56 protein-coding genes (2 of these 56 running past the window's edge) are annotated in these 57,671 nt (G+C 52.7%); 27 read left to right on the top strand and 29 right to left on the bottom strand.

Annotation, left to right across the window (positions count from 1 at the left end):
- Positions 1 to 107, top strand: partial view of a quinoprotein relay system zinc metallohydrolase 2 gene (locus FH755_RS07100; protein WP_292440001.1) — the 3' portion only. The gene continues 832 nt to the left of window position 1, outside the view; the window shows 107 of its 939 coding nt (coding positions 833-939); its start codon lies beyond the left edge, outside the window; the stop codon is at positions 105 to 107.
- Positions 108 to 277: 170 nt separating this feature from the next.
- Complete coding sequence (locus FH755_RS07095; RefSeq protein WP_292439999.1) at positions 278 to 1,078, top strand: quinoprotein dehydrogenase-associated SoxYZ-like carrier; 801 nt, start codon at positions 278 to 280, stop codon at positions 1,076 to 1,078.
- A gap of 67 nt (positions 1,079 to 1,145) precedes the next feature.
- Here the strand turns inward: FH755_RS07095 and FH755_RS07090 are convergent, their stop codons facing one another.
- Positions 1,146 to 1,499 (bottom strand): hypothetical protein, encoded by a 354-nt coding sequence (locus FH755_RS07090; protein ID WP_292439997.1) that lies wholly within the window; start codon positions 1,497 to 1,499, stop codon positions 1,146 to 1,148.
- A 232-nt stretch (positions 1,500 to 1,731) separates the two neighbouring features.
- Between FH755_RS07090 and FH755_RS07085 the strand changes: the two genes are divergently transcribed.
- From FH755_RS07085 to htpX, 5 genes are read left to right on the top strand one after another with little or no spacing between them, the layout of a single operon-like run.
- On the top strand, positions 1,732 to 2,595 hold the full coding sequence (locus FH755_RS07085) for an NAD(P)-dependent methylenetetrahydromethanopterin dehydrogenase (RefSeq protein ID WP_292439995.1): 864 nt from the start codon (positions 1,732 to 1,734) through the stop codon (positions 2,593 to 2,595).
- Between the two features lie 32 nt (positions 2,596 to 2,627).
- On the top strand, positions 2,628 to 3,617 hold the full coding sequence (locus tag FH755_RS07080) for a beta-ribofuranosylaminobenzene 5'-phosphate synthase family protein (protein WP_292439993.1): 990 nt from the start codon (positions 2,628 to 2,630) through the stop codon (positions 3,615 to 3,617).
- Between the two features lie 58 nt (positions 3,618 to 3,675).
- The gene (locus FH755_RS07075; protein WP_292439991.1) at positions 3,676 to 4,581 is read left to right on the top strand and encodes an NAD(P)-dependent methylenetetrahydromethanopterin dehydrogenase; all 906 of its coding nucleotides are present in this window, start codon (positions 3,676 to 3,678) and stop codon (positions 4,579 to 4,581) included.
- A 12-nt stretch (positions 4,582 to 4,593) separates the two neighbouring features.
- Positions 4,594 to 5,688 (top strand): ATP-grasp domain-containing protein, encoded by a 1,095-nt coding sequence (locus FH755_RS07070; RefSeq protein ID WP_292439989.1) that lies wholly within the window; start codon positions 4,594 to 4,596, stop codon positions 5,686 to 5,688.
- Between the two features lie 55 nt (positions 5,689 to 5,743).
- Positions 5,744 to 6,622: a protease HtpX gene (gene htpX / locus FH755_RS07065; protein WP_292439987.1), complete on the top strand. Its 879-nt coding sequence runs from the start codon at positions 5,744 to 5,746 to the stop codon at positions 6,620 to 6,622.
- Positions 6,623 to 6,672: 50 nt separating this feature from the next.
- Here the strand turns inward: htpX and FH755_RS07060 are convergent, their stop codons facing one another.
- The 5 genes from FH755_RS07060 to glyQ are packed head-to-tail and all read right to left on the bottom strand — an operon-like array spanning position 6,673 to position 13,061.
- A complete protein-coding gene (locus FH755_RS07060) occupies positions 6,673 to 8,763 on the bottom strand; it encodes an EAL domain-containing protein (RefSeq protein ID WP_292439985.1) in 2,091 nt (696 codons plus the stop codon).
- A gap of 9 nt (positions 8,764 to 8,772) precedes the next feature.
- Positions 8,773 to 9,510 carry a lysophospholipid acyltransferase family protein gene (locus FH755_RS07055; protein WP_292439983.1) on the bottom strand — a complete coding sequence of 246 codons (738 nt, stop codon included), beginning with the start codon at positions 9,508 to 9,510 and terminating at the stop codon, positions 8,773 to 8,775.
- Positions 9,507 to 10,049: a D-glycero-beta-D-manno-heptose 1,7-bisphosphate 7-phosphatase gene (gene gmhB / locus FH755_RS07050; RefSeq protein ID WP_292439981.1), complete on the bottom strand. Its 543-nt coding sequence runs from the start codon at positions 10,047 to 10,049 to the stop codon at positions 9,507 to 9,509. Before gmhB ends, FH755_RS07055 begins: the two co-directional genes overlap by 4 nt.
- Positions 10,050 to 10,053: 4 nt before the next feature.
- Complete coding sequence (gene glyS / locus FH755_RS07045; protein WP_292439979.1) at positions 10,054 to 12,132, bottom strand: glycine--tRNA ligase subunit beta; 2,079 nt, start codon at positions 12,130 to 12,132, stop codon at positions 10,054 to 10,056.
- Positions 12,129 to 13,061, bottom strand: a complete 933-nt coding sequence (glyQ, locus tag FH755_RS07040) for a glycine--tRNA ligase subunit alpha (protein ID WP_292439977.1) — start codon at positions 13,059 to 13,061, stop codon at positions 12,129 to 12,131. The genes glyS and glyQ overlap by 4 nt, the downstream gene beginning before the upstream one ends.
- Before the next feature lie 181 nt (positions 13,062 to 13,242).
- Here glyQ and gshB point away from each other — a divergent pair, with 181 nt between their 5' ends.
- The 3 genes from gshB to FH755_RS07025 are packed head-to-tail and all read left to right on the top strand — an operon-like array spanning position 13,243 to position 16,253.
- On the top strand, positions 13,243 to 14,190 hold the full coding sequence (gshB, locus tag FH755_RS07035) for a glutathione synthase (RefSeq protein WP_292439975.1): 948 nt from the start codon (positions 13,243 to 13,245) through the stop codon (positions 14,188 to 14,190).
- Positions 14,187 to 15,227 carry an FAD:protein FMN transferase gene (locus FH755_RS07030; protein WP_292439973.1) on the top strand — a complete coding sequence of 347 codons (1,041 nt, stop codon included), beginning with the start codon at positions 14,187 to 14,189 and terminating at the stop codon, positions 15,225 to 15,227. The genes gshB and FH755_RS07030 overlap by 4 nt, the downstream gene beginning before the upstream one ends.
- Before the next feature lie 6 nt (positions 15,228 to 15,233).
- The gene (locus tag FH755_RS07025; RefSeq protein ID WP_292439971.1) at positions 15,234 to 16,253 is read left to right on the top strand and encodes an energy transducer TonB; all 1,020 of its coding nucleotides are present in this window, start codon (positions 15,234 to 15,236) and stop codon (positions 16,251 to 16,253) included.
- Between the two features lie 39 nt (positions 16,254 to 16,292).
- Here FH755_RS07025 and FH755_RS07020 read toward each other — a convergent pair whose 3' ends face one another.
- The 3 genes from FH755_RS07020 to uvrA form a co-directional block, all read right to left on the bottom strand.
- Positions 16,293 to 16,727 carry a host attachment protein gene (locus FH755_RS07020; protein ID WP_292439968.1) on the bottom strand — a complete coding sequence of 145 codons (435 nt, stop codon included), beginning with the start codon at positions 16,725 to 16,727 and terminating at the stop codon, positions 16,293 to 16,295.
- A 153-nt stretch (positions 16,728 to 16,880) separates the two neighbouring features.
- Positions 16,881 to 17,504, bottom strand: a complete 624-nt coding sequence (locus FH755_RS07015; protein WP_292439966.1) for a CYTH domain-containing protein — start codon at positions 17,502 to 17,504, stop codon at positions 16,881 to 16,883.
- Positions 17,501 to 20,323 carry an excinuclease ABC subunit UvrA gene (uvrA, locus tag FH755_RS07010; RefSeq protein ID WP_292440269.1) on the bottom strand — a complete coding sequence of 941 codons (2,823 nt, stop codon included), beginning with the start codon at positions 20,321 to 20,323 and terminating at the stop codon, positions 17,501 to 17,503. The genes FH755_RS07015 and uvrA overlap by 4 nt, the downstream gene beginning before the upstream one ends.
- A 74-nt stretch (positions 20,324 to 20,397) precedes the next feature.
- On the opposite strand from uvrA, the gene FH755_RS07005 reads away from it, so the two are divergent.
- Positions 20,398 to 21,783 (top strand): MFS transporter, encoded by a 1,386-nt coding sequence (locus tag FH755_RS07005; protein WP_292439964.1) that lies wholly within the window; start codon positions 20,398 to 20,400, stop codon positions 21,781 to 21,783.
- Between the two features lie 42 nt (positions 21,784 to 21,825).
- Positions 21,826 to 22,305, top strand: coding sequence for a single-stranded DNA-binding protein (gene ssb / locus FH755_RS07000; protein WP_292439962.1), 480 nt, complete (start codon positions 21,826 to 21,828; stop codon positions 22,303 to 22,305).
- A 57-nt stretch (positions 22,306 to 22,362) separates the two neighbouring features.
- Here ssb and FH755_RS06995 read toward each other — a convergent pair whose 3' ends face one another.
- Positions 22,363 to 23,283, bottom strand: coding sequence for a histone deacetylase family protein (locus FH755_RS06995; RefSeq protein ID WP_292439960.1), 921 nt, complete (start codon positions 23,281 to 23,283; stop codon positions 22,363 to 22,365).
- Positions 23,284 to 23,310: 27 nt separating this feature from the next.
- Between FH755_RS06995 and FH755_RS06990 the strand changes: the two genes are divergently transcribed.
- Both FH755_RS06990 and ppnN read left to right on the top strand, forming a co-directional pair.
- On the top strand, positions 23,311 to 26,022 hold the full coding sequence (locus FH755_RS06990) for a bifunctional acetate--CoA ligase family protein/GNAT family N-acetyltransferase (RefSeq protein ID WP_292439959.1): 2,712 nt from the start codon (positions 23,311 to 23,313) through the stop codon (positions 26,020 to 26,022).
- 96 nt (positions 26,023 to 26,118) lie between these two features.
- The gene (gene ppnN, locus FH755_RS06985) at positions 26,119 to 27,486 is read left to right on the top strand and encodes a nucleotide 5'-monophosphate nucleosidase PpnN (protein WP_292439957.1); all 1,368 of its coding nucleotides are present in this window, start codon (positions 26,119 to 26,121) and stop codon (positions 27,484 to 27,486) included.
- An 87-nt stretch (positions 27,487 to 27,573) separates the two neighbouring features.
- On the opposite strand, the gene FH755_RS06980 is transcribed toward ppnN, so the two are convergent.
- Together FH755_RS06980 and FH755_RS06975 are read right to left on the bottom strand one after the other, a co-directional pair.
- Positions 27,574 to 28,170, bottom strand: a complete 597-nt coding sequence (locus FH755_RS06980; protein ID WP_292439952.1) for a hypothetical protein — start codon at positions 28,168 to 28,170, stop codon at positions 27,574 to 27,576.
- A complete protein-coding gene (locus FH755_RS06975) occupies positions 28,167 to 29,708 on the bottom strand; it encodes an MFS transporter (protein WP_292439950.1) in 1,542 nt (513 codons plus the stop codon). The genes FH755_RS06980 and FH755_RS06975 overlap by 4 nt, the downstream gene beginning before the upstream one ends.
- A gap of 139 nt (positions 29,709 to 29,847) precedes the next feature.
- Between FH755_RS06975 and dinB the strand changes: the two genes are divergently transcribed.
- From dinB to recQ, 3 genes are all read left to right on the top strand, one after another.
- On the top strand, positions 29,848 to 30,936 hold the full coding sequence (dinB, locus tag FH755_RS06970) for a DNA polymerase IV (RefSeq protein ID WP_292439949.1): 1,089 nt from the start codon (positions 29,848 to 29,850) through the stop codon (positions 30,934 to 30,936).
- A 45-nt stretch (positions 30,937 to 30,981) separates the two neighbouring features.
- Complete coding sequence (locus tag FH755_RS06965; RefSeq protein ID WP_292439947.1) at positions 30,982 to 31,323, top strand: superinfection immunity protein; 342 nt, start codon at positions 30,982 to 30,984, stop codon at positions 31,321 to 31,323.
- Positions 31,324 to 31,443: 120 nt separating this feature from the next.
- A complete protein-coding gene (gene recQ / locus FH755_RS06960) occupies positions 31,444 to 33,570 on the top strand; it encodes a DNA helicase RecQ (protein ID WP_292439945.1) in 2,127 nt (708 codons plus the stop codon).
- Positions 33,571 to 33,632: 62 nt separating this feature from the next.
- Here recQ and FH755_RS06955 read toward each other — a convergent pair whose 3' ends face one another.
- On the bottom strand, positions 33,633 to 34,601 hold the full coding sequence (locus FH755_RS06955; protein ID WP_292439943.1) for a hypothetical protein: 969 nt from the start codon (positions 34,599 to 34,601) through the stop codon (positions 33,633 to 33,635).
- A 107-nt stretch (positions 34,602 to 34,708) separates the two neighbouring features.
- Between FH755_RS06955 and FH755_RS06950 the strand changes: the two genes are divergently transcribed.
- Positions 34,709 to 35,755 carry a helix-turn-helix domain-containing protein gene (locus FH755_RS06950; protein WP_292439942.1) on the top strand — a complete coding sequence of 349 codons (1,047 nt, stop codon included), beginning with the start codon at positions 34,709 to 34,711 and terminating at the stop codon, positions 35,753 to 35,755.
- On the opposite strand, the gene FH755_RS06945 is transcribed toward FH755_RS06950, so the two are convergent.
- Complete coding sequence (locus FH755_RS06945) at positions 35,725 to 36,516, bottom strand: exodeoxyribonuclease III (RefSeq protein WP_292439939.1); 792 nt, start codon at positions 36,514 to 36,516, stop codon at positions 35,725 to 35,727. The genes FH755_RS06950 and FH755_RS06945 overlap by 31 nt on opposite strands.
- Before the next feature lie 109 nt (positions 36,517 to 36,625).
- Between FH755_RS06945 and rpsT the strand changes: the two genes are divergently transcribed.
- Positions 36,626 to 36,886 carry a 30S ribosomal protein S20 gene (gene rpsT, locus FH755_RS06940; protein WP_266236012.1) on the top strand — a complete coding sequence of 87 codons (261 nt, stop codon included), beginning with the start codon at positions 36,626 to 36,628 and terminating at the stop codon, positions 36,884 to 36,886.
- A gap of 61 nt (positions 36,887 to 36,947) precedes the next feature.
- On the opposite strand, the gene proB is transcribed toward rpsT, so the two are convergent.
- The 4 genes from proB to rplU all read right to left on the bottom strand — a co-directional run bounded on the left by proB (position 36,948) and on the right by rplU (position 39,830).
- Entirely contained in the window at positions 36,948 to 38,078 is a 1,131-nt protein-coding gene (gene proB / locus FH755_RS06935; RefSeq protein WP_292439935.1) for a glutamate 5-kinase, read from the bottom strand.
- A gap of 6 nt (positions 38,079 to 38,084) precedes the next feature.
- Complete coding sequence (cgtA, locus tag FH755_RS06930) at positions 38,085 to 39,134, bottom strand: Obg family GTPase CgtA (protein ID WP_292439933.1); 1,050 nt, start codon at positions 39,132 to 39,134, stop codon at positions 38,085 to 38,087.
- Positions 39,135 to 39,237: 103 nt separating this feature from the next.
- Positions 39,238 to 39,495 (bottom strand): 50S ribosomal protein L27, encoded by a 258-nt coding sequence (gene rpmA / locus FH755_RS06925; RefSeq protein WP_292439931.1) that lies wholly within the window; start codon positions 39,493 to 39,495, stop codon positions 39,238 to 39,240.
- A 23-nt stretch (positions 39,496 to 39,518) separates the two neighbouring features.
- Positions 39,519 to 39,830: a 50S ribosomal protein L21 gene (gene rplU / locus FH755_RS06920; protein ID WP_292439929.1), complete on the bottom strand. Its 312-nt coding sequence runs from the start codon at positions 39,828 to 39,830 to the stop codon at positions 39,519 to 39,521.
- A gap of 211 nt (positions 39,831 to 40,041) precedes the next feature.
- Here rplU and ispB point away from each other — a divergent pair, with 211 nt between their 5' ends.
- The 8 genes from ispB (at position 40,042) to FH755_RS06880 (ending at position 46,846) form a co-directional block, all read left to right on the top strand.
- Entirely contained in the window at positions 40,042 to 41,010 is a 969-nt protein-coding gene (gene ispB / locus FH755_RS06915; protein WP_292439927.1) for an octaprenyl diphosphate synthase, read from the top strand.
- Positions 41,011 to 41,104: 94 nt separating this feature from the next.
- Positions 41,105 to 42,190 (top strand): HD domain-containing phosphohydrolase, encoded by a 1,086-nt coding sequence (locus FH755_RS06910; protein ID WP_292439925.1) that lies wholly within the window; start codon positions 41,105 to 41,107, stop codon positions 42,188 to 42,190.
- A 42-nt stretch (positions 42,191 to 42,232) separates the two neighbouring features.
- Positions 42,233 to 42,535: a (2Fe-2S) ferredoxin domain-containing protein gene (locus FH755_RS06905; protein ID WP_292439923.1), complete on the top strand. Its 303-nt coding sequence runs from the start codon at positions 42,233 to 42,235 to the stop codon at positions 42,533 to 42,535.
- Complete coding sequence (gene hpnD / locus FH755_RS06900; RefSeq protein WP_292439921.1) at positions 42,532 to 43,380, top strand: presqualene diphosphate synthase HpnD; 849 nt, start codon at positions 42,532 to 42,534, stop codon at positions 43,378 to 43,380. The genes FH755_RS06905 and hpnD overlap by 4 nt, the downstream gene beginning before the upstream one ends.
- Positions 43,377 to 44,663 (top strand): hydroxysqualene dehydroxylase HpnE, encoded by a 1,287-nt coding sequence (gene hpnE, locus FH755_RS06895; RefSeq protein WP_292439920.1) that lies wholly within the window; start codon positions 43,377 to 43,379, stop codon positions 44,661 to 44,663. Before hpnD ends, hpnE begins: the two co-directional genes overlap by 4 nt.
- 55 nt (positions 44,664 to 44,718) lie before the next feature.
- The gene (locus FH755_RS06890) at positions 44,719 to 45,081 is read left to right on the top strand and encodes a hypothetical protein (RefSeq protein ID WP_292439919.1); all 363 of its coding nucleotides are present in this window, start codon (positions 44,719 to 44,721) and stop codon (positions 45,079 to 45,081) included.
- Positions 45,082 to 45,086: 5 nt separating this feature from the next.
- Positions 45,087 to 45,800 carry an SDR family NAD(P)-dependent oxidoreductase gene (locus FH755_RS06885; RefSeq protein WP_292439918.1) on the top strand — a complete coding sequence of 238 codons (714 nt, stop codon included), beginning with the start codon at positions 45,087 to 45,089 and terminating at the stop codon, positions 45,798 to 45,800.
- Between the two features lie 122 nt (positions 45,801 to 45,922).
- Positions 45,923 to 46,846: a GGDEF domain-containing protein gene (locus FH755_RS06880; protein WP_292439917.1), complete on the top strand. Its 924-nt coding sequence runs from the start codon at positions 45,923 to 45,925 to the stop codon at positions 46,844 to 46,846.
- Between the two features lie 16 nt (positions 46,847 to 46,862).
- Here FH755_RS06880 and rluB read toward each other — a convergent pair whose 3' ends face one another.
- The 11 genes from rluB to tkt form a co-directional block, all read right to left on the bottom strand.
- On the bottom strand, positions 46,863 to 47,753 hold the full coding sequence (gene rluB, locus FH755_RS06875; protein WP_292439915.1) for a 23S rRNA pseudouridine(2605) synthase RluB: 891 nt from the start codon (positions 47,751 to 47,753) through the stop codon (positions 46,863 to 46,865).
- 6 nt (positions 47,754 to 47,759) lie between these two features.
- Positions 47,760 to 48,977: a tryptophan--tRNA ligase gene (locus FH755_RS06870; RefSeq protein WP_292439914.1), complete on the bottom strand. Its 1,218-nt coding sequence runs from the start codon at positions 48,975 to 48,977 to the stop codon at positions 47,760 to 47,762.
- 31 nt (positions 48,978 to 49,008) lie between these two features.
- Complete coding sequence (locus tag FH755_RS06865) at positions 49,009 to 49,689, bottom strand: site-2 protease family protein (protein ID WP_292439913.1); 681 nt, start codon at positions 49,687 to 49,689, stop codon at positions 49,009 to 49,011.
- Entirely contained in the window at positions 49,682 to 50,956 is a 1,275-nt protein-coding gene (serS, locus tag FH755_RS06860; RefSeq protein WP_292439912.1) for a serine--tRNA ligase, read from the bottom strand. The genes FH755_RS06865 and serS overlap by 8 nt, the downstream gene beginning before the upstream one ends.
- Before the next feature lie 7 nt (positions 50,957 to 50,963).
- Positions 50,964 to 51,263, bottom strand: coding sequence for a DUF190 domain-containing protein (locus FH755_RS06855; RefSeq protein ID WP_292439911.1), 300 nt, complete (start codon positions 51,261 to 51,263; stop codon positions 50,964 to 50,966).
- Positions 51,260 to 51,634: a fluoride efflux transporter CrcB gene (crcB, locus tag FH755_RS06850; RefSeq protein WP_292439910.1), complete on the bottom strand. Its 375-nt coding sequence runs from the start codon at positions 51,632 to 51,634 to the stop codon at positions 51,260 to 51,262. The genes FH755_RS06855 and crcB overlap by 4 nt, the downstream gene beginning before the upstream one ends.
- Positions 51,635 to 51,752: 118 nt before the next feature.
- The gene (fba, locus tag FH755_RS06845) at positions 51,753 to 52,823 is read right to left on the bottom strand and encodes a class II fructose-bisphosphate aldolase (protein ID WP_292439908.1); all 1,071 of its coding nucleotides are present in this window, start codon (positions 52,821 to 52,823) and stop codon (positions 51,753 to 51,755) included.
- A gap of 319 nt (positions 52,824 to 53,142) precedes the next feature.
- Positions 53,143 to 54,609 carry a pyruvate kinase gene (gene pyk / locus FH755_RS06840; protein ID WP_292439907.1) on the bottom strand — a complete coding sequence of 489 codons (1,467 nt, stop codon included), beginning with the start codon at positions 54,607 to 54,609 and terminating at the stop codon, positions 53,143 to 53,145.
- Between the two features lie 16 nt (positions 54,610 to 54,625).
- The gene (locus FH755_RS06835; protein ID WP_292439906.1) at positions 54,626 to 55,816 is read right to left on the bottom strand and encodes a phosphoglycerate kinase; all 1,191 of its coding nucleotides are present in this window, start codon (positions 55,814 to 55,816) and stop codon (positions 54,626 to 54,628) included.
- A 121-nt stretch (positions 55,817 to 55,937) separates the two neighbouring features.
- Positions 55,938 to 56,936, bottom strand: a complete 999-nt coding sequence (gene gap / locus FH755_RS06830) for a type I glyceraldehyde-3-phosphate dehydrogenase (RefSeq protein ID WP_292439904.1) — start codon at positions 56,934 to 56,936, stop codon at positions 55,938 to 55,940.
- 146 nt (positions 56,937 to 57,082) lie between these two features.
- Positions 57,083 to 57,671, bottom strand: the 3' portion of a protein-coding gene (tkt, locus tag FH755_RS06825) for a transketolase (RefSeq protein ID WP_292439901.1). The gene runs 1,400 nt beyond the window's last position; 589 of the gene's 1,989 nt are visible here — the last part of the coding sequence; its start codon lies off the right edge, out of view; the stop codon is at positions 57,083 to 57,085.

The following is a 57,671-nucleotide window of genomic DNA, read 5'->3' as shown; positions in this document are numbered from 1 at the left end:
AAGCCACCAGCACAGTGGGACTCAAAATGAAAGACGACTGGCTGTTGTTTGAGCAATATCACCGGCGCAATGTGACGGCGGCATTTGTTGAACTGGAATGGGAATAATTGAAAACACGTTTGATGGACTGCGATTAACTTAAAATTCCAATCAAAAACAAACCGGTAAATCAGTAACTTACTATCATATAGATGAGGGGAACTTTAGTGACAGCCCCTTTTCAAAATCATAGACTGGATTAATAACAACAATAATGTTGAAACTGCAGGAGAGAGAGATGTTTAATCGATTTATACCTATTTTCTGGATGAGCCTGTCATTGTTCGCTGTGGCAATACCGGCCAGCCATGCCGCAACCGACAAAGAGCCCACCTGGCCTTCACTGAAAACTGCCTACTTCGGTGACAGGGAAATTCGTGACAATGCCGATGACTTGCTGGTGCTTGAAGCCCCAAAACGTGCTGAGGACGCAGCCATTGTGCCCATCAGCATAAAATCTCTGACGCCCCAATCCGCTGACAAATACATCAAAAATATTCATGTCATCATTGATGAAAACCCGATGCCCTACTCAGCCAATTTTGTACTGTCGCCTGAATTAGGTACCGTTGATATCTCTACCCGTATGCGTGTTGATCAATATACCTATGTCCGGGCCATTGCCGAGATGAATGATGGTAGCTTGCACATGGTGTCACGTTTTGTGAAAGCCTCCGGTGGCTGTAGCGCGCCGGCCGGTAAAGATGCAGCAGCAGCACTGGCGCGGATGGGGAAAATGCAGATTCGCATGCGTCAGCCCACTATCGGTGAGCCGGTTCAGGCTCAGGTCATTGTCAGTCACCCTAATTACAGTGGTCTGCAATACGATCAGAAAAACCGCAAGTATATTGCCGCCCATTATGTCGATGACATTGATATCAGCTACAACAACCAAACACTGATTAAAGTGGAAGCCGGTATCTCTTTAAGTGAAGATCCCAGTGTTCGTTTCACCTTCACGCCCAAAGAACCGGGCAAACTGAAAGCCGTTGTTCATGACAGCAAGGAGCAGGAGTTCAGTATGGAAAAAGACATCTGATAGCTTTACAGCAGACAATAAAAAAGGCCGCTGATGCGGCCTTTTTTGTGCGAACGGGTATCAGCACTCAGCGAATACGGCATTCTTCATAAGCTTTGGCATTGGTTTCTTCAAACAGATCAAGGCCGCTTTTGATGCTTTTATCATCACGGAAGGTAGCGCCGCGATCAGCAGGCAGGTTTTTATACATATAACCCACGCTGATATCTTCAAATTCTTTTTCGGTAAAGACTTCGGCGATTTGATCTATCACACATGAACACTTGTGTGTGCCTTCATAAACATTCATATCCGGATTGGCTGCCATGCAGTCCATCACGTAATGAACACGGGTCACCGTTGAAAAGTCATTGTTTGCCATCGCCATGGCAGGCAGCATGGCCAGCCCGGCGGCGAACAGTGTCATACCAGCTTTCTTCATATATCTCTCCTGAATTTTAGTTATCTGACGACTCATCTGTGACTCGACGTCTTTATAGTAAGTTCCGCTTCTTGTCTTTCGACAAACTCTGAATACTACATCAAATCCTGCGTGTCTTGTGACAGGGATATGATGTAGAAACAAGCGTTTAGTTTCTTAGCCAGCAAACATCAGGTAAAATCCGACGTTTACATTCAGATTGGACCGCCACAAGCGGGCAGGAGAGAACCAGATGAAAAAACTGTTACTGCACCTGGATACGGATCCGGTAGCCAGCACTTTTGACCAGGCCGTGGCTTATGACTCAGGTGTCGATAATATTATCGCTCATGGCGGTGCAACCCGTGACAATGTCACACCGCACGTCCATGGCATGATTTTTACCCGGGGTGGTAAAAACCTCAAACACAGCGCGATTTTCATCGGTGGCTCTAATGTCCCTGCCAGTGATCTCGTCGGTGAAGCAGTCAAGAAAGCTTTCTTCGGACCGGTCAGGGTTTCAGTGATGCTGGATCCCAATGGTTCCAACACAACTGCAGCCGCCATTGTTCGCAAAGTCCTGACCGATTTTGATGTTAAGGGTAAGAACGTCGTGATCCTCGGTTCCGGCCCGGTTGGTCAACGCAGTGCTTTGTACCTGCTGAAAGAGGGGGCTGCCAAAGTCACGATGACATCCCGCAGCCTGGAACGCAGCAAAGCCACTACCGAACAGATGAAGCAGGATTACGGTGTCGATGTTATCCCGGGTGAAACCCGCAGTGATGAAGCTGTTAAAAAACTGCTTGCGGATGCCCATGTCGCGCTGGCGGCCGGCCCGGCCGGTGTCTGCGTCATTCCTGAAAGTGCACTGGCAGGCAACACAACGCTGGAAGTCGTGGCTGATGTGAACGCGGTCCCCCCCCTGGGTGTTGCCGGTATTGAAGTGATGGATAACGGTACCGAAAAAAACGGTATTCGTTATTACGGTGCCATCGCCATTGGCAATTTCAAAATGAAAGTCCACCGTGGTGCGATTGCCTCTTTGTTTGAAACCAATGACCTGTTCCTGGATGAAACCACTATTTACGACATTGCCTGCAAAATCGATAACGCATAGTGAAGCCCAACCAAGCTGAGTGCCCGACAGTGATGCAATCTGTTACTGTACGGGCGCCAGCCAGACTCCACCTAGGATTTCTCGATCTCAATGCCAGCATCGGTCGCCGTTTCGGCAGCATCGGACTGGCTGTTGCCAGTCATCACACCAAACTGAGTATCAGCCCTGCTGATGTCCTCCAGATCGAAGGTGATGGGCTACTGAGCGAGACCCATGGTCGACTCGAAAATATTTATCAGCGTTTTTACCAGACGCTGGGGCAATATATTCCGGAAAATAAAAGACCGGTTTCTATCCGGGTACATGAACTGATCCCGGAACACGCCGGGCTGGGCAGCGGCACTCAACTGGCATTAACGCTGGGTACTGCGCTGTCCCACCTGCACCGGTTGGATATTAACACTACTGAACTGGCAAAGAATCTGGGTCGCGGCAAACGCTCCGGTATCGGTATTGCCACCTTCGATCTGGGTGGTTTTGTGATTGACGGCGGCCTGAAACCGGACCAAACGGTACCGCCGATGTTGATGCATCATGCCTACCCCGAACCGTGGCGGGTGGTGATGGTAATGGACCCGCACCATCAGGGCATTCACGGCCAGCATGAAAAGCAGGCCTTCGGCCGTCTGCCGACGTTCCCTCTGGAAAATTCACGTGCCATTTGCCATTTGACACTGATGCAACTGCTGCCCTCATTGTCAGAACGGGATATTAATAGTTTCGGCAGTGCCCTTACTGAAATTCAGAAACTCATTGGGGATCACTTCGCCAGTGCCCAGGGCGGCCGATATACCAGTCCACTGGTCGCCGCCTGCCTGCAAGAGGCTCAAAAACTGGGGCATACTGGAATTGCCCAGAGTTCATGGGGGCCCACCGGTTGTATCTTTGTCAGCAACCAGTCAGAGGCCGACCTGCTGATTCAACAGCTTAATGAATTTATCGCCGCCGAATCGGCCAGCCTGCCGGTCTTCATCTCCGCGGCTGCAGACAATCAGGGAGCGATCATTGAAACTGTCCTCTAAGACTGGCTATGATCAGCTCCAACTACCGCTTTCAGTTATTAGTCTTTAAGGAACTCACATGTCCAAACGTTCTATCATTCACATGATCAACCCGATGAAGCATAACAGCCCGTTCGATATCAATATGGCGCTGGATGCCGGTTACGATGTTCTGATGCCGTATACCCACGTTGAACTCGATGAAGTCGCTGATCTGACTCAGGATGCGATTTTCTCGCGTGGTCCGTCAGGGGTGAAAAAAACCGGCATGTTCATCGGTGGCCGTGATATCGGTGTGGCGATGGATATGCTCGATGCCGCTAAAAAAGCCATGGTGCCGCCATTCGAAATCTCGGTTATGGCCGATCCCAGTGGTGCCTTCACGACAGCTGCAGCACTGGTTGCCTGTGTGGAACGGGAATTGAAAAACAAGTTTGATCGTACCTACGAAGGGACACAGGCGGTGGTTTTCGGTGGCACCGGACCTGTGGGTATCGCCACCGCTGTTATTGCTGCTTTACAAGGCGCCAAAACCACTATCGTTGATCACTTCTCGCTGGATACAGCACTTGAGTTCGCTGAAGAGGCCAAGCGGCGTTACGGCGTTGAGCTGCGTGGTACTACCGCCGCTTCTGATGCCGACAAGGCCCGCCTTCTGGCCAATGCCGATGTCGTCTTCTGTACTGCCAAAGCCGGTATTCAGGTGCTGAATGGCTCAGTGCTGGAAGACGCCAAAAAACTGAAAGTCGCCGGCGATGTCAACGCGGTTTCACCGCTGGGTATTGAAGGCATCAAGCTGATGGACTTCGGTGCTCCGCTGGAACTGGCGAAAAATGCACCGGATGCAGTCGGTATCGGCGCTCTGGCGATCGGTGATGTGAAATACAAACTGCAACAGGCACTTCTGCGCGAAACACTGGAAAGTGAGAAACCGGTTTATCTCGACTTCCGTAATGCCTTCGAAGGCGCCCGGAAACTGGTCTGATTGGCGCGTCTGATGCAAAGACCCACTCTGCTGGTCTTTGCGCAAAGCGGCCGCTTTATTGCAGAGTCAGCCGCCCGGGCCGGTTACCCGGTTCGGGTCGCTGATTGTTTTAATGACAGCGATACGCTGGCTGTCGCTGATGAAACGATTCAACTTCCTCCGCTTTCCGAACTCTCTGAAACATCATTACTGCAGGCCTTAATCAGTCTGAGCCAGGGTGAACCCTGCTTACTGCTCTGTGGTACTGGTATTGAACGGTTTTACTCCGCACTGTCACAACTCCCCGCCCATATTGAAATTATCTGCAACAGTCCGCAAACCTTGGCGTTGTTGCGGCAGCCTGAACGCTTCTTTACATTGCTTGAGCGTCTGAACCTTCCTTATCCGCTGACGAGTCTGGCCACGCCGGCACCAGACAAAGCGCTTCGCAAGCGTCTTGACAGTGCCGGCGGCACAGCCATTTTTGCTGATGTACAGGCTTTGCAAGACGGTGAGTTTTACCAGCAGGAGATAAGCGGTGAGACACGTTCGGTCTGTTTCATTGCCGATGGCCGGGACATCGCCATCCTGGGCTGGAATCGTCAGCTTAATCAGCCCGGCACATTCATACTGGAAAAACTATGGCAGACAGATAAGCGGCCTGAGGATCATGCCCCGCAAGTGACAGCGATACTGGACAAGCTGGTCAAAGCCAGCGGCATGAAAGGATTCAACAGCCTGGACTATATGCTCACCACGAATGGCGACATCTTTATTCTTGAATTGAATCCGCGGATCAGCGCCTCGGTGGAGTTACTCGGTGAGACTGACTGGCTGCCATGGCACATCGATACCTGCCGTGGCCTGACTCTGTCGGCTACGCTACAACAGACTCAACGCCCGCCAGTCAGATTACTCAGTTATTTTTATGCCGAACAGGACTGGCTGGTTGTCGATGAGCCTCTCTGGCCGAAGCAATGCCATGACCGCCCGGTTGCCGGTACTCAAATCAAAAAAGGTCAACCTATCTGCACCTTTATTCTGGCCGCCGAGTCTGAACAGGACTGCAACGAGCAGCTGGCAAGCTGTCAGCAAAAGCTGCTGAAAAATTGTCTTAAGCAAGCTTGAAATTGTGATCGTCTTTACCCATATATAGCTCTGTCAATTCACACAGGATTCAGTAATGAAACGAATTATGCTTTTTGTTGGTACCAACCTCGCCGTCTTGTTGGTGCTGAGTATGACTATGCGTTTGCTGGGCATTGAAAGCCTGCTGGATGAGCAGGGCGTGGGCCTGGATATGAACGCGCTGCTGATTTATGCGGCGGTTATCGGTTTCAGTGGCTCATTTATTTCATTACTGATTTCCAAATGGACAGCCAAACGGCTGACCGGTGCCCAGGTTATTGAGCAGCCTAAAAATGAGACCGAGCGCTGGCTGGTAAGCACAGTCAGCCGTCTGGCCAAACAGGCTAATATCGGTATGCCTGAGGTCGCTGTATATCAGTCGCCTCAACCGAATGCCTTTGCCACCGGAGCCAATAGGAATAAGGCCCTGGTCGCTGTCAGCACTGGCCTGATGCAGTCGATGACACAAGATGAAGTGGAGGCCGTACTGGCGCATGAAGTCAGTCATATTTCCAATGGCGATATGATCACCATGGCCTTGATCCAGGGGGTCGTCAATACCTTCGTTATTGTGCTGTCCCGCGTGATTGGTCATGTTGTCGACCGAACGATTTTCAAAACCGAAAGCGGTCATGGCCCGGCGTTCTGGATCACCTCGATCATTGCTGAACTGGTATTGGCATTTCTGGCGAGCATCATCGTCATGTGGTTCAGCCGTCAGCGTGAATATCGCGCAGATGCCGGCGCTGCCAGTCTGGTGGGTGCGCCCAAGATGATAGCCGCCCTGCAGCGCCTGGCTGGCACAGCGGATGAACCGCTGCCCGATCAGCTACATGCCTTTGGAATCTCAGGAGGTCGTGGCGGCCTGTCAGCCCTGTTCATGACCCATCCCCCGCTGGAAGAGCGTATCAACGCTTTACGCGGCATACGCTAAAAACAATAAAGCCGGGCTTAGCCCGGCTTTTTCATTGCAGCATCTAATTTTTACAAATCATCATCTTCAAAATCGTAATCGAGTTTTTCTGAAGGCTCGTGAATGTAATAGCCCTGTGCATAATCCACGCCCAGCCGCCACAGCAGCGCAAGACTGTTGGCATCGGAGACAAATTCGGCGATACAGCGTTTTCCGGCCTGCTTGGTCATCTCAATAATGGCTTTCACAGCAGCCTGATTTTCACTGTCATGCGCCATATTTTCAACAAAGGCACCGTTGATTTTGACGTAATCTACATCCAGCGTATTGAGGCTGTTGGAAAAATCCACACCGGAACCAAAGTGTTCCAGCCCGAACTCACAACCGTTCTGTTTGAGTTTACCGATGACTTCGCGGGCTTGATCCAGGTTATCCAGCGCAATGGTCTCACTGACCTCGAAAATCACCGCATTCGCATTGAGCTTATGTGCATCCAGTGTAGCCACAAGCCAGTCAACAAACTCCGCCGCATGGAGACTCTGTTCGGAAAGTTTGATAAAAAAGCGGGTCCGCGGAAACTGATGACGATGCTCGCTGAGGGTTTCTATCGCGGTACGAATTACCCACTTATCAATATCCGCCATCATTTTCAGGCCGTGGGCATGCTGAATAAACTCCTCCGCCGGCGTCATTCTGCCCTCAATCAGTTCCAGTCTGAGCAGGACTTCGTAGAACTCCTGCTCATCACCATGCAGGCTGACAATCGGCTGGAAATGAAGCAGGAATTTATTTTCCTGCAGCGCTTTTGTGAGCCGTTTTTGCCACTGCTCGCTGGTCTGGGCACCGGACTGCTCTGACTCTAATTGAGCCTGATGACGGGCGATTTGATTACCGCCGGCTCTCTGCGCCTTGGTGCAGGCTTTGTCAGCATTTTCCAGCACGGACTCTACCGAAGCCTGGTTTTCGCTGATACGTGAAATACCAATACTACAATGCAGATCAATGGTTTTACCATTGGCATGGGACACATAATCATCAATCGCCTTAAGATAGGCATTGGCGCGTCCATCCACCACATTGTCATCATGGCTCGGGATAATGATCGTAAAGACCTGATCACCGTAACGACCCAGCGTTTCTCCTTCCTTCAGGGTCTTACGCAGCAGATCCGCAACGCTTTTGATAATCACATCGCTGGTGCCCAGCCCGACCTGCTCTTTGATCGCCTGAAAATCATCCAGTACCAGATAGAGCAGCTCGGCATCTCCGTTGCCTTCGGCAGCCTGAAATGCCGTTTTTTCCAGTTCATCGACAAAACGTTTGCGGTTATACAGGCCGGTCAGCAGATCGTGATCACGCAACAGTTTCAACTGTGAATCATCGACGCTGAAGCTGGCATCGTCCCGAATCACGACCTGGGTACAATCTTCGCCCTCTACCCGGGCGTGACTGAATTCGATTTTGGCGTTAAAGCTGGTGCCGTCGGCACGCACACAATTAGCTACAACGGTCACCGGGGCTGACTCGCTTTGTTCGGCAAAGTCGCGAAATACCGCCTTGAATTTATGGTGATCGTCGGCGCTGATAAGATCCAGCATAGGCAGACCATCGACATCTTCCGGCTCTTCATAGCCGAACAGGTTCAGATAAGCCTGGTTGACATAGATATGCATGCCTTCATGCATGTAGGCAACCGCATCTCGAGAGCTTTCCAGCAACGCCCGGGAGCGCTTCTCGCTCTCTCTCAGCGCCCGCTCGTTACGGCGACCGAGACGACGGATATACAGATTTTTCAGTTCACGGTTCGCGGCAAACTGCAGCCGGCGGTTATCACCAAATACGACGATATCCTGCGCACCGCAATCATAAAACTGTTCTTCGCTGTCCTTGTCGTTAACAACGATGATGCAGGGCAGATCCTTCCCCAGACGATGCATCAGGGAGACGACGTCAATCGGAGACAGACTGGGAACACCTTCACGACAAATCATCAGATCCCAGGTTTGTGTGGCCAGTAACTGTTCCAGTTCAGCAGGGCGATCTTCACGGGCGGCTCGAACAGCGTGGCCAGCACTGCGCAGCGTATTAATAACCGCCTCTGCATCCGTCAGGGAATTATCCACGATCAGTAAGCGTAAAATGCCTTCTGCTCTAGCCACCATGTCGACTCTCTATGTTTTCTTGTCTTGCTGAAGCGGCTTTTTGCCTTCCAGCCTGGTCATTTGCAGCTGCATCCATTCAAACAGCTGCTGGTTAAGGGCCCCCGCATCAACCCCGCTGGTCTCAATCTTTTCACCAATCACCATTTTTATGGTACCCGGTTTTTTCATAAAGCCGCGCTTGGGCCAGTAATGGCCAGCATTATGCGCCACCGGAATCACCGGATAGCCGGTATCGACCGCCAGTCGGGCTCCACCGATACCAAACTTGCCCATTCGGCCCGGTGCTACGCGTGTTCCTTCCGGAAACACCACCACCCAGGCGCCGGATGAGAGGCGATCCAGCCCCTGTTCAATAACCTGACCCAATGCCTTACGACCGGCTTTACGATCAATGGCAATCGGATTCAGAGACGCCAGTCCCCAGCCAAAGAACGGAATCCACAACAACTCCCGCTTCAGCACCCACACCTGTGGTGGGAATACAGCCTGCAAAGCCAGTGTCTCCCAGGCAGACTGATGTTTACAGATAATAACAGCGGGTTCTCCGCCAATGTGTTCTTTGCCCTCCACTTCGAGATGCAGGTCACAGATTTTGGCCAGCAGCCAGATATTGGTCTTGGCCCATTGACTGATAACAGCGTAACGCCACTTGAACGGCAGAGGCCAGAGAAGAACACCGAGGCAGGAAAACAGCACGGCGGTGACAGCGTAAATAATGAAAAAAACAAGCGAACGGAACAGGATCATTGCAGCTGCGGCTCCAGCAGGGCGCTCGCTACCGCAGCCAGATCATCATAGACCTCGACACCGTCAGGAATGCCATCCGCCAAAGTGCGCGCACCCTTGCCTGTTTTCACCAGGATCGGTCTGGCATTGGAAGCCATCGCCGCCTGTATATCACGCAGGGAGTCGCCAACGGCCGGCACATTATCCAGGTTAACACGCAGCCGGTGGGCCAGGTCAGTAAAAGAACCATTATGTGGCTTACGGCAGGTACAGCCATCTTCGGGCCCATGCGGACAGTAAAGAATCGCTTCGATCTTGCCACCGACCTGAGCCAGCATCCGCCGCATTTTACTGTGGATACGGTTCAGTGTTTCCACATCCAGCAGACCACGTGCAATGCCCGACTGGTTAGTAATCACCACAATCCGGTAACCGGCATAGTTCAGTCGCGCAATCGCTTCCAGGCTGCCCTCAATAGGCTCCCACTCAGCCGGGGTTTTGATGAAATCATCCGAGTCATGATTAATCACCCCATCCCGGTCCAGAATAATCAGCGACATAACTTCACTCCTGCAGGCAGGATATATCAGCGACGCCCAGGAACAAGGCCCGGGTCTGATTCAGTAATGCCAGACGGTTATGTCTGACCGCTTCATCATCCGCCATAACCATGACATCGTCAAAGAAGCTGTCGACGGTCTCGCGCATACCAGCCAGATAATTCAATACGCCGGCGTAATCGGCTTTGGCTGACAAAGGCGCCAGTTTTTGTCTCGCTTCGCTGACCTTTTCCGCCAGGGCTTTTTCTGCTGTTTCCTGCAGCAGGTTATCTTTGACGACGGGATCGGCCGTTTCCGCCTCATTCTTACGCAGAATATTAGCAATACGCTTGTTCGCCGCGGCCAGGGATTCGGCCTGTTCCAGTTTACGGAAAGCAGCAACGGCTTTGAGACGCTGCATGAAATCGAGTGGCCGGGTCGGTTTCACGGTCAGTACCGCTTCAAACTCATCCGCCTTGAAGCCCTGCTCCAGTGCGTAACCTCGCAGGCGGTCATAGAAATACTGCATCACCTGATCGCTGACTGCTTTTTCTGTCAGCGTGCCATCAAAGTTCGCCACGGCTTTCTGCAGTAATTGAGTCAGATCCAGATCCAGCGATTTTTCAATCATTATCCGCAATACACCCAGGGCAGCACGACGCAGCGCAAAGGGATCTTTCACACCGGAGGGTGGCTGACCAATACCGAACAGCCCTGTCAATGTATCCAGTTTTTCCGCCAGGCTGACTGCCTGACCGGTGCGGGTGGCAGGCAGCGCATCGCCGGCAAAGCGCGGTTGATATTGTTCATCCAGCGCTTCCGCGACTTCATTATCCTCACCATCAAGGCGCGCATAGTAACGGCCCATAATACCCTGCAACTCGGGGAATTCACCCACCATTTCGGTCACCAGATCACACTTGGCGAGCTTGGCTGCGCGTTCCGCAAGTTTTGGCTGACCAGCAATCTGACCAGCGATTTCCGCTGCCAGTGAAGCCACTCGTTGTGACTTGTCATAAACACTCCCCAACTTGTTCTGGAAAACGATGGTTTTCAGCTGTTCCTGATGTTCGGCGAGCGGACGCTTACGGTCTGTATCCCAGAAAAACGCCGCATCACTGAGCCGTGGCAGGATCACCCGTTCATTACCGGCAATCACCTGCGCCGGATCCTGGCTGGCAATATTGCTGACCGTAATAAAATGCGGCAAAAGCTTGCCATCTTTGGCTTCGACCGCGAAGTATTTCTGATGACCTTCCATCGACGAAATCAAGGCTTCCGGCGGCAACTCAAGGAAGCGCAGGTCGAAATTACCCGCCAGTGCGACCGGCCACTCCACCAGACCAGTGACTTCATCCAGCAGATCCGGATTAATAATGGCGCGGCCTTTCAGTTTGTCAGCCAGTTCTTTGACCTGACCTTCAATCGCTTCTTTACGCGCCTCGAAATCGACCATCACATGACCTTCACTTTCCAGTTGCGGCGCATAGGTCATCGGCGAACTGATTCGAATCGGTTGTGGATAATGGAAGCGGTGACCACGGGTAAAACGATCAGCACTTACGCCAAGCAAATCCATCGGCACAACCTCGTCACCGAGCAACACAATCAGCCAATGTACCGGACGCACAAATTCACCCGGCAGATCGCCCCAGCGCATGCGCTTGGGGATCGGTAAATCATTCAGTGCCTGTTGGATAATGTCCGGCAGTAAATCCGCGGCTGCGGCACCGGCCTGCTCCTGTTTGAACACCAGCCAGGCGCCTTTATCCGTCTTCATGGTGTCGAGATCATCGACTTCGACACCACAGGAACCGGCAAAGCCCAGCAAGGCTTTGGTCGGGTTGCCATCTTCATCAAAAGCGGCGGTCACAGCCGGACCGCGACGTTCAACAACGCGGTCGGGCTGCTTGGTCTGCAGTTTGCTGATGACCAGCGCCAGTCGGCGTGGCGTAGCATAAGGGCGGATATCGTCAAATTTCAGTTCGGCTTTTTTCAGTCCCTGCTCAACACCCTGATGAAATGCCTGGCTCAGTTTCGCCAGTGCTTTGGGTGGCAGTTCTTCGGTGCCGAGTTCGATCAGCAGATCGTCAAATTCCTTCATGCCTGCGCCTCCGCTGCCTGTACCATCGGGAAGCCCAGTGCTTCACGACGATCGTAATAAGCCTGTGCCACGGCACGAGCGAGGGTTCTGACCCGCAGAATGAAACGTTGTCGTTCGGTCACTGAAATCGCTTTGCGCGCATCCAGCATATTAAAGGTGTGGGAGGCTTTCAGCACCAGCTCGTAAGCGGGCAGCGGCAGGCCGGCTTCTATCATTCGTTGACTCTCGCGTTCGCAGGTATCAAAGGTATGGAACAGATTTTCCACATCGGCCTGTTCGAAGTTGTAGGCAGACATTTCGACTTCGTTCTGATGGAAAACATCACCATAGGTCACTGTGCCCATCGGCCCGTCAGCCCAGACCAGATCGTAAACACTACTGACCCCCTGCAGATACATCGCGATCCGTTCAAGGCCATAAGTTATCTCGCCGGTAACCGGTCGACATTCCAGTCCGCCCACCTGCTGGAAGTAAGTGAACTGGGTGACTTCCATACCATTGAGCCAAACTTCCCAGCCCAGCCCCCAGGCACCGAGTGTCGGTGATTCCCAGTTATCTTCAACAAAACGGATATCATGCACCGAGGTATCGAGACCCAGCATTTCCAGCGAGCCCAGATAGAGTTCCTGAATATTGATGGGTGACGGTTTCAGCACTACCTGAAACTGGTAGTAATGCTGCAGACGGTTGGGATTTTCGCCATAGCGACCATCAGTAGGACGGCGTGAAGGTTGCACATAAGCCGCGCTCCAGGGTTCAGGGCCGATAGCGCGCAGGAAAGTGGCCGGATGGAAGGTACCGGCACCGACTTCCATATCGTAGGGTTGCAACAACACACAACCCTGTTCAGCCCAGTACTGTTGCAGTCTCAGGATCAGTTCCTGAAAGGTTCTCGGCGTCTCCGCCTTCATCACCGCTTTATTCGTCATTAGCTCGATATCATTATTAAAGTCAAAACCCTTGCGATTATAGCGAATCCCGTGGCCGCTTGTAGAGGCGCATGATGTAATCGTTCGGCGCTAAGGCCCTTTCGGCTATGCAAAATCTGCGTCCAGAACAGGCTTTCAGGTACAATGGGCTGTCTTTTTCACAGCGTACACAGAGTGGGATATGCAGCGCACCGTCGGTATCGTTATGGATCCGGTCTCCCGGATTAATATCAAGAAAGATAGCAGCTTTGCGATGTTACTGGCCGCCCAGGGCCGGGGCTGGCAGATCCTCTACATGGAACAGCAGGACCTGTTTCTGCGCGATGGCAGGGTCTTTGCCGAAATGCGTCCACTGAAAGTGTTTGAAAACCCCGACAAATGGTACGAGTTGGGAGACAGTGAAACCCGCCCTATCACTGATCTGGATGCCATTTTGATGCGAAAGGACCCGCCTTTCGATATGGAATATGTTTACAGCACCTATCTGCTGGAACAGGCACAGGCGGCCGGGGTATTGATTGTCAATGATCCGCAGAGCCTGCGTGACGCCAATGAAAAACTGTTCACAGCCTGGTTCCCGCAATGCTGTCCCCCGACCCTGGTCACCCGTCGCAAGCATCTGATTCGTGAGTTTCAGCAGGAACATGGCGATATGATCCTGAAACCGCTGGATGGGATGGGCGGTGCTTCGATTTTCCGGATTAACCGCGATGATCCCAATTTTTCGGTCATCGTCGAAACCCTCAGTGACCATGGTCGCAAGTCGGTGATGGCGCAGAAATACCTGCCCGAGATTCGTCAGGGTGATAAACGCATCCTGCTGATTGACGGTGAACCGGTGCCCTATGCCCTGGCCCGGATCCCTGCACAGGGGGAAACCCGCGGCAATCTCGCTGCCGGCGGCCGTGCCGAAGGCCGGCCGCTGACCGAGCGTGATCGCTGGATTTGTCAGCAAGTGGGCGATAAATTGCGCGAAAAAGGGCTGATTTTTGTCGGTCTTGACGTGATTGGCGATTATCTCACCGAAATCAATGTGACCAGCCCGACTTGCATCCGTGAACTCGACCGTGAATTCGGGCTCAATATCGGTGCTGATCTAATGAATGCGATTGAACTAAGACTACAATGAAACGATTCCTTATACCGCTTTTACTGGTGCTCAGCCTGCTTGTTTCTGCCTGTGGTGATAGCGAACGCGCCCGCCAGGCCAAATTCTATGCCTTTGGTACCGAGATTGATGTCAGCCTCTATGGCGTCGATGCAGTAACCGCTGATAAAACGGTGGAGGCATTGGAACAGGCATTCAATAACGTCAATGACACCTGGCATGCCTGGCAGCCCAGTACCCTGACTCGCATCAACGAAGCCATCGCTGCAGGCGAAAGCGTTGAAATCAAACCCGAAGTAGCGGCTGTGATTGAGGAAGCCGCGCTTTATGCCCGCGACAGTCAGCACCTGTTTAACCCGGCAGCCGGAAAATTGTTTGAGCTGTGGGGCTATCATCAGGACAACTGGTTCGAGTCCCGGCCTCCACCGGCACAGGATAAAATCGATAGCTGGCTGGCAGCCGCACCCACCATGGACGATATCCAGATCAAGGACGGTGTGCTGAGCAGTGATAACCGTATGGTCAAACTGGGATTCGGTGGTTTTGCCAAGGGCACTGCAGTCGATGCCGCCATTGCTGCACTGAAACAACAGGGTATTGAAAATGCAATTATCAATATCGGCGGTGATCTGCGTGCCATCGGCCGTCATGGTGATCGGCCCTGGCGCATCGGTATCCGTCACCCGCGTCAGGAAGGTGGCATGATTGCCTCGGTCGCCATTCAGGGCGATGAAAGTGTCTTCACCTCGGGTGATTACGAACGCTTCTTTACTTATGAGGGCACCCGCTATCCGCATATTCTTGATCCCCGAACGGGACAACCTGCCCGCGACAATATATCGGTGACAGTCATTCATACCCAGGCCGCCCGGGCAGATGCGGCGGCCACCGCACTGGTTGTGGCGGGTGAAGACTGGCCGCAAATTGCCGCTTCATTGGGGATTGATCATGTTATGCTGATGCGAGCTGACGGACAGATCGAAATGACAGCGGCAATGGCCGAGCAAGTCAGGTTGAGTGATCCGGAGCAGACGCCGTTGATTCGTCAGGTACCCTAGTGACCCATGGCAAGAACCACTGCCTCTGACAGACTGGTCTTTACCCTGCTGATCTCGATCATCATTCACTTGATCATCGTGCTCGGCATCAGTTTTGACGTCTTTTCCGAACCGACCAATGCCCCAGTCAACAATCTGGAAATCACCCTGGTCAAACAGCAGGATCGCATCAAGCCGGAAGAAGCCGATTTCCTCGCCCAGGCCGATAATGAAGGTGGCGGCGAAACTGAAACCCCGACGCCGGAACCGACCCCTGATTTACCCGTTCCGATTGTAGAAGAAGCGCCCAGTTCCGAACCGGTGCCACCGATAGCCACCGCTGAAATCGAACCGGAACCCCTACCGGTCACTGAACCGGACCCGGTTCCCGAACCACCTGCACCGGAGCCGGAACCTGCGCCACCGGAACCCGAGCCCAAACCCGTCCCCCCTGAACCGGTTAAACCGCAAACTGAAAAACCGGTGCAGACACTGACGCAGGAAAAAGCTGAGCGCAAGGTGGAGAAAGTTGAAAAAGCCGAGACTGCGCCGGAACCGGAAGCCGAAGTGGCACCGGAGCCACCACCACGTCCCTCGGCCAGAGATATGATGCTGCAGGCACGCAATGAAATTCATGACTTGCAGAATAAGCTCAATGAAACCACGCGCGCTTTGAGCGATCGCCCCAAGAAACGGCGTATATCAGCTTCCACTAAAGAGTTTGCGGCAGCGGCCTATATGAAAGCCTGGGAAATGAAAGTCGAGAATATCGGCAATATGAATTATCCGCAGGAAGCACGGCGTAAAGGCCTTAACGGCAGCCTGATGTTGTCGGTAGATATTAACCCGGACGGCAGCGTACCGGCCGGCGGTATTGTGATTTCACGTTCTTCCGGTCATGAAGTGCTGGATGAAGCCGCGGTTCGGATTGTCCGGCTCGGTGCCCCGTACGCTGCGATACCGGATAATGTGCTGAAAGATAATGACATGCTGACGATTATCCGTACCTGGAAATTTGAAACCGGGCAGGGTCTGTCGACCCGATGAGTACTGGCCGATAACCGAAGTTACCGGCCATTCGCTGCCTCAATGAAACAGATAATCGCGGATTTCTGATTCACTCTTATGAATCAGGTTTTTATTAATCGTCTGACTGATATGCTTCTGCGTCACACTCCCCAGGCTCTGTTTGAGCTTACCCAGAAAGCCCGGTGAAGAGATGATAACCAGATCGTTATAATCACCGACACGGCGCGCGTTTTCCAGCCTCTCCCCCAAATCATGGGCAAAGTGCATGACTTCGGTCTGCTTGGGCTCAGTGCGTGGTTCCATCGCGTGGCGACCGCCCTGCCCATGACTGTCAAAAGTCCGGCCGGCATCGTCAGTGACCAGCTCTTCGTCTTTGAGACGGCTGGCCGCATTGACCATATCATCAACTTCTTTAAGCGGGCTGGTTCGGCTTTCCACCGAAAAGATTCTGGCGCGGCTACTCTCGGCAACGACGACCCATTTTTTCTTCATAGTCGATACTCCTACTCGCTTGGGTGAGACAAGCAGCACAGCACAACAAGCGGTTAACTGCACTGTGCGTTGTTGAATCGATAGAAGCTTCAGTTCGACTATAGCAAACTATTCAGGGGTTTGTCTGTTCTGAAACCAGGAAAAATAAAAGCTTTATTTTTCATAAACTTGAACCAAACCATATCCCTGCGCCGCTTTACTGATATCACTGTATTGCAGCGGCAATGCGGCCTTGAGCCGGTCAGCCAGTTGCTGGACTTTTTTTATCTCACCCGCTTTCAATTCCAGTTCAATTTCATGAATGATCGCTTGCCTGTCTCCGGCTCGGACTTCACCACGGTCATAAGCCATTTCGACACGTGTACCGTCAGTAAGCCGCAGTGGCAAGACCAGACGTTCGAACTCGGTAGTAAATAGCGGTGAAAGCGCATTCCAGATGGCTGCATCCTCGATCAGCGGTGCCAGTTCAGTCTGATTTAACAGGGCTTTATCAAATTCTGGCCCCGCCAGCTGATGCTCCCACTCCTTGCGCTGATGAAGGCCCCGTTCGGTTTTACCGGTACATTTGACTGTCTGCAGCCACTGTTCACCGATCTGACGCAGCCGCAGCCCGGCACCGAATTTTTGCAGATCACGATTGGGCGTATCGTAATAGGTACTGAGCAGATGAATGCGCTCGCTCGGCGCTTCCAGTAACGCCATCAGCCAGTCGAGACACTCCAGACTGAGCGCCTCATCCTGGCTGACCTGGAGTTTAATTTCCTGTTCCAGACTCATGGTTTCAGCAAGGGTTTGAGATAATGGCCGGTGTAGGAGGTTTCATGATCAGCGACTTCTTCCGGAGTCCCGGTAGCAACCACCATACCGCCGCGGGAACCGCCCTCCGGTCCCATATCGATAATCCAGTCTGCGGTTTTAATCACATCCAGGTTGTGTTCAATCACCACGATGGTGTTGCCCCGATCGCGCAGGCTGTGAAGTACTTTCAGCAGTTGCTCGATATCGTAAAAGTGCAGGCCGGTGGTCGGCTCATCGAGCACATAAAGGGTCTTGCCGGTATCGCGTTTCGATAGTTCTTTAGCGAGCTTGACCCGTTGCGCTTCACCACCGGACAAGGTGGTCGCGTTCTGTCCCAATTTGATATAGGTCAGGCCGACATCGATCAGGGTTTGCAGTTTCTTCGCTACAACCGGAATATTTTCAAAAAAGACATTGGCATCTTCAATAGTCATATCCAGCACATCAGTGATGGTTTTGCCCTTGTAGCGGATATCCAGCGTTTCACGGTTATAACGCGCCCCTTTACAGACATCGCAGGGCACATAAATATCTGGCAGGAAATGCATCTCGACCTTGATCAGGCCATCGCCCTGACAGGCTTCGCAGCGGCCGCCCTTAACGTTGAAACTGAAACGGCCGGGTCCATAGCCGCGGGAACGGGCTTCCGGTGTACCGGCAAACAGTTCGCGGATCGGGGTAAACAAGCCGGTGTAGGTCGCCGGGTTGGAACGCGGCGTTCTGCCAATCGGGCTCTGATTAATCGCAACAACCTTATCCAGCTGATCCAGCCCCAGAATATCCTGATGCGGTGCCGGCTCATCAGAGGAGCCGTTGAGTGTTCTGGCGGTGAGTTTAAGCAAAGTTTCATTAATGAGCGTCGACTTGCCCGAACCAGAGACACCGGTGACACAGGTCATCAGCCCCACCGGAATATCGATATCCACATTCTGCAGATTGTTACCACAGGCACCACGCAATCCGATGACCTTGCCAGCATGGAATTTCTCCCGCTGCGATGGCACCTCAATCTTACGTTTGCCCGACAGGAACTGGCCGGTCAGTGATTGCTCACAATCCATAATATCCTGGGGCGAACCCTGGCAGACTATCTCCCCACCATGAACCCCGGCACCGGGACCAATATCCAGTACAAAATCGGCGGTGCGGATCGCATCTTCATCATGCTCCACCACGATCACGGTATTGCCCAGATCGCGCAGCCGGGTCAGGGTCGCCAGCAACCGGTCATTATCACGCTGATGCAGACCAATCGACGGTTCGTCGAGAATATACATCACGCCAACCAGACCGGCACCAATCTGGCTGGCCAGACGAATCCGCTGCGCCTCACCACCGGACAGCGTTTCGGCACTGCGTGCCAGGTTCAGATAGTCGAGACCGACGTTGACTAGGAAGCTCAGCCGGGCCGAGATTTCGGTAATGATCTTGGCGGCGATTTCACCCCGATTACCCGGCAGGCTAAGGGTCTCGAAAAACTTGCTGGCTTCGCCGATCGGCATTTGGGTCACTTCCGGCAACGTAGTCTCCTGAACAAAGACATGCCGCGAGGCCTGTGTCAGCCGGGTTCCGTGACAGTCAGGGCAGGCACGGACGGAATGGAAACGGGCCAGTTCCTCGCGCACGCTGTTGGACTCGGTTTCATGATAACGACGCTGCATATTCGGGATAATGCCTTCAAACGGGTGCTTGCGCGTGACCTGTTTGCCCCGATCGCCCATGTACTTGAAGTCAATCGACGTGTTACCGCTACCAAACAGCAGGACCTGGCGGACTTCCTCAGACAAGGCCTCAAAAGGCATTTCCAGATCAAACTGATAGTGCTTCGCCAGCGATTGCAGCATCTGGTAGTAATAGGCATTACGACGATCCCAGCCACGAATGGCACCGGCAGTCAGACTCATTTCCGGATGTGCGACAACGCGGGCCGGATCAACAAATTGTTTAATCCCCAGGCCGTCACAGGTACCACAGGCACCGGCCGGATTGTTGAATGAAAACATCCGTGGTTCCAGTTCGGGAATCGAGTAACCGCATTGAGGACAGGCAAAACGCGCCGAGAAGAGGGTCTCATCGCTTTCGTCATCCATATCGACAACTTTGGCCACGCCATCGGCCATTTTCAACGCGGTTTCAAACGACTCGGCGAGCCGCTGCTGCAGGTCGTCACGGACTTTGAAACGGTCTACAACCGCTTCAATCGTATGTTTCTTTCGGAGTTCAAGTTCCGGGGGATTGTCCAGTTCGATCACCTGGCCATTCACGCGGGCACGGACAAAACCCTGAATCCGCAGCTCTTCCAGTACATCGCGATGTTCGCCTTTGCGATCCTGAATCACCGGCGCCAGCAGCATCAGCTTTTTGCCTTCCGGCATGTCGAGCACCATATCGACCATCTGGCTGACCGTCTGCGCGGCCAGCGGTTGCTGATGGGTCGGACAGCGTGGTTCACCGGCGCGGGCAAACAACAGCCGCAGATAATCATATATTTCAGTGATGGTGCCCACGGTGGAACGCGGGTTGTGCGAAGTGGATTTCTGCTCGATGGAAATCGCTGGTGACAGCCCCTCGATATGATCAACATCAGGCTTTTCCATCATCGACAGGAACTGACGCGCATAAGCAGACAGAGATTCGACATAGCGACGCTGACCTTCTGCGTATAATGTGTCGAACGCCAGCGAGGATTTTCCCGACCCGGACAGGCCGGTAATCACAATCAGCGCATCTCTGGGCAGATCCAGATCAATGTTCTTCAGGTTGTGGGTTCGGGCCCCACGGATGCTGATTTGCTTCATCCCGGGAACGCTTATATTTTTCATCAGGTTTCCGTAGTAAAATCAAACGGATCAATATACTCTGTCCAACTATCATGACGCAAAGACAAACTGATTCGACCTCAATGACGGCGTTGGAAAAACGCAGCATTTCAGGCCTCTCTCTCATTTTTGCCCTGAGAATGCTGGGTCTGTTCATGATCCTGCCGGTATTCTCGATTTCGGCTCATCAATACAGCGGCAGCACACCGATGCTGATTGGCCTTGCCATCGGTGCCTACGGGCTTACCCAGGCGGTACTGCAGATACCATTCGGCATGCTTTCGGATCGCTTTGGTCGCAAGCGGATTATCAGTCTCGGGCTGATTTTATTTGCTGCCGGCAGTGTGGTCGCTGCCATGGCAAACAGCATTGAAATGGTCATTGTTGGCCGCCTGCTACAGGGCAGCGGGGCCATTGCCGCGGCAGTGATGGCGCTGACGGCTGATTTGACCCGTGACGAGCAGCGCACCAAGGCGATGGCCAGCATCGGCATCAGTATCGGTCTGTCTTTCTCGGTTGCGCTGGCGACCGGTGCGGCGCTTGAGCACTGGATAGGCCTGTCCGGCATTTTCTGGGCGACCGCCCTGATGGCCTTGCTGGGGCTGGCTGTCCTGCATTTCTGGGTGCCATCACCCCATCGCCATGTTAGTCATCGTGATATTGAACCGGTTCCAAAACAATTTAAAAACGTACTGGCCAACCCGCAAATCATGCGCCTGGTATTCAGCATCATGGTGCTGCATCTGCTTCTAACCACCAGCTTTTTTGCCCTGCCACTGGCACTGCAGAATGTTGCCGGGTTGGCGAAAAGCCAGCATGCCCTAGCTTATCTGCCGATTCTGTTGCTGGCTTTTGTGACAATGGTGCCGTTTATTATCATCGCTGAGAAAAAACGCAAGATGAAAGCCGTCTTCCTCGGCGCCATCGCCGTGCTGGGGATTGCTCAGCTGGGCTGGGCCATCATGCCCGGCTCACTGGCCTCGATACTGCTGTTTCTGTGGCTGTTCTTTACCGGCTTTAATATTCTGGAGGCCAGCCTGCCGTCAATGATGTCCAAGCTCAGTCCCTTGGAAAACAAGGGCACGGCAATGGGCATTTATTCCAGTGCCCAGTTTCTCGGCGCCTTTATCGGCGGCGCGATGGGAGGCATGCTCTATGCCCGCTTCGGTCTGGACGGTATTTTTTATGCGAGCAGCCTGCTGATTGGGATCTGGCTGTTGCTGGTACTGCCGATGCAGGCGCCGCGTCATTACAGCAACCGGATTATTCATATGAGTGACACTGCGCTGGCCGATATCGACTTATTTATCAACAAGCTCAATGCTGTCAAAGGCGTCAAGGAAACCATCGTGGTGCCTGAAGAGCAAGTGGCTTACGTCAAGTTCTCACCGGACGAAACCAATCTGTCGGAACTGGAGGCTTTCGCTTTTCAGCGTTAGCATCGTAGAATAAAACATTAAATTTCAACCAAGGATTTTGCCATGTCAGTAAACAAGGTCATTCTCGTCGGCCGCCTGGGTACCGAACCCGAAAGCCGCGCTTTCCCTAACGGTGGCTCGATCTGCAACCTGCGTATTGCCACTTCGGAAACCTGGAAAGATCGTCAGACCGGCGAGCGCCAGGAACGCACTGAATGGCACCGCGTTGTGCTGCGTAACAAACTGGGCGAAATTGCCCAGCAGTATCTGCATAAAGGGTCTCAGGTTTATATCGAAGGTCGTATTCAGACCCGCAAATGGCAGGACCAGAACGGCCAGGATCGCTACACCACCGAAATTGTTGGCAATGAAATGACTATGCTAGACAGCAAAGGTGGCAGCGGCGGCGGAAGCGATACCTCGTTTGACCAGCGTCCGCAGCAGCAATCAGGCGGCTACAACGCTCCGCAGCCGGCTTCCAGTTCTGCCGGTCCCGATTACGGTGGTGATGCCGATTACTACGACGACGATATCCCGTTTTAATTTACACCTACGATAGGTTTGTATAAATAAGCCCCTCAACAGGGGCTTATTTATAACTCAGCCCAGCAGGGCCTTCAGATGGGCCACCACACTCCGACCCAGTGCTGATAGCGCATAGCCGCCCTCCAGTACAGAGACAATCCGGCCCCCCGCATAGCGATCCGCCACAGCCTTTATTTGCTCACTCAGCCAGGCATAATCTTCTTCGACCAGCTCCAGTTCCGACATGTCATCCTCACGATGGCCATCAAAACCGGCTGAAATCAGAATCAATTCCGGCTCAAATTTCTCCAGTGCGGGCAACCAGTGCTGTTCAACCCCGGCTTTGAGTTCAGCGCCACCGGCACCAGCCGCAAGCGGCACATTGATAATATGTCCGTCATAACTCGGCTGACCACAGCCCGGATAAAAAGGATGCTGAAAACAGGAGCAGATCATGACCTGTTCATTGTCAGCAAACATCTGCTCGGTACCGTTACCGAAATGGGCATCAAAATCGATAACGGCCAGTTTACTGACCCCCCACTGTTGCAGCGCATGCGCAGCACCAACGGCAATATTGTTAAACAGGCAAAATCCCATCGCTTTATCCCGCTCGGCATGGTGACCGGGTGGCCTGACAGCACAAAAAGCGATCTGGTGACGGTCCTGCATCACCAGTTCCACCGCTTCAACCACCGCACCGGCTGCGCGTCTGGCTGCAGCCAGCGTGCCCTGCATCATCAGGGTGTCAGCATCCAGCCAGGCCTGCTCCTGGTCGTCGAGCTTATGAAAAATATCATCGAGATAATTGCTGTCATGAACACGCTGGAGCTGTTCACGTGTCACCAGTGGCGCCTGATATTGATGTAATATCATTTCCAGCCCACTGGCGAGCAGTTGATCATGGATCGCCGTTAGTCGCTCGGCCGTTTCCGGGTGATAGGATACGGTTTGATGCAGCGAGCAGTCGGGGTGCGAAATTAATGCTAAGGTCATCGGTGCCAGTCATGCCGGAAAGATCATATGCCGATAGCTTATCAGGAAGAAGTCATGAATACGCATTATCTGGATCGCCTGTTTTCTCCCCGAGGCATCGCCGTTTTCGGTGCCAGCGAAGAGCAAAACGCTGTGGGCAGGCGCGTATTTGAGAACCTGCTTAATGGTGATTTCCGCGGCCCAGTTTATGCCATCAACCCCAAACACAAAAAGGTACTGAGCCAACCCTGCTTCGAGCGCATCGAAGATGCGCCCAAGGCCATCGATCTGGCCGTCATTGCCACACCGGCAGAGACGGTACCCGATATTATCCGCCAGTGCGGCGAACATGGCGTCAGTGCGGCCATCATTATTTCGGCGGGCTTCAGTGAGGGCCAGGGTCAGGGCAGCGGCCTGGAAAAAACCGTGGTTCAGATGGCCAAGCGTTATCAGATGCAACTACTGGGGCCCAACTGTCTGGGTCTCATCCGCCCGTCCATCGGTATGAATGCCACTTTCAGCAAAAATACCGCCCTGCCGGGACAGCTGGCGCTGATTTCCCAGTCCGGTGCGCTATGTACGGCCATCCTGGACTGGGCCTGCGCCAATGATGTCGGCTTCTCTACTATTGTCTCTCTGGGCAATGCCGCAGATATCGACTTTGGCGATCTGCTTGATTATCTGGCACAGGATCCCAAAACCCAGAGCATTCTGCTTTATGTTGAGGGTATCCGTGATGCCCGCAGCTTTATGAGCGGTTTGCGCATTGCTTCCAGAATGAAACCGGTGGTGGTGATCAAGGCCGGACGCCATCAGGCGGCTTCCCAGGCCGCGATGACGCATACCGGCGCCATGATTGGCGGCGATGATGTGTTTAACGCGGCGCTGAAACGGGCCGGTGTGGTCCGTGCTGACAGCATTCAGCAGTTATTCGCCGCAGCAGAAATTCTGTCTACCCAGAGCCGGGTTAATGGTCGGCGGCTGGCAATTGTGACCAATGGCGGCGGCCTGGGTGTAATGGCAACCGATCGCGCTGTCGATCTTAATATTGAGCTGGCTGAATTATCGGCAGAGACACTGGCAGCTCTGGATAAGTCACTGCCACCGCACTGGTCGCAGCGTAACCCGGTCGATATCCTGGGCGACGCGTCTCCGGAACGCTATCAGCATGCCGTCAAAGCCTGTCTTGCCGATGACAATGTCGACGGCGTACTGGCAATGTTGTCTCCCCAGGCAATGACTGACCCGGACGCTTGCGCGGAAGCCGTTATCGAAGCCCAGCAAAACCAGTCCAAACCCGTGCTGGCCTGCTGGATGGGACAGAACTTGATTGCTGAAGCGGACAAACGCTTTGCCAAACACCATTTGCCCTGTTTCAGTAACCCGGAGTCTTCGGTCGAAGCTTTTGCCTGCCTGTCACGCTTCCATGACAACCAGCAACTGCTGATGCAGGTGCCGGGTCCGCTGGCTTCCCTCAGCGCCCCCGATGTTGAAGGTGCAAAACTGATTATCGACAGTGTACTGGCGGAAGGTCGTCAGACCCTGAGCACAACAGAATCCCGTGCTTTGCTGAAAGCATTTAATATTCCGGTCAGTTTCAGTATTAACTGTGAAAATGCCAATGCCGCACTGGTCGCAGCCGAGACGCTGGGCTATCCGGTAGTGATGAAAATCAGCTCGCCGTCAATCGTCCACAAGACCGAAGTTGGCGGCGTCCGGCTTAATATCAATAATGCACAGGCGGTACGTACGACCTATAACGAACTGCTGGAACAGGTTCATGTGCATCAGGGCAACCCTTACGCTACTCATGTCACCGTGGAGCCAATGTATGTGACCCCGTCCGGTCGCGAGCTTCTGGTCGGTGCCAGCCGGGATCCGGTGTTTGGTACAGCTATCGTCTTCGGCGCTGGCGGCATCAAGGTCGAAGTATTGCAGGACCGCGCTATTGCGCTGCCGCCACTGAATCAGTTCCTGGCAGAACGGCTGATTGCCGAAACCAGGATATCTGGTCTGCTGGGTGAGTTTCGGGGTTTACCCCCTATCAACCGCCAGTCGCTGATACAGGTTTTGTTACGCGTTTCGGAAATGGTCTGCGAACTGCCCGAGTTGCTATCGCTGGATATCAACCCGCTGATTGCCGATGAAAAGGGCGTAATGGCACTGGATGCACGGATAGAGGTCGGCCATCAGCCAGCCGGCATTAACCGTTACGATCATCTGGCGATCCACCCTTATCCCAATCAGTTGATTAGCCTCGACCAACTGCCGGACGGCAGCAATATCACGATCCGGCCGATTCGCCCTGAAGATGCCATGATCGAACAAGCTTTCTTTCGCAAGCTGTCGGCAGAGTCACGTTATTTCCGCTTTATGCAGCGGCTTAACGAACTGACTCAGGATATGCTGATTCGCTTTACCCAGCTGGACTACAGCCGTGAGCTGGCGCTGATTGCAGTCACCGACATTGATGATGAAGAAGTCGAGGTCGGCGTCGCCCGTTACACTATGAATCCCGATGGCAAAAGCTGCGAGTTTGCACTGGTGGTGGCTGATGAATGGCAGCATCGCGGTATTGGGTCCCGGTTGATGAAAGCGTTGATTGCCAGCGCCCGCCAGCAGGGCTTTGAACAGATTAACGGTGAAATCCTGTCCAGCAATATTAATATGCAGCGTCTGGCCGAAGAATTGGGATTCAGGCTCAGCAATGATCCCGATGACCCCGGCGTTAAGCTCGCCAGTAAAAACCTGCTGTCCTGATAGACCTCACCAATCCGCGTGATTTTAGTGCCGGGGGATTGATTCGCCACAGCAACAGTGGGAGCATCAAACTATGACAACAATAAAGGCCCATGCATGAACAAAGTCGCCCACACCACGATTCGCCCGGTACGCAGTCTCAACCTGCTGTCGCAGGATGAAATCTATAAACTGAGTAATCCCAGTGCCGAGTTATATCAGCTGTTCCGTGACTGTTCTCTGGCGATTCTCAATACCGACAGTGAACAGGACGATGCCGAAGAAATCTTCAAGACTTTTGCCGACTTTGATGTTCGCCTTAAACCCCAGCCGCGCGGGGTGATGCTGGAAATTCTCAATGCACCGGCGCAGTCCTTTGTCGACGGCAAAATTATCCGCGGTATCCTGGAGCACCTGTCATCGGTGCTGCGCGATATTGTTTATACCGATTTCAAAATCCTGGCCGAAGAAGCTGATGATCCGGGCAAGATTACCGACAAGGTATTCCGTATCCTGCGTAATGCCGGCGTGGTAAGGCCCGGTGTCTCACCCAACCTGGTCGTCTGCTGGGGTGGTCACTCCATACCGCGTGAAGAATATGACTATGCCAAGCATGTCGGTTATGAACTGGGTCTCAGAGGCCTTGATATCATCACCGGTTGCGGTATCGGCGCGATGAAAGGCCCGATGAAAGGGGCGGCCGTGGGGCACGCCAAGCAGCAAATCAAAAATGGCCGTTACATCGGTATCAGTGAGCCCGGGATAATCGCTTCCGAATCCCCTAACGCCATTGTCAATGAACTGGTCATCATGCCCGATATCGAAAAACGGCTGGAAGCCTTTGTCCGGCTGGGTCATGCGATCGTGGTATTCCCGGGTGGTGTCGGGACGGTTGAAGAGATCATGTATCTGCTCAGCATCCTGCTACACCCGGATAACCGGCAGGGCATCCCGCTGGTCTTTGCCGGCCCCGAGTGCTGCCGTAGTTACTTTGAAACGCTGGATAATTTTCTGCGTCAGTGTCTGGGTGATGAAGTCGCCAGTCTGTATAAAGTCATCATCGGTAAGCCGGATCAGGTCGGTACCGAAATTCGCGAGGCAGTGGAACAGGTTCACCGGGATCGATACGCCAGCCAGGATGCCTACTATTTCAACTGGCAACTGAATATTGACCCGATTCTGCAGTTCCCGTTTGTGCCCACTCACGACAACATGGCCGCACTGAAACTGGATCCGGCGCTACCCAAGCATGAACTGGCCAGTCAGATACGGTCGGCGTTTTCCGGAATTGTTGCTGGCAATGTGAAAACCTTCGGTATCCGCGAGGTAGCGAAACATGGTCCCTACATAATTGACGGTGACCCGGCGATTATGCAGGCGATAGATGAGATCCTGCAGATCTTTGTTCAGGAAAAACGCATGAAGCTGGGCCAGGACAAAAAGGCTTACCGTCCCTGCTATCAACTGGCGAAAAAAGCGAGTTAGGGCTTGTTGATCTTTGACCTCCGCCTCTGTTGTGACTGAAAAAAGCGTCAACCCGAAGGGGCGGCGGCTATGAAAGAGCAATAAGCCCTAAGGCGACAGGATTTCCAGCGCCGTCACATAAACCAGCTCACAGGCACTGGCACCGGTATCCTCGCGCGACAGCGAGCTTTTCCAGCGCCAGCCGTCATAGCTTTCAGCCAGGATCAACTGACCCTCAAGCTTGATAAGCTGACCGGGCTTGACCATATCCAGCATGACAGCGACATGTTCATCGGCCGGCACCATATGCATATTGGCACTCTGGGTCTCAATCGCCTTACGCGGGATTGGAAAATCCTCTACCCGCCAGTGATACCAGCGGCCTGACTGGCTGATATCGATTTGTGACAACACCGATTCGTCGGACATCTGTTGCCAGCCCAGCGCCAGGTCAGTCGGTGCCAGATCACTCTCCCTGTCGAGAAAATAATCTTCCCGCGACAAGACCTTGGCCTCAAGGGAAAAGTCGGCCAGCGGCGTAATCAGGTAATCATTGAATTCAAAGGTCTCGGCACTGCTGATGGCTGCCTGCTCAGGCGCTGCCGGTACTTTTACCCCCGCCCCCAGAGTCACTGTTTCAGCGGCCCGGCACTGCCAGACAAACATGCCAATCAGTAACAGGAAAATCAGATTGCGAAGATTCATGACTGCTCCAGATTAAAATGTTTATTGGCCAGAATAATCAGCAACAACACCGGCAGCCCCATCAAAGCCGTCGATAAAAAGAATCCCTGGTAGCCAATCGCATCGACCATGGTGCCGGAGTAACCACCCAGCATTTTCGGCAGCAGCGTCATCAGTGAGGAAAAAATCGCGTACTGCACGGCAGTAAAGGAAATATTAGTCAGGCTCGACAAAAAGGCGACAAACGCCGCACTGGCGAGACCGCCGGAAAGATTATCGGCGGAAATGACCACATACAGCATCCACACATCATTACCCATACCGGCCAGCAACATAAACAGCAGATTCGTTGCCGCCGATAATACGGCGCCCAGCATCAGAATCCGCATCACCCCATAGCGCACAGCGAGAATGCCACCCAGAAAACCACCCAACAAAGTCATAAACAGGCCAAATGTTTTCACCACTGTCGCTATCTGTGGCTTGGTGAAACCCATATCCTGATAAAACACATTGGCAATCACGCCAAGCACAATGTCCGATATGCGATAAAGGCCGACCAGCGCCAGCAGCAGCCAGGCCAGTGACCAGCCATAACGTCGAAAGAAATCCTGAATCGGCTCCAGATAACTGCGTTTCAGCAGCGCCTTATTGACCCACTCAAAGCGCAGGCAGAACAACGCCAGCACGACAGCCACTCCCAGAGCCATAGCCAGTCGCAGCATTTCCACCAGCACACCGGCGAGGTTGGCATTAAATACCCAGCCAGCCACCATCAACTTAGCCTGCAGTGCCAGTTCCGAGCTGGACGCAAAAAAAGCGATAAAGCCACTGACAGCGACCACAAAAGTAAAAAACAAGCCGGCGTAATCACTGGCGACCTGGGTTCTGATGTGCTGATTCACTTCCGGTTCATCTATCACCAGCGTGGTGAATATGCCTATCAGCATAAAGCCACTCATCGCCAGATACGTGATCTGCCAGGCATTGAAATCATAACTGCCCAGACTGGAACCGAAATAACTGGCGAGAAACAAAGCGCCGGCGCCGGCGATCAGCATGCCGATGCGATAACCGGCGATATAACTGGCGGACATCAGCGCCTGCAGCTCTTTTCCGGCGGACTCGATGCGGTAGGCGTCAATGACAATATCCTGCGTCGCCGCCGAGAATCCAAGCAATACTGCAGCCAGTGCCATCGCAGTCAGCCCCTGACTGGCCGGATCTACCAGCGCCATCAGCGCAATCGCCAGCATCACCATCAGCTGCGATAACAACAGCCAGGCACGTCGCCGTCCGAGCTTTCGGGTCAGGAAGGGTAAGGGAATCACATCAATCAGCGGGGCCCAGACAAACTTGAAGGAATAGCCCAGTGCCGCCCAACTGAAATAGGTGACGGCAGCACGTTCCACACCGGCTTCGCGCAGCCACAGGCTCAAAGAAGAAAAAATCAGCAACAGCGGCAAACCGGCGACCACACCATAAAACAGCATCGTAACCACCCGTGGGTGGGCGAACGCTTTGAGACTTTCCTGCCAGGAATGTAGTTTTGCTATCAAGCTGCGCTCTCTGATGAGGTTAAGTCAGTTAAAGTAACATCGACCGATTCAGCAATCCACCAAACAAACGGCAATCTCATGCTGCGTTGCCGTCAACATTCATGAGAAAATAGCGAGAACTCTGTTCAGCTCAGTCACCATGACCCGACAACGTAAAATTATTCACGTCGATATGGATGCCTTTTTCGCATCGGTGGAGCAGCGCGATCATCCCGAATATCTAGGCAAACCGCTCATCGTTGGCGGTCAGCCGGACAGCCGCGGTGTGGTCGCCGCCTGCAGTTACGAAGCCCGTAAGTTCGGGATTCATTCCGCTATGCCCTGTGCCCGGGCTTACCGTTTATGTCCCCATGCGATTTTTGTGCGGCCACGGTTTGAGGCCTACCGCGAAGTATCCTCACAGATCCGCGAGATATTCTGGCGTTATGCCAGCGAAGTCGAACCTTTATCACTGGATGAAGCCTACCTGGATGTCAGCTATACCGCCGAATTCAATGGCTCCGCTACGCTTATAGCCCAGGCAATAAAAAGGGAAATACTGGAGGAAACCCGGCTCACCGCTTCCGCCGGTGTGTCCTACAATAAGTTTCTCGCCAAAATTGCCTCGGATATGGACAAGCCTGATGGTCTCTATGTCATCCGTCCCGAGCAGGGCGAAAAATTTGTCGAAACCTTGCCGGTCGGCAAATTTCACGGCATCGGTCCCGCCACCGAAACCAAGATGAAAAAACTGGGCATCGAGACCGGCCTCGATCTGCGTCAAAAAACACTGGCTGAATTGACCGAGCGCTTCGGCAAGGCCGGTCAGTATTATTTCAATATCGCCCGTGCCATTGATGAACGCCCGGTTCGCAGCCAGCGTATCCGCAAGTCACTGGGCAAAGAGACCACTTTTGCCGACGATGTTCTTTCCGTGCCCGAACTCACAGCAAAACTGCTGGAGCTTGCCGGTGTCGTACTGGAAAACCTGAATAAGCAGCAGCTCAAAGCCAGAACTGTCACTGTGAAGGTCAAGTACGCCAATTTTCAGCAGGTCACCCGGGCAACAACACTGGAACAGCCTGTTACACTGCAGGATCTGAAAACCGTGATACCCGTCCTGCTGAAAAGAACCGAAGCCGGTACCACACCAGTAAGGTTGGTAGGACTCAGTCTCAGTAGTTTTGATGAGCAGTCTACCGATAAGCAGGTGCCGCAGCTCGCGCTGGATCTCATCGAAATTTTTTAGTCCGGCCCAGGGTCCTCACGAGGCTGGTCGGTGGAATGTACCGGCATGGATTCTGATGCGATTAATTACGGAGGAAGCATGGGCGAGTTGATTATCCTTGCAATCTTTTTAGCCTTCTATTTTCTGCCAACCATCGTCGCTTCCCAGCGAGACCATACCTCTACCGGCGCTATCTTTTTACTTAATTTTTTGCTGGGCTGGACATTTTTAGGCTGGATTGCCGCACTGATATGGTCGTTTACCAATCCCAGTGCTGTTGTGATTGGGGATTACGCCAAGCGCAGTGTCGCAGACGAAATTGAAAAACTCGCCAAGCTGCGGGACAAGGGCATATTGACGGAAAACGAATTTAACGAGAAAAAGCAACAAATTCTGGATAAGGCATAAGTCATTTACTGAGTAACAGCAAAGCCCGGACTGTTTGACCAAGCCAAGCTAACCTGTATCCGCCATGCGAAGCCGGTATCAATTTGCCATAATGGCGCTTTGCCAATTTGTTGACTATTTATGGATACTGCCGAACAAACCGCACAGGATGTGCTGCAGAACGTTTTTGGCTATAACGACTTTCGTCATAATCAGGCTGCCATTGTCGACCACGTGATCGGGGGTGGCGATGCCCTGGTGCTGATGCCCACCGGTGGCGGTAAATCGCTATGTTACCAGATTCCGGCGCTGGTCCGTTCCGGCACTGCCGTCGTGGTGTCACCGTTAATTGCACTGATGCAGGACCAAGTGGTCGCGCTCAGAGAATTAGGCGTCAAGGCCGCCTTTTTAAATTCCAGCCTGTCGGCAACTGAAGCTCGCGATGTCGAAGCCCGGCTTGAAACGGGTGAGATTGATTTGCTCTATGTTGCACCCGAGCGCCTGCTCAGCGGACGAATGCTGCACTTGCTGGATCGCCTGTCTATTGCCCTGTTCGCTATCGATGAAGCGCATTGCGTTTCGCAGTGGGGACACGATTTCCGGCCTGAATACCAGCAACTGCGGATGCTGCATGAGCGTTATCCGCAAGTCCCGCGAATCGCCCTCACCGCAACGGCCGATAAACGCACCCGCATTGAGATCATCGAGCAACTGAACCTGCAGCAGGCCGAGGTCTATCTCAACAGCTTTGACCGGCAGAACATCTTTTATTCCATTGCCGAAGCGCGCAATGCCAAGCAGCAACTGTGGCAGTTTATTTCCAGTCAGCATAGCGAAGATGCCGGGATCGTCTACTGCCTGTCGCGAAAAAAAGTGGAAGCGATTGCAGAATGGCTGCAGGAGCAGGGACGAGTCGCTTTGCCTTATCACGCTGGCCTGCCAGCCGAGTTACGCACCCATACCCAGCAGCGTTTTCTACGCGAGGAAGGCGTGATTATCGTGGCGACCATTGCTTTTGGTATGGGCATCGACAAACCCGATGTCCGCTTCGTCGCTCATCTCAACCTGCCTAAAAATATCGAGGCCTATTACCAGGAAACAGGCCGCGCCGGTCGCGATGGCTTGCCAGCCAATGCCTGGATGGCCTACGGCCTGCAGGATGTCATTACCCTGCGACAGTTTATGCAGGATTCCGATGCGCCCGATCTCATCAAGCGGGTCGAGCATCACAAACTGGAAGCGATGCTCGGCTTATGTGAACTCATTACCTGCCGCCGTCATGCCCTGCTCGCCTATTTCGATGAAAAAGCGCCGGAACAATGTGGCCAGTGTGATAACTGCCAGAACCCGCCTGAGCATTTTGATGCCACTGAAGTCGCGCAAAAAGCCCTGTCCTGCGTGTTTCGCAGCGGCCAGCGTTTCGGCGTGAATTATCTGATCGATATTCTGCTGGGTAATGATGATGAGCGGATTAAAAGCAATCAGCATGATCAGCTCAGCACCTTTGGTATCGGTACCGAACTCAATGCGACACAATGGCGCGGCATCTTCCGCCAGTTAATTGCAACCGGTTATCTGGATATCGATATCAATGCCTATGGCGCCCTGAAACTGACTGAAAAATGCCGGGCGGTGTTGCGTGGCGAACAAACTCTGCTTTTGCGTAAACAACAGGAACGGCAAAAAACGGCGAAATCAGGCAAAAAACAAACCACCGTCCGCCCTCAGGATGAGGCTTTATGGGAAGCATTACGCCAGTACCGCGCGGAGATAGCTAAAACCCATGGCGTTCCGCCTTATGTCATCTTTCACGACGCAACGTTACAGGAAATGTGCCAGTATCGACCCGCGGATTTAGAGGCCATGCGCCGCATCAGTGGTGTTGGTGAACAGAAACTGTCGCAATACGGCCAGCAGTTTGTCGATATTATCCGCCGGCATCCCCTCTCCGAGCTGCTCAACAATGGTCTGAGCGATACTGTCAATCAGACATTGATGCTGCATGAACAGGGGCTGAGTCCAATTCAGATCGCCACCGACCGAGCGCTCAAGGAAAGCACTGTTTATAGCCATCTGGCTGAAGGCATCAATGCCGGCCTGCTGGATATTAAAAATGTGCTGGATCTGCAAGAAGCCGATCTGAAGGAAATCATCGTAACTATCGAGTCTCTGGGTGAACAGGCTGCAAGCCTGAAAACCCTTTATCAGGCCCTTGATGAGCAATACGATTACGACATTCTCCGCTGTGTGCAGGCTTCACTATACTGACCCACAACCAGGATAACAGCCTCCCATATCCCGGCTCAGCGCCGGGATATGGGATTAACTGTTCAAATGACTGACTTCATCAACGGTGCCAGTGCCTGATTGATTCTGTCCATCTGAGTCTGGCTGACCAGTTCAGCCAAAATATGAATGAAGCGGGTGTGTTTCAGACCTGACACAATATATTGCCAGCGGTAAGCACGCAGAAAAGTGACTGTAATTGCGCTTTTCTGCTGTTCGTTATAGTTTGCCAGTGAAGCCGAAACAAAATAAGCGGCATCCGTTTCAGCCTGCTGTTGCAGAATCTGATCCACGGCAGCCACCAACGCAATCAAATCATCAACCGCCACGTCACGCTGTTGAACAGAGAGTTTTTTATCTTCTTCACGCCATTCAATCTCATCCAGAATGGCATGTTGTGATTCTTCTCTCCAGTGAAACAGAAAAACATCTTTATACAGCGGCGACAAGCCATCACAGAGGGCAATACTCTGTCGATAATGTTGCTGAGTGAATAACTCGATATGGCAAGTCAGGCCAAGCACTGCCCAGGTCGATTTGGATAAAACTGCCTGTGCTATCTCATTGGGATCAATAGCAAAACTATAGCCCTCGGGCATGACCGCGGCCGTCATCATTTCTATACGACGGAACAGGGCCTGATGTTTAATTTCCTCATCACTGAATCTGACCAGTGCTTCCAGTGCAACTTGATCGCCCAGCACATGCTGTTGGCCCAGCTCCAGCACTTTGGCATTGATAAAACGTTCCACCAGACCAAAGATATGGGCATAGGTCCGTCCCTGTACCTGGCTGAAAAAAACCTGATCAGCCCGACTCAGAAAACTGAGCTGTTCTACCAGGGATAAAGAATCAGGCAAAAACTTTTCCTGCCCGTCGAATTCTCTACCCCGAATGACATCCTCTTCAATTCGCCATGAAATTCGTTTTGATGCCATAACACAGCGTTGATACTGGTGGCTGAATGGAAATTTATTTTCCTGATCCAGATAAGCATTATTCATGATATTCATCGCATATACCTCAAAAGTCATCTTCATTAGCTATTAATGAAGTATGCTTAGATTATGCTTAGCGCCAGGTCGGTATAAGATGCAAAAAACCTAAAAACGGGTTATTTATGCCATCACTGAATACAAAGCCGCTGCAGGTATTTATTGTTGCCATACCGGAAACGGCCGGTTCGGCGTTGTATGGCTTGAAAGACGTGCTGATGGCAACCGGTAATATCTGGCAGACACTGTCGAGAAATGGCGTAAAGACCTCGCCCTTTGCCGTCAGTATCGTCTCTCCCGGTCTCAAACAGTTTTTTTGTGGCAACAATATCCCGGTTCTACCCGACGAAGATTTTCATCAACCCAGCACGCTTCCGGATATTTTGATCCTGCCTGAAATCTGGCTGGGGCCGGATGAACCATTCACGGGCCGCTATCCGACACTGGTACAGTGGATAAAACAGCAGTATGAAGCGGGGGTTTATATCTACTCCGCCTGTTCCGGCGCGGTCATGCTGGCTGAAACAGGCCTGCTCGATGAATGTCAGGCCACATCACACTGGGGCTATCAGGATCTTTTCCGCAAGCACTACCCTAAGGTAAGGTTCAAACCGGAGCCAAACCTGGTTATCGCGGACAGCGCTGGAAAAATAGTGACTGCCGGTGGCACCACATCCTGGCATGATCTGGCTATTTACATCATCTCAAAACATGTTAGCCCGGCTGAAGCGGTCAGAATTGCTCAGGTTTATTTACTTAAATGGCATGATGAAGGGCAGTTGCCCTATCACTCCCTGTTAAGAAATAACCGGCATAGTGATCACCTCGTTGCTGAGTGTGAAGAAGCGCTGAAACGTCACTACAAAAACAGTCATGCGATTCAACTTACGCTGGATCAGGCGAATATTCCCTCTCGAACCCTTAAGCGCAGATTCAAAAATGCTACAGGTTCGACCTTAATTGATTACCTGCAAAATGTTCGCATTGAGGCAGCCAAGCGTCTGCTTGAGCAAACTCAGCTTCCGGTTGATGAGATCAGCATTGATACCGGCTATGAGGACGCCTCTTTTTTTCGTCGTTTATTTAAACGAAGAACCGGGTTGTCACCCAGCCAGTATCGCCGCATGTTCAAACCGATTATTCATTCTGCTGAGCCTGATTCAATGTCGTAATCGTAATCTATCGTCAGCGGTGCATGATCTGAAAAACGTTCGTCCTTATAGATATCCGTTGCCTTGACGGTGCCTTTCATCGACGGTGACAACACCTGGTAGTCAATCCGCCACCCCACGTTGTTATCCCAGGCGCGGCCACGGTTCGACCACCAGGTGTATTCATGCTCTTCCTGCGGCAGTTCGCGAAAGGCATCAATAAAGCCCATTTCATCAAACAGCTTGTCCAGCCACGCACGCTCTTCAGGCAGGAAACCGGAGTTTTTCTGGTTGGCCTTCCAATTACGGATATCCTCGTTTTTATGCGCAATATTCCAGTCACCGGTGATCACATAGTCACGCCCGGAGTCTTTCATTTCCTGCATTTTCTTTTCAAAAAATTCCATGCAGCGATATTTGGCCTGCTGACGTTCTTCCTTGGAAGACCCTGACGGCAGATAGAGCGAAATCACACTTAGTTTGCCAAAACGGGCCTCAATATAACGGCCTTCAGCATCGAATTCAGGATTATCCATGCCGACAATCACTTCATCAGGTTCATGCCGGCTATACAGTGCCACACCGCTATAGCCTTTGCGCTCGGCATCATGGTAATAACAGTGATAACCCCGGGGCGTGAACACTTCATCCTCGAGTTGATGCACCTGAGCCTTGGTTTCCTGAATGCAGACCACATCGGCATTCTGTTTTAACAGCCAGTCGAAGAAACCTTTACGTGCCGCAGCCCTGATCCCATTCACGTTTACGGTTATAATGCGCATAAATACCTCATGAGAAAATTTTCTCATCATACCATTTACAAAGCAGATGAAAATCAGGATAATGGCGTGTTCATCTGATATTGATAGCTGAATTTTTAGGAGAAGCACTTTGGCAAACTCGGCACAAGCAAGAAAACGCGCGCGTCAAGCGGAAGTACACCGTCAGCGCAACGCCAGCCAACGTTCAGCGATGCGTACCAGCATCAAAGCACTGAGAAAAGCAATTGCAGCTGGTGATAAAGAAAAAGCTGTTGCTGCTTTCCAAGCTGCTGTACCTCAACTGGACCGTATGGCACGTAAAGGCATTATTCACAAGAATACTGCTGCTCGCGGTAAGAGCCGCCTGAACAACGCTGTTCGCGCAATGTAATTTAAAGCTGCAAAGCTTTTAAAAAAACCGGCTTCAGCCGGTTTTTTTATGCCTGTTGGTTCTAACTGGTCACCACCAGATTATCGCGATGGATCAACTCGGGTTCATCCACATAACCCAGCAATTGTTCGATCTCAGCACTGGCATGGCCTTTAATGCGATTCGCCTCATCAGCGCTGTAATTACTGAGACCACGGGCAATCTCTCGCCCCTTCAGGTCCCGGCAAATGACCAGTTCCCCCCGGGTGAAGTCACCTTCAACATGTTTCACCCCGACCGGCAGTACGCTGCGGCCTTTTTCACGTATCACCGCCACCGCACCATCATCCAGCACGATCTGCCCCTTGGGAATCAAATGTCCGACCAACCACTGCTGACGGGCTTTTATGGGTTTGTTGTCGGGCCACAGTAAAGTACCGACGCCATTCCCCGCCGCCAGATGACGCAGGTTGTCAGGATACTTACCCGACAGAATTACCGTATAAGCGCCTGAACGTGCCGCCCGTCGGGCAGCCAGTAATTTGGTGGTCATTCCTCCCCGGCCCAGTTCGCCTTTACTGTCCCCGGCCATTTGATCAAGGGCCGGATTACTGGCCGCTGAAGCTGCGATCATACGTGCGTCAGGATTACTTCTGGGATCGGAATCAAACAGACCATCCTGATCAGTCAGAATCACCAGTACATCTGCCTCGACCAGGTTGGCAGTCATCGCTGCCAGAGTATCGTTATCGCCGAAACGAATCTCTTCGGTAGCAATCGTGTCATTCTCATTTACCACGGGCAAAATGCCCAGTTCCAGCAAGGTATGTAACGCACTGCGGGCATTCAGATGACGTACCCGATCAGAGAGGTCGGAATGGGTGAGCAGAATCTGCGCGGTCTGGATACCGTGTTTGCTACATTCCGTCGCATAGGCATTGACCAGTCCCATCTGGCCGACACTGGCGGCCGCCTGCAGTTTATGGACTTCATGGGGACGACGTTGCCAGCCAAGACGCTGCATACCGGCCGCTACTGAACCGGAGGTGACCAGCACGACTTCCTTGCCTTGACGCCGCAACTCCGCAATTTCGCCACTGAGCCAGCGAATACGTTCGATATCCAGCCCCTCACCAAGCCGGGTCAGCAGCGCACTGCCGATTTTGATGACCCAGCGTTTAGTATGAATGAGCTGCTGGTGAGGTTCGGTCACGACTTGTTATTCCTTGTTATCGTCTTCGGCAGACTGTTCCTGTTCGCGGCTATGTTCCAGGTAAGCCATGACATCTTCACAAAGCTGATCACAGCCTTCCCCAGTCTGACCGCTGATCTGATAAACCTTACCCTGCCAGCCCAGCCTGTCAATCACTTCGCGACTCAGCTCCTCACGGATATCTTTAGGTACCAGATCCATTTTATTCAACACCAGCCATTGATCCTGGCTGCCCAGTGCTTCACTGTAGCGCTCCAACTCACGGTTGATGGTTTTAACGCTTTCAACTGGATCCTGATCAACATCGACTGGCGCCATATCCACCAGGTGCAACAGCAGACGGGTGCGGGTCAGGTGACGCAGGAACTGGATACCCAAACCGGCGCCTTCAGCAGCCCCTTCAACCAGCCCGGGTACATCGGCAATCACAAAACTGCGGACATCTTTGAGGGTGACCACACCCAGGTTGGGATACAGCGTGGTAAACGGATAATCAGCCACTTTTGGCTGAGCCGCGGAGACCTGACTGATAAAGGTGGATTTACCGGCATTAGGCAGACCCAGCAAACCGACATCGGCCAGCAGTTTCATCTCCAGGCGCAGGTTACGCTCTTCACCGGGCGTACCATCAGAGGTCTGACGCGGGGCACGGTTAATACTGGATTTGTAACGGGCATTGCCCAGACCGTGCCAGCCGCCTTTGGCAACCATCAGTTTCTGCCCGGCTTCAGTCAGGTCACCAATCAGTTCGTTGGTGTCATCATCCCAGGCTTCAGTGCCGACCGGCACCTTGATGACCAGATCCTGTCCACGGGCACCGCTACACAGGCGGCCGCGACCATGTTCGCCGCGCTCAGCCTTGAAATGACGCTGATAACGAAAATCAATCAGGGTATTGACCTGGGTGTCGGCCAGCAGATAGACATCACCACCGTCACCACCGTCTCCCCCATCGGGTCCCCCGAAAGGAATGAACTTTTCGCGGCGAAAGCTCAGGCAGCCGTTACCACCGGCACCGGCCATGACCTTGATTTTCGCCTCATCTACAAACTTCATTATTCCAACCCGCTTAAACTCTTCATCTGACAAACGCCAGAAACAAAAAACCCCGCATCAGCGGGGCTTTCGGCTGTTTGCCCCAACGGGCTAACACATGTTTTTAGTCAGCAACGACACTGACGAAAGTGCGTTTTTGTGGACCTTTGGTCTCGAACAACACTTTACCTTCAGCTGTTGCGAACAATGTGTGGTCTTTACCGACACTCACATTGCGACCAGCGTGGTAACGGGTACCACGTTGGCGAACAAGAATGTTACCGCCGACAACCAGTTCACCGCCGTAGCGTTTTACGCCAAGACGTTTACTTTCGGAATCGCGGCCGTTACGTGTACTACCACCAGCTTTCTTATGAGCCATGATTAAACCTCTCTAAAACAATCTTAGGCTGAGATGCCTGTGATTTCGATTTCAGTGTATGCCTGACGGTGCCCCATCTGTTTTTGATGGTGCTTACGGCGTTTGAATTTGATGATTTTGACTTTGTCGCCACGACCATTGGCAGCAACTTTAGCCGTCACTTTGGCGCCGTCAAGGTAAGGCGCACCGACTTTGACGTCTTCGCCTTCGCCTACCAGCAGTACTTTATCCAGCTCAACCGTATCACCGGCTTCAGCATTCAGTTTCTCAACGCGGAGCTTTTCGCCCTCTTTGACCCGGTATTGTTTACCGCCTGTCGCGACAATAGCGTACATCGCTGTCTCCAAAAATAATGTGTTAATGCAGGTTGCCCAACAAAAGACCGGCAATTGTAGCGCCTTTCTAATAGGAGATCAAATCTCAATATCAGGGTATGCTGATCTTCATGATTTGCGGTGAAATCCGCATGGTTTTAATATTTGCGCGCATGCCCCGTGCATGAGAAAGTACGCGTTTTCAGACATATTATAGGCAGATTTTTGCACTGTGGATATCCAATCCATTTATTCTCTGATACAGGACGATCTGGCGTCGGTCGATAAGCTGATTCAAACCCGGCTACAATCGGACGTGGCGCTGATTAATCAACTCGGCTTTTACATCATCAACAGCGGTGGTAAAAGGCTGCGTCCCGCTATTGCCATTCTCAGTGCCAAAGCCTGCGGCTATCAGGGCGAGAAACATATCAATCTGGCCACGATTATCGAGTTTATTCACACTGCGACGTTACTGCATGATGATGTCGTCGACAATTCCGACATGCGCCGCGGTCAGGAAACAGCCAATAACCTGTGGGGCAATGAAGCCAGTGTCCTGGTCGGTGATTTTCTCTACACCCGCTCATTCGAAATGATGGTGGAAATGGATTCGATGCGACTGATGCAAATCCTGTCCCACACCACCAATATCATTGCCGAGGGTGAGGTGTTGCAACTGCTGAACTGCCATGATGCGGACACGACCGAAGCCCGTTATCTGGAAGTTATTCATCATAAAACCGCCAAGCTGTTTGAAGCAGCCGGCCAGCTCGGTGCTGTCATCTGCGATGCCTCGCAAGAAGTGGAGCAGGCCATGGCGTTGTATGCCATGCACCTCGGAAGCGCTTTCCAGTTGGTCGATGATTTGCTCGACTACAGCCAGTCGAGCGAGACTATCGGAAAGAACATCGGTGATGACCTGGCAGAAGGCAAGCCTACCCTGCCGTTGATTTATGCCATGCGCCAGGGCAATGAGGCGCAGGCGGCGATTATCCGCCAGGCGATCGAAAACGGTGAACGGGATCGTATTGACGAAATTGTCCGAATCATCAATGAAACCGGCGCCATTGATTACACGGCCCGTGCTGCTTCCAATGAAGTGGCCCACGCCAAGGCCGCACTGGCAGTCCTGCCCGACAGCGATTATAAACAGGCTTTGCTGGGGCTGGCAGATTTTTCAGTCAATCGCGACTACTGATTCAAGCTGCTGGCATTTCTGCCGACTAACTGGATAAGATAGCCAATGAGTTGTTGCCGGGGTGAGCCTGTGATCAAACGAATATCTGCCTGTCATGATATCTAAGCAAGAGATTCTTAACGCTAACATCCTGCTGGTTGATGACCAGTTGGTAAACGTCAAACTGTTGGAAAAGATGTTACGGCAGGCAGGCTTTGTCTCGATTTTTTCCACCACGCAGCCATCAGAAGTCAAAACACTTTATTTCGACAACGAGATTGATCTGATCCTGCTCGATATCCGTATGCCTGAGATGGACGGTTTCGAAGTGATGTCCCAGCTTCAGGCCGAGATTGAAAATGATTACCTGCCGGTTCTGGTTGTTACCGCCGAACTGACCAGCCAGACTCGTGAACGGGCCCTGAGCAGTGGAGCCAAGGATTTTATTACCAAACCCTTTAACCAGTCCGAAGTGCTGCAGCGCATTCATAACATGCTGGAAGTGCGGCTACTGCACAAGCAGATTCGCTTGCAGAATGAGACGCTGGAACAACAAGTCAGACAACGCACTCAGCAACTGGAACAGAGCCGGCTGGAAATCATCAAACGGCTGGGCCGCGCGGCCGAATATAAAGATAACGAAACCGGTAACCATATCCTGCGCATGAGCCATTTCGCCCATATGCTGGCTAAAGCTGCCGGACTCAGTGCTGAACAGGCAGATAATATTCTGCTGGCCGCACCGATGCATGACATCGGCAAAATCGGTATCCCGGACAATATTCTGCTGAAGCCCGGCAGATTGAATCCGGATGAATGGGAAATCATGAAAACCCATGTCAATATTGGCGCCGATTTACTTGATGGTACCGATATTCCGCTGCTGGTCATGGCTCGCAATATCGCGCTCAGTCATCATGAAAAATGGGATGGCAGCGGCTACCCTCAGGGGCTCAAAGGGGAAGCGATCCCGATTGAAGGCCGTATCTGTGCTATCTGTGATGTATTTGATGCCCTGACTTCGGAGCGGCCTTATAAAAAGGCCTGGCCTGTTGAGGAAGCGGTGGCTTTTCTGCGCCAGCAAAAAAGCAAGCATTTTGACCCAAGGCTGGTCGAGTTGTTTGAAACCATTCTTGATGACATTCTGGCTTACCGCGCCGACCACCTTGACAACCTCAGCGATCAGGCCCGCTCCGCCTAAAAGACTTTGTACTCAGCCGCCGGTCAGCTATCCTTTACGCCTATGGCGCAAATATACAAATATCATCTTTTTTTCTGCACCCATCAGCGGGACGACGGCTCGGCTAATTGCGGTGAGCATGGTGCACAGTCCTTGCGGGATTATGCTAAAAAACGGGTCAAAGAACTCAAGCTGAAAAAAGTCCGGGTCAATAATGCCGGTTGTCTGAATCGCTGTAAGCTGGGCCCGATGCTGGTCATCTATCCTGAGGGTGTCTGGTACCACTACGAAACCCGCGAAGATATCGATGAAATTATCGATTCACACCTGCTGCAGGGCGAAATTGTGGAGCGACTGCAACGATGACGCCGGATGAGTACTGCCGCGACAAGGCAGCAAAAAGCGGTTCCAGTTTCTACTACAGCTTTCTGTTTCTGCCGCCGCAAAAGCGGCAGGCAATTACCGCACTGTATGCCTTTTGCCGTGAAGTGGATGATGCCGTCGACGAGATTGCTGACCCGGATGTCGCCGCCCGGACGCTGGCCTGGTGGCGTCAGGAAGTTGATCAGACTTTCAACGGCACTGCCAGCCATCCGGTTGGTCAGGCACTGCAGACTGCACTGGAACACTTCGAACTGCATCCGGAATACTTCCATGAAATCATCGATGGCATGGAAATGGATTTGCAGCAGCATACCTATCCGGCCTTTAAACATCTCGCTTTGTACTGCCACCGCGTTGCCAGTGTGGTCGGCCTGCTTGCTGCCGAAATTTTCGGTTACCAGAACCGTAAGACCCTGAAGTACGCCGAGAAACTGGGGCTGGCTTTTCAGCTTACCAATATCATTCGTGATGTCCGTGAAGATGCCGAACGGGGTCGTATTTACCTGCCGGAAGAGGATCTGCAGCGCTTTAGTGTCAGCCGTGACGATATTCTGAGTTTAAGACAAACACCGGCTCTCACTGAACTATTGCAGTTCCAGGCCCAGCGTGCCCGTGACTTTTATCAGGAAGCGAAAGCGATCCTGCCGGAAGAAGATCGTTTCAATCAGCGCACCGGACTCATTATGTCTGCGATCTATGAAGCAACGCTGAATGAACTGGAGCGCGATGGCTTTCAGGTCATGCAGCACCGTTTGTCTCTGACCCCACTTCGTAAGCTCTGGCTGGCCTGGAAAACCGCACGCCGGGAGAGAAAACGCGCCCGATGACCATATTGATTATCGGTGGTGGCTGGAGCGGGCTGGCTGCGGCTGTTCGCTTATCCCAACGGGGTCACAAGGTTCATCTGTTTGAAGCCGCCAGTCAGCTGGGAGGACGTGCCCGAAGTGTCGACTGGCAGGGTCTGGCAGTCGATAACGGCCAGCACCTGATGATCGGTGCTTACCGACATACACTGTCGATGCTGGAAGACCTCGGTGCTGAGAACCAGACACTGTTTCGTCGCCTGCCGCTTGATATAAAAATTCACGATCGGGACTATCCCACTTTGCGAATCGCTGCGGGCCACGGCCTGCCCTGGCCTCTGTCACTGGCCTGGCGCTTATGGCGTGATAATGACACAGCCTGTTTCCAGCAAATCAGCAGGCTTAACCTGCAGGCAAGGCGGTTTAAACCGACAGAGGATCTCAGCGTTCGTGACTGGCTGAATCAATCCGGCCAATCTCAACGGCTTATTCGTCAACTATGGGAACCGCTCTGTCTCGCGACACTCAACACGCCGATAGACAGCGCATCTGCAGCCGTGTTCGCCACAGTGCTGAGTACAACTTTCCGGGCACGTTCTGATACCGATCTGTTGATTCCCAGACTGCCGCTGGGCGAAACGCTGCCGTCACTGGCTGAGCGCTATATTCTCAAACAGGGCGGCCAAATCAGCCTGCAAAGCCGGATTGAAGAAATCCATATCACAAATGGCAGGGTGCAAGGGCTTGTCACTCAGCATGGCCAGCGATTCAATACAAACCATATTATTGTGGCGACACCACTCGCGGCAGCCAGAACGATGCTGAATAAACAACTCAGCCTGCCCGACTGTGCCAGCTTTCCCATTGCCACGGTTTACCTGCAATATCCCGCTTCGGTCCAACTACCGGCACCAGTTACCGGCATGAGCGGCAGCTTAACGCAGTGGCTATTTGATCGGCGAGAGTTGCGTCCCGGCTTGGTTGCAGCCGTCATCAGCGGCCCCGGCCAACATGAGACACTGGATAAAAAATCATTGCTGAAGCAGGTTGCCAGTGAAATCCATCAACACTGGCCGTTATTTCCCGTCATGCCTGAGCAGGGCTTTGTTATTCGGGAAAAGCGGGCAACCTTTGCCTGCAACGTTGACATTCAGCGTCAAAGGCCCAACAATCGCACTGAGATCACGGGTCTGTGGCTGGCTGGTGACTTTGTTGCCAATCCCTACCCGGCAACCCTAGAAGGTGCAGTCCTTAACGGTGAGCAAACTGCGATACAGTTAATGGAACAGCTTGATGCCAGTCGCTAACATCGTGATCCATTGCTATACTTCGTTTTTTGCAAAATAACAAATAGGGAATGCCATGTTGAATCATATTCGTTTGATGTTTATCGCTCTGTTTATGGGTGTCTTTCTGATTGCCTGCGGTGATGACAGCGCTCAGCAGGATGCGGCTGAAGAGTCTGCAGCACCATCTGAAATGACCTCGGAAGAAACAGCCACTGAGACTGAAGAAGCTGCAACAGCAGAAGAAGAAACCGATTCTGTTGAAGGCATGACAGAAGAGGAAGCGATTGCCAAATGGGGTGAGCCTGACGTGACTCAAACCCGCACCATCGATACTTTGACTATCACTCATCATGAGTGGCACGGCGAAGATGGTACAACAGCAGTTCAATTCCAGAACGGTGTCGCCCAATTCAGCCAGTTCATCCCGGCTGAATAAGCTGCATGTCGGATTATGCTGAGGCTGACAAGCTCAGAGATCGTGTTATTCTGATTACCGGTGCCGCTCGCGGCATCGGTGCCTCAGTAGCTCAGGCCTGTGCCGCCAAGGGTGCAACGGTCGTTTTGCTCGATAAACACATTCCTGGGCTTGAGTCAGTTTACGATGACATCATTGCGTCAGGTGCGCCTACACCGGCGATTTATCCGCTGGATCTGAAAGGCGCTTCGGTGCCTGACTATCAACAACTGGCAAACACCCTTGAATCTCAGTTCGGTCGGCTTGACGGCCTGGTTCACTGCGCCGCCACGCTCGGTCAACTGGCGCCGGTGGAACATCAGGACAGTAAGACCTGGCTGGAAACCCTGCACATCAATCTGACCGGTGCTTATCTGCTCACCCGGGCCTGCTTAACGATGCTGAAAAAACAGGCCGGCAGCTGCTTGATTTTCAGCACAGATGCACACAAGCATAAAGCCTATTGGGGCGCATACGGTATTAGTAAAGCCGCCATTGAAGCTTTGGCGGCACAACTTGCTGAAGAGTCCGAAGCACAGGGCAACCTCAAGGTTCACTGTATCGAACCCGGTAGCGTTCAGACTGAACTCTTTGCACGGGCATTTCCCGCCACCGATCCTGGCGCACTGCCCAAACCGGAGCAGGTAGCTCCCCGCTATATCGACTTAATCTGTGAAGCAGATCACAGACAAGCAACCTGAAACTTGATCTCAGCAATCTGTCAAAACACTGACGTCAAGATATAGCCTATTGTTTTAAATGACTTTTTAACAGCTGGCACAAATATCGCTTATAACACTTACCACCTGTAAGGATAAGTGTTATGGAACAGCAACTACCCAACAATCACAGCAAGCTGAACCTGATCGATGGCGGACTGACGGCTGCGCCGAAACCGATTGCTAATGACAGCACTTTAGTTGCTGATGACATTGTCGCTCGCTTACCGGGTATTTTGCAGACCACGCTGATACTGGAAGAGCTGTTGCCCCTGTTCGAAAAACAACTACGTCAGGTCATGCACTTCGACAGCTTTCATTACCAGCACCTGGCGCTCAACTGTCATATCGACAGTGACAGTCAGCGTCATCATCGCTGCCATTACAAGCTCGATATGAATGGACAGTACCTGGGCGACCTGACGCTGACACGCCGCCACAAATTTACCGAGAAGCAAATTGCGCTGCTGGAAGATTTGCTGTGTCAGCTGGTTTATCCCTTACGTAATTGCCTGCTTTATAAGCAGGCGCTGAACACGGCCCTGCTTGATGATCTGACCGGACTGGGTAATCGCGCATCCTATGAAAAAAGCCTGCAGCGGGAGATTGACTTAGCGCAGCGTCAGCAGTCTGACCTCTCGCTGATTATTCTCGATATTGATAATTTCAAGGCGATCAATGATGCCTACGGCCACAGTAGCGGTGACCGCGCACTGAAAACCCTGGCAGAAACTATCAGCCAGACCATGCGTCGCAGTGATATGGCATTCCGTTTCGGTGGCGAGGAGTTTGTGCTGCTGCTCAGTAACACCAATCTTGAAGCCGCAGCCATTGTGGCAGAACGGCTTCGGCTTGCTGTTGCTGAGACCCTGTGTCATGACGGTAAACGCGGCTTTGGTTTCACCATCAGCCTCGGAATCGCACAGCTGAATGCCGGCGAGCATGACTATCACCTGTTTGAGCGAGCCGATATGGCACTCTACCAGGCAAAACAAACCGGTCGTAATGCGTCGGTCAGTGCGCCATAGTGGTCAGCTGTAAAACTCAGCGGCCGCGGATACGGGGCCGTCGCTTGGGCTTATCTTCGCTACTCGTTTTGCCTTTGTAGGGTGATGCAGCCGATTTAGGCGCTGTAGAACGGCGTTTATCTGTCTTCTGCGACTTCTTCGCAGCCGTAGCCGGCTTTTTGACTGAAACTGGCTTCATACCTGCCTGTTCATAGAGATAATCCAGGTCGCCGCCTTCCAGCTTGGTCCAGTGACCGATACGCAGGTTATTGGGCATGATAATCGGACCGTACCGTACCCGCATCAGCCGGCTGACCTGTACCCCCTGACTTTCCCACAAGCGCCGGACTTCACGGTTACGACCTTCCTGAATCACCACATGGAACCATTTATTGGCCCCCTCACCGCCGGCTTCCTGAATATCGTTGAATTTAGCCTCACCGTCGTCCAGCATGACGCCATCACGCAGATTCTGCATGATCTCCGGTGTCACTTCCCCCAGTACCCTCACCGCGTATTCACGGTCCATTTCATTGGCCGGGTGCATCAGGCGGTTGGCAAGCTCGCCATCGGTGGTCAGAATGATCAGACCACTGGTATTAAGGTCCAGTCGGCCGACACTGACCCAGCGGCCTTCTTCAGGCTTGGGCAGGGATTGAAAAATCGTGCGGCGTCCTTCCGGATCGCGACGGGTACATACTTCGCCTATCGGCTTATTGTAGAGAATGACCTGCTTCGGCTGTTGCCACAGTCGTTTTGGCGACAGTGGTTTATTATCCAGGCGCAGTCGATCCCCTTCACTGATCTGGTCACCAAGACTGGCGGTTTCACCATTGCGGCTGACCCGTCCTTCTTTGATCCAGGTCTCTATCTGCCGACGTGAGCCATAACCGGCTCGGGCCAGGACTTTTTGTATACGTTCTGCCATATCTATCTACTTGTAGTTAAGTCCCATTGCGACTCTGACCTCGGCCAGTGTCTCCTGCGCCACTTCCCGGGCTGCAGCAGTGCCATCGTCAATAATGCGTCGCACATCTTCCGGATGCTCACTGAGGTCATTGGCGCGCTCGCGGATAGGGCGTATTTCAGCGCTGATAGCATCAATCAACGGGCTTTTACAATCCAGACAGCCGATACCAGCAGTTCGACACCCTTCCTGCACCCACTGTTTCTGATCATCGCTGGCATAGACTTCATGCAACTGCCAGACCGGGCAACGATCCGGGTCACCGGGGTCACTGCGGCGCACGCGATTGGTATCGGTCGGCATCCGCTTGATTTTCTCTGCCAGCGAATCCTCGGGCTCACGCAGAGAAATGGTATTGCCATAGGATTTGGACATTTTCTGACCATCCAGCCCCGGCATTTTGGAAGCCGGTGTCAGCATCGCCCTGGGTTCGGGCAGGATCACCTTGCCTGCCCCTTCCAGGAAACCGAACAGACGCTCCATATCCCCCAGTGCCAGATTCTGCTGGTTTTTCAGCAGTTCCCGTGCCGTCGCCAGTGCTTCAGCATCTCCTTTTTCCTGATAAGACTTGCGTAGGCTATTGTATAGTTTGGCGTTTTTCTTACCCATTTTCTTGATCGCGGCTTCGGCTTTTTCCTCAAAGTCTTTTTCGCGACCGTAGAGGTGATTAAAGCGGCGGGCGACTTCGCGAGTCAGCTCGACATGGGCGACCTGATCTTCACCGACCGGCACCTGACCGGCACGGTAAATCAGAATATCGGCACTCTGCAGCAGGGGATAACCCAGAAAACCATAAGTCGACAGGTCTTTTTCCTTGAGCTTTTCCTGCTGGTCCTTGTATGTTGGTACCCGCTCCAGCCAGGACAGCGGCGTTATCATCGACAGCAGCAGATGCAGCTCGGCATGTTCAGGGACTTTCGACTGTAAAAACATCGAGGCAGATGAGGGTTCAATACCCGCCGCTAACCAGTCAATCACCATTTCCCAGACACTTTCTTCGATGATACCGCTGTCTTCATAGTGCGTCGTTAACGCATGCCAGTCGGCGACGAAAAAGAAACAATCGAATTCATGTTGCAGTTTGACCCAGTTCTTCAGTACACCATGATAATGTCCCAGGTGCAGTTGTCCGGTAGGACGCATGCCTGAAACAATTCGTCGTGACTGTAAAGCTACCGTATCCAAAGTGATCTCCCGATATTGGTAATCAATGTATCTATAAAATGGTGTTAAAAATTTGCGGTGGCAAATTAAAAAGCCAGGCCAGCGTATTCAGCATCCCGCCTACCAGCGGCCATAAAATAAGTCCCAGCAAACCGAAAAACAACAAGCCCAGCAGGATGAAAAAACCATAAGGTTCCAGTCGGCTGACCTGCCAGCTCAACGGCCCCGGTAACACACTGACTAATACGCGACCGCCATCCAGCGGTGGTAACGGCAACAGATTCAGCATCATCAGCATGGCATTAATCAGAATGCCGGCCACGCCCATAAACATCATCGGTTCACCGATAACATTACCGGTCTGAGTCAGATAAAGACCCACTTTAGCGACCAGGGACCAGATCAAGGCCATTACCAGATTAGCCATCGGGCCTGCCAGTGCGACCCAGGCCATATGCGCTTTCGGTTTGCGCAGATTCTGAAAGGTCACCGGTACCGGCTTCGCCCAGCCAAAGACGATGCCACCCAACAGCAGCAATACGCCCGGCACCACTATCGTACCAATCGGATCCACATGCTTGATCGGGTTGAGCGTCAGCCGTCCCATCATCTGAGCGGTACGGTCACCGAGTTTCAACGCCACCCAGCCATGCGCCACTTCATGCACGGTAATCGCAAACAGCACCGGAATCGCCCAGATAATGATCTTCTGGACCAGACTGAATTCAAGCACGGATGATTTCCTGACCGCCCAGATACGATCTTAATGCAGCAGGGATAGCGATTGAACCATCAGCCTGTTGATGATTTTCCATCAGTGCCAGTAGCGTGCGGCCCACGGCCAGTCCAGAGCCGTTCAGGGTATGCACCAGCTCCGGCTTGCCGGTTTCCGGGTTACGCCAGCGGGCCTGCAGACGACGTGCCTGGAAGTCACCGAAGTTACTGCAGGAGGAGATCTCTCGGTAGGTCTGCTGACTGGGTAGCCAGACTTCCAGATCGTAGGTTTTGGTGGAGGAAAAGCCCAAATCACCGGTGCACAGATTCACTTTTCGGTAAGGCAGCTCCAGCAACTGCAGAATCTTTTCAGCATGCGCCGTCAGTTCTTCGTGCGCCGCCATGCTGTCCTGTGGTTTCACTATCTGTACCAGCTCCACTTTCTCAAACTGATGCTGACGGATGAGACCACGGACATCCCGGCCGTGCGAACCCGCTTCACTGCGGAAACAGGGGGTATGAGCGACAAATTTTAACGGCAGCGCCGCATCTTCGCTGATAGTGTCCCGGACAATATTGGTGACTGGCACTTCCGCAGTCGGGATCAGATAAAACTCGCCGTCATCGACCTTGAACAGGTCGGCTTCAAACTTGGGCAGCTGGCCGGTGCCTTTCAACGACTCGGCATTGACCAGGTAAGGCACATAGGTTTCGGTATAGCCATGCTGCTCACTATGGGTATCGAGCATAAACTGGGTCAGTGCCCGTTGCAGTCTGGCCAGCGGTCCCTGCAGCGTGACAAAACGGGCAGCACTGATTTTAGCCGCCGTTTCGAAGTCCATGCCGTTAAGCGCAGCGCCCAGATCAACATGATCTTTGGCTTCAAAATCAAACTGCCTTGGTTCGCCCCAACGGGAGACTTCCTCATTCTCGGTTTCGTCTTTACCGGCCGGCACATCGGCCTGCGGCAGATTGGGAATTCCTAACGCCACCTCATTCAGCTTGTCCAGCACCTCGGCAAGACGGGCTTCAGCCGCTTTATGGCGATCACCCAAATCCTCAATTTCCTTGAGTAGGGGGGCAATATCTTCGCCGGCTGCCTTGGCTTTACCGATATTTTTGGAACGGGCATTGCGCTCTGTCTGTAGCTCCTGCGCTTCCAGTTGGGCCTGTTTGCGTTCCTGCTCCAGTTGCGACAGCAATGCCAGGTCGAGCTCAAATCCTCGACGCTTCAATTGTGCCGCGACCTGCTCTGCTTCGTTTCTTAGTAACTTTGGATCTAACATCTTATTTTCAAATTCCAGATTGTGCGGGCCAGCTGATGACAAGCTCTGGCTTCACCAAATCTCCCAGTTTTTCAATCGTTTCTTTTACGCGCTCGGGCTCATCAAAAAATTCAATGATGATAGGCAACTCGGAGGAAAGAGCCAGCAGCGATGCCTTATGCAGGCGATGATCACTGCCCAGACCCGCAACGCCTTTGAACACGGTGAATCCCCGGACCCGGATATCCACCAGCCGCGTAATGATTTTGTTGACGTCGTCTCTACCCTCAACAAGATAGACTCTCACCATCGTCACAGTCTGACTCATAACTGTCTTCCTATTCCCAAACCGACCCAGGTTGCCAGCAGGCAAGCACTGACGCTGAGGAACACATTCACCAGTGCCTTGGCCCAGTCACCGCTCTCCATCAAGGCCAGGGTTTCGAAAGAGAAAGAGGAGAAGGTGGTAAACGCGCCCAGGACGCCAAATAAAATGCCCGACCTCAGTTCAATCGAGCTGATTTGCCGCTCGACCAGCATGATGAATAAAAAGCCCATCAACAGCGAACCGAGCACGTTAACAGTTAATGTGCCATAGGGAAAGTCCTTACCCAACACACGGTGGACACCAGTGGAAACCATAAATCTCAGCACTGATCCCGCCGCGCCGCCTATCGCAATCGCTAATAGCTGCTGCACCCGTCCATTCCCGTAACCAAAAGCGATAGTTTACCGCATTCGGGCATTGTGCTCGCAACTGATTGGTTTGAGGCAAAAAAGGCGGCATGAAGCCGCCTTTTTCGTATCACCCCTGCGATCAGGACAACACCGGTTTCAGTTCACCGCTCTGATAGCGTTCCACCATTTTGGCCAGCGGAATCGGCTTGATTTTGCCGGCGTGACCGGCACTGCCAAAAGCTTCATAACGAGCCTGACAGATTGCCTGCATGGCGTCGGTGGAAGCCTTGAGGAACTTACGCGGGTCGAAAACCGGCTTGTTCTTTTCATCAGTCATAAACTGGCGAATCGCGCCGGTTGAGGCCATACGCAGATCCGTATCGATGTTGACCTTACGGACACCGGATTTGATGCCTTCCGCAATTTCTTCAACCGGCACCCCATAGGTCTGACCGATATCCCCGCCATGCGTATTGATGATTTCTAGCCATTCCTGTGGTACCGAACTGGAGCCGTGCATCACAAAATGGGTGTTGGGTAGTTTCTTTCTGAGCTCTTTGATGCGGTCGATAGCCAGAATTTCACCGGTCGGCGGCCTGGTAAACTTATAAGCCCCGTGGCTGGTGCCAATCGCCACAGCCAGCGCATCGACTTCGGTACGTTTAACAAAGTCCACCGCTTCATCCGGATCCGTCAGCAGTTTGCTGTGATCCAGTTTACTATCGGCACCGTGACCGTCTTCTTCTCCCATCATGCCTGACTCCAGTGAGCCGAGGCAGCCCAGTTCACCTTCCACTGACACGCCACAGGCATGCGCCATATCCACCACTTCACGGGTCACGCGCACGTTGTATTCATATTCAGCGGGCGTTTTCATATCTTCCTGCAACGAGCCGTCCATCATCACCGAACTGAAGCCAGATTGTATCGAACGGGCACAGACACCAGGGGAGGCACCGTGATCCTGATGCAGCACGATCGGAATATCGGGATAGGCTTCCAGTGCTGCCAGTATTAAATGCCGCAGAAACGGTTCACCGGCGTAACTTCTGGCCCCGGCACTGGCCTGCATGATAACCGGGCTATCTGCCGCCACGGCGGCCTGCATGATCGCGTGGACCTGCTCCATGTTGTTGACATTGAAAGAGGGCACGCCGAATTCATGCTCCGCCGCGTAATCGAGTAATTGACGCAATGATATGAGAGCCATAATTCCCCTCCTCTAGGGTTTGTTTATCTTTCATCTCCACCACTGCTGGACGCTATTTTTGTGTCCGGCAAGGCGGAAAGCGCGCATTGTAGCCATTCTACATGAGCGTCTCACAAATAGGTTCCAGACCCATTTGAACAGCAACGCTGGCCGTGAAACGGCGAAATAGTCTCAGCCCTGCGGGTTGAAGCTGAAAAGCGTCACCCTGCGCTGCAAAGTGCTTATGTAGGGTGGCGACACTTCATACTTTACGCCTTTTTGACACTTTTTCAGTCACAACCGAGGCGGAGATGAAGAGTAAATAAGCCCTGATACTGAGTTATTCGCAGCTTTGACCATTGATCCGGGGTTCGACCATATCACCGACACGCACCAGTTTCAGTGCATTGGTGCTGCCCTGAACCTCCAGATCGCCTTTTGTAATAATAACTATATCACCATCACTGACGACACCGCGACGCTCAAGCTCATCAATGATTTCGCGATTCAATGCGGCATGATCATTATGCTGCCGCGCGAAGATAATGGGATAAACACCCCGGTAAAGCGTGACCCGGCGTGCTGTCTTTTCATGCGGCGTCAGTGCAAAAATCGGAATACCGGAGCTTATCCGCGACATCCATAACACGGTTGAGCCGGACTCGGTCAGCGCCGCGATGGTTTTGACATTGAGATGATTCGCCAGATACATGGCGCCCATCGCAATCGCCTCATCCATCGCCTGAAAACTGGAATCGATCCGATGACGTGAAACCCGAATCTCCCGCTCCTGTTCTGCCTGCAGACAGATACGATGCATCGCCGCAATCGTTTTGATTGGGTTTTTACCGACGGCCGTCTCACCGGATAACATCACAGCATCAGTTCCATCCAGCACCGCATTCGCGACATCAAACACTTCGGCGCGGGTCGGGATCGAGTTCTGTATCATCGACTCCATCATCTGGGTAGCCGTGATGGTGACCCGGTTCATGCGCCTTGCAAGCCCAATGATACGTTTCTGTATCGGCGGCAGGGCTGCATCTCCCATCTCCACGCCCAAATCGCCGCGCGCCACCATAATGACATCCGCCGCCTCGATAATCTCCTCAATGGCATCAACTGCCTCGGCCCGTTCAATCTTGGCAACTATCGCCGCATGACCGCCAGCTTCATTCAGCAAACGCCGTGCTTCGTGAATATCCTCGGCCGAACGCGGGAAAGAGACAGCCAGGTAATCGGCTTCCATTCTGGCGGCAGTGATGATGTCCTGCCGGTCCTTATCGGTTAAGGCCGCAGCCGATAAGCCACCGCCCTGTCGGTTGATGCCTTTATTATTTGACAACACGCCACCGTTAATGACCCGGGTCATGATTCGCCGATCATTGATGCCTTCCACCCGCAGCACAATCCTGCCGTCATCCAGCAGCAGAATATCGTCAGCGCTGACATCGTCTGGCAGCGCCTTGTAATCAATACCGACCTGGCTGTCATCACCATCCTGACTGCCAAGCCCGGCATCTAAAACGAAACTGTCACCGTCTTTAAGTTCAACCGCCCCTTGTCTGAAACGGGCAATACGAATTTTAGGCCCCTGCAGATCGGCGAGAATGCCGACCGGTTTGTGGCAGATACGGGCGCGCTCACGCACCCGCTCGGCCAGATGAATGTGATCTGCCGGGTCGCCATGTGAGAAGTTCAGCCGGACCACGTTCATACCGGCTTCAAACATGGCATCTAATGTGTCGGGGCGCTGTGTGGCCGGCCCCAGAGTCGCAACAATTTTTGTTCGTCTAATGGCCGTCACATGAACTCCTTGTTAATTAAGTGGATTCGGCGGCGCGCTGCTCCAGAATTTCAACAGCGGGCAGCGTTTTACCTTCCAGAAACTCGAGGAAGGCACCGCCACCGGTGGAAATATAGGAAATATCATCACAGATTTTGTACTTGGCGACCGCTGCCAAAGTATCGCCGCCGCCGGCGATGGAAAAGGCATCAGATTCAGCAATTGCCATCGCGATTTCCTTAGTGCCCTCACCGAACTGGTTAAATTCGAACACCCCGACCGGTCCGTTCCAGACAATGGTGCCGGCATTTTTGAGGATTTCCGCCAGCTTTTCGGCTGTTTTAGGACCAATATCAAAAATCATATCATCGTCCTCGACCTCTTCCACTTTCTTGGTCTCGGCCTCGGCATTTTCAGCAAACTTTTTACCACACACGACATCGGTCGGCACCGGAATATCGCCACCGCGGGACTGAGCTTCACTGCGCAGCTTGCGGCAGGTATCAAGAAATTCTTTTTCATACAATGAATTCCCGACATTAAAGCCTTCCGCCGCGATAAAGGTATTGGCGATACCGCCACCGACAATCAGTTGGTCGACTTTGGTTGACAGGCTTTCAAGCACGCTGAGCTTGGTCGAGACCTTGGATCCGCCGACAATGGCAACCATCGGCCGCGCCGGGTTATCCAGTGCTTTGCCCAATGCGTCCAGTTCGGCGGCCAGCAGAGGGCCGGCGCAGGCAACGGGGGCATATTTGGCTACGCCATGGGTCGAGGCCTGGGCGCGATGCGCAGTGCCAAAAGCATCCATAACAAACACATCACACATTTGTGCCATACGCCGTGACAGGGCTTCGTCGTTTTTCTTTTCGCCGATATTGAAACGAACATTCTCACACAGCACGACTTCACCCGGCTCTACCGGTATAAAGTCCGGTTCCAGCCAGTTCTGCTCCAGCCTGACCGGCTGATCCAGCAATGCTGACAGGTAATTGGCTACCGGTGCCATCGAGTACTGATGGACGTATTCACCTTCGGTCGGCCGCCCCAGGTGCGACATAATCATCACCCGGGCCCCTTTCTCCAGTGCCATTTTGATGGTCGGCAGAGAAGCATGAATCCGGGTACCGTCTGCCACGACACCTTTTTTCAGCGGAACATTAAGATCCTGGCGGATCAATACACGTTTGCCGGCCAGGTCCAAATCAGCCATCTTGATTATGGACATGAAATTTCCCTCTCAAATTTTTTGTATCTTCCCCAAGTATAGGTCTTTGCCGATAGCTTGGGCATAAAAAAGGCCTCCCGCAGGGGCAGGAAGCCTTTTTGGCTTAATTTACGGTATGGACTTAACCAGCCACATGTTGCACAAGACGCATCATATTGCAGGTATAGCCGTATTCATTGTCGTACCAGGCAACCACTTTGATAAATGTCCCATCCAGTGCAATACCGGCACCGGCATCAAAAATAGACGGTGCTGTACAGCCTCTGAAGTCGGTAGAGACAACACTTTCATCAGTATAGGCGAGAACCCCTTTCAACTCTCCGGCTGAGGCGTCACGCATCGCCTGGCAGATAGCCTCGTAATCTGCCTCTTTTTCCAGTTCCACGGTCAAATCAACCACAGACACATCAGAGGTCGGTACACGGAAGGCCATACCGGTCAGTTTACCGTTCAGATCCGGCAGCACTTTGCCGACGGCTTTCGCCGCACCGGTAGAGGACGGAATAATATTTTCCAGAATACCACGGCCACCACGCCAGTCTTTCATCGACGGCCCATCAACAGTTTTCTGTGTCGCTGTGGCGGCATGGACGGTGGTCATCAGGCCGCGTTTAATGCCGAAGCGGTCATGCAGTACTTTGGACACCGGCGCCAGTGCATTGGTGGTACAGGACGCGGCAGAAACAATCGCTTCACCCTGATAACTCTTGTGATTGACGCCGTAAACAAACATTGGTGTGTGATCTTTGGATGGCGCTGACTGCACCACTTTTCTGGCGCCGGCATCAATATGGGCCTGGCAACTCTCTTCAGTCAGGAAAAAACCGGTACATTCAATCACCAGTTCGGCACCGACTTCATCCCATTTCAGATCGGCAGGGTTGCGCTCGGCGGTGACGCGGATGGTTTTACCATTCACAACCAGATGACCGTCTTTAACTTCGACATCACCGTCGAAGCGACCATGGACCGAATCATATTTGAGCATGTAAGCAAGATATTCGGGGTCCAGCAAATCGTTAATCGCCACCACTTCGATATCTCTGAAGTCTTTAGCTGCAGCCCGGAAAGCCATCCGGCCGATACGGCCAAACCCGTTAATACCGACTTTAATCGTCATGCTTTTTCCTCTTTAAGATTCATTAACTGTCTAAAAACTAAAAACTCGTGCACAAGGATTTACTGTTTAGACTTTAAAGTCTCAGACGAAAAAAAACCAGCGGGCTTTAAGCCCGCTGGTCATTTTTTTGCTGTTAAATAATACCTTTACAGGGTTTCTTTAACCGTTTTAACCACGTTCTCGACGGTAAAGCCGAAGTACTTGAACAGGTCGCCACCCGGTGCAGACTCACCAAAGGTGTCGATACCGACAGTACCGCCTTCCAGACCGACATACTTACGCCAGAAGTCAGTGACACCGGCTTCGATAGAAACGCGTTTCACGCCCGGCGTCAGAACGCTGTCTTTGTAAGCCTGAGACTGGCGATCAAAGACGTTGGTTGATGGCATGGAGACAACGCGTGCCTTGATGCCTTCGCCTTTCAGTGCTTCTTTGGCCTGTACAGCCAGATCCAGTTCAGAGCCAGTAGCGATCAGGATAACGTCAGCATTGCCGCCGTCAGCTTCGGACAGCACGTAGCCGCCTTTACGAATGGCTTCAAAATCTGCCTTGTCATGGGTACGACCCGGCACGCCCTGACGGCTGAATACCAAGCTGCTTGGGCCGTCCATGCGTTCAATGGCAGCCACCCAGGCTACAGCAACCTCGGTTGAATCACCCGGACGCCAGACATCCATGTTTGGAATGTAACGCAGACCGGCAGACTGTTCGATCGGTTGGTGAGTTGGACCATCT

Source organism: Methylophaga sp., from assembly GCF_009711715.1.
Classification (GTDB): Bacteria; Pseudomonadota; Gammaproteobacteria; order Nitrosococcales; family Methylophagaceae; genus Methylophaga.
This window is presented reverse-complemented; position numbering and strand designations above follow the sequence as displayed.

Coding starts and splice junctions, on each gene's coding strand:
- FH755_RS07095 (WP_292439999.1), top strand. CDS start 278: ATGTTTAATCGATTTATACCTATTTTCTGGATGAGCCTGTCATTGTTC.
- FH755_RS07090 (WP_292439997.1), bottom strand. CDS start 1,499: ATGAAGAAAGCTGGTATGACACTGTTCGCCGCCGGGCTGGCCATGCTG.
- FH755_RS07085 (WP_292439995.1), top strand. CDS start 1,732: ATGAAAAAACTGTTACTGCACCTGGATACGGATCCGGTAGCCAGCACT.
- FH755_RS07080 (WP_292439993.1), top strand. CDS start 2,628: ATGCAATCTGTTACTGTACGGGCGCCAGCCAGACTCCACCTAGGATTT.
- FH755_RS07075 (WP_292439991.1), top strand. CDS start 3,676: ATGTCCAAACGTTCTATCATTCACATGATCAACCCGATGAAGCATAAC.
- FH755_RS07070 (WP_292439989.1), top strand. CDS start 4,594: ATGCAAAGACCCACTCTGCTGGTCTTTGCGCAAAGCGGCCGCTTTATT.
- htpX (WP_292439987.1), top strand. CDS start 5,744: ATGAAACGAATTATGCTTTTTGTTGGTACCAACCTCGCCGTCTTGTTG.
- FH755_RS07060 (WP_292439985.1), bottom strand. CDS start 8,763: ATGGTGGCTAGAGCAGAAGGCATTTTACGCTTACTGATCGTGGATAAT.
- FH755_RS07055 (WP_292439983.1), bottom strand. CDS start 9,510: ATGATCCTGTTCCGTTCGCTTGTTTTTTTCATTATTTACGCTGTCACC.
- gmhB (WP_292439981.1), bottom strand. CDS start 10,049: ATGTCGCTGATTATTCTGGACCGGGATGGGGTGATTAATCATGACTCG.
- glyS (WP_292439979.1), bottom strand. CDS start 12,132: ATGAAGGAATTTGACGATCTGCTGATCGAACTCGGCACCGAAGAACTG.
- glyQ (WP_292439977.1), bottom strand. CDS start 13,061: ATGACGAATAAAGCGGTGATGAAGGCGGAGACGCCGAGAACCTTTCAG.
- gshB (WP_292439975.1), top strand. CDS start 13,243: ATGCAGCGCACCGTCGGTATCGTTATGGATCCGGTCTCCCGGATTAAT.
- FH755_RS07030 (WP_292439973.1), top strand. CDS start 14,187: ATGAAACGATTCCTTATACCGCTTTTACTGGTGCTCAGCCTGCTTGTT.
- FH755_RS07025 (WP_292439971.1), top strand. CDS start 15,234: ATGGCAAGAACCACTGCCTCTGACAGACTGGTCTTTACCCTGCTGATC.
- FH755_RS07020 (WP_292439968.1), bottom strand. CDS start 16,727: ATGAAGAAAAAATGGGTCGTCGTTGCCGAGAGTAGCCGCGCCAGAATC.
- FH755_RS07015 (WP_292439966.1), bottom strand. CDS start 17,504: ATGAGTCTGGAACAGGAAATTAAACTCCAGGTCAGCCAGGATGAGGCG.
- uvrA (WP_292440269.1), bottom strand. CDS start 20,323: ATGAAGCAAATCAGCATCCGTGGGGCCCGAACCCACAACCTGAAGAAC.
- FH755_RS07005 (WP_292439964.1), top strand. CDS start 20,398: ATGACGCAAAGACAAACTGATTCGACCTCAATGACGGCGTTGGAAAAA.
- ssb (WP_292439962.1), top strand. CDS start 21,826: ATGTCAGTAAACAAGGTCATTCTCGTCGGCCGCCTGGGTACCGAACCC.
- FH755_RS06995 (WP_292439960.1), bottom strand. CDS start 23,283: ATGACCTTAGCATTAATTTCGCACCCCGACTGCTCGCTGCATCAAACC.
- FH755_RS06990 (WP_292439959.1), top strand. CDS start 23,311: ATGCCGATAGCTTATCAGGAAGAAGTCATGAATACGCATTATCTGGAT.
- ppnN (WP_292439957.1), top strand. CDS start 26,119: ATGAACAAAGTCGCCCACACCACGATTCGCCCGGTACGCAGTCTCAAC.
- FH755_RS06980 (WP_292439952.1), bottom strand. CDS start 28,170: ATGAATCTTCGCAATCTGATTTTCCTGTTACTGATTGGCATGTTTGTC.
- dinB (WP_292439949.1), top strand. CDS start 29,848: ATGACCCGACAACGTAAAATTATTCACGTCGATATGGATGCCTTTTTC.
- FH755_RS06965 (WP_292439947.1), top strand. CDS start 30,982: ATGGATTCTGATGCGATTAATTACGGAGGAAGCATGGGCGAGTTGATT.
- recQ (WP_292439945.1), top strand. CDS start 31,444: ATGGATACTGCCGAACAAACCGCACAGGATGTGCTGCAGAACGTTTTT.
- FH755_RS06955 (WP_292439943.1), bottom strand. CDS start 34,601: ATGAATATCATGAATAATGCTTATCTGGATCAGGAAAATAAATTTCCA.
- FH755_RS06950 (WP_292439942.1), top strand. CDS start 34,709: ATGCCATCACTGAATACAAAGCCGCTGCAGGTATTTATTGTTGCCATA.
- FH755_RS06945 (WP_292439939.1), bottom strand. CDS start 36,516: ATGCGCATTATAACCGTAAACGTGAATGGGATCAGGGCTGCGGCACGT.
- cgtA (WP_292439933.1), bottom strand. CDS start 39,134: ATGAAGTTTGTAGATGAGGCGAAAATCAAGGTCATGGCCGGTGCCGGT.
- rpmA (WP_292439931.1), bottom strand. CDS start 39,495: ATGGCTCATAAGAAAGCTGGTGGTAGTACACGTAACGGCCGCGATTCC.
- rplU (WP_292439929.1), bottom strand. CDS start 39,830: ATGTACGCTATTGTCGCGACAGGCGGTAAACAATACCGGGTCAAAGAG.
- FH755_RS06910 (WP_292439925.1), top strand. CDS start 41,105: ATGATATCTAAGCAAGAGATTCTTAACGCTAACATCCTGCTGGTTGAT.
- FH755_RS06905 (WP_292439923.1), top strand. CDS start 42,233: ATGGCGCAAATATACAAATATCATCTTTTTTTCTGCACCCATCAGCGG.
- hpnD (WP_292439921.1), top strand. CDS start 42,532: ATGACGCCGGATGAGTACTGCCGCGACAAGGCAGCAAAAAGCGGTTCC.
- hpnE (WP_292439920.1), top strand. CDS start 43,377: ATGACCATATTGATTATCGGTGGTGGCTGGAGCGGGCTGGCTGCGGCT.
- FH755_RS06890 (WP_292439919.1), top strand. CDS start 44,719: ATGTTGAATCATATTCGTTTGATGTTTATCGCTCTGTTTATGGGTGTC.
- FH755_RS06885 (WP_292439918.1), top strand. CDS start 45,087: ATGTCGGATTATGCTGAGGCTGACAAGCTCAGAGATCGTGTTATTCTG.
- FH755_RS06880 (WP_292439917.1), top strand. CDS start 45,923: ATGGAACAGCAACTACCCAACAATCACAGCAAGCTGAACCTGATCGAT.
- rluB (WP_292439915.1), bottom strand. CDS start 47,753: ATGGCAGAACGTATACAAAAAGTCCTGGCCCGAGCCGGTTATGGCTCA.
- serS (WP_292439912.1), bottom strand. CDS start 50,956: ATGTTAGATCCAAAGTTACTAAGAAACGAAGCAGAGCAGGTCGCGGCA.
- FH755_RS06855 (WP_292439911.1), bottom strand. CDS start 51,263: ATGAGTCAGACTGTGACGATGGTGAGAGTCTATCTTGTTGAGGGTAGA.
- fba (WP_292439908.1), bottom strand. CDS start 52,823: ATGGCTCTCATATCATTGCGTCAATTACTCGATTACGCGGCGGAGCAT.
- FH755_RS06835 (WP_292439906.1), bottom strand. CDS start 55,816: ATGTCCATAATCAAGATGGCTGATTTGGACCTGGCCGGCAAACGTGTA.
- gap (WP_292439904.1), bottom strand. CDS start 56,936: ATGACGATTAAAGTCGGTATTAACGGGTTTGGCCGTATCGGCCGGATG.